We start from the raw sequence: 57,671 nt of genomic DNA on the forward strand, positions 1-57,671 counted from the left end.
TCCGGATGCAGCGGCGGCATGGCCGCACAGGCAGCGGCAAGGCGTTCCGGCGCATCCGGCATGGGATTGAGTTCGCCCAGGCGCGGCCAGCTACAGGCTTCGCCCACATTGCTCCAGGGCGTGGCCGTGGCGATCGCCGCATCGCGCGCAAAACACGCGGTGAGTTGACGCAACCAACCGGGCAGCGGGCAGGCATCGACCCCCAGCACCACCACGTCGGCGTCGCCGCAGGCGGCGAGCATTTCATCCAGATGCGCCACCTCGCCGAGCATGCGCTGGCGACGGGTGTGATGCGCCTGCAGCTGGGTGCGCGCCAGCCAGTGCTCGATGACGGCGCGGCCGCGGGGGCCGGCCTGCGCATCGTCGGCCAGCCACACCCGCGTACCGGCGGGCGTGGCCACATCCAATGCACCCAGGCACGCATCCAGCGCCTCGTCGTCGGTGCCGACCGGCACCAGCACGACGGGCAGTGCCGCACTCATTGCGGCTTCTGGCTGGGTTTCAGCGGCTCCATGGCCTTGAACTTCTGGCCGTATTCGTCGGTGAGATTGCGCGCTTCCTGCGGGTTGCGCACGATCGACGGGGTGATCAGCACGATGACTTCGCGGCGGTTGTTGTCGCGGGTTTTGCTACCAAACAGGGCCCCTACAACTGGCAACTTACTTAGGAACGGCACGCCGGAGCTGCCATCGGTCGTGCTGTCATCGATTAGCCCAGCCAGCATCATGGTGTCGCCACTCTGCACCGCAGCTTCAGTCTTGACGCGACGTGTATTGATATCGACGTTGCAGGCAGCGCTGTTGACTGTAGTGGTTGCCGCCGCCGTACACGCTGCAGGTCGTGCACCGGGTGTGCTGACTTCCTGCACGATATCCAGGAACACCATGCCGTCCTTGGTGACCCGCGGACGCACTTTCAGGATCACACCAGTATCGATGTACTGCACCGAAGAGAAACTGCTGTCGCTGCCCAGACCGGTGTTGATCGAAGTGGAATTGATCGGAATGCGTGAGCCAACATTGAGCGTGGCCTCGGCGTTGTTACGCACAAACACCGATGGCGTCTGCAGCAGGCGGACATTAGTCACCCGGTCCAGCGCGCTGATGACGGCTGCGGCATTCTTGCCGAGGAATGTCCAGCCAACGCCGTTGCCAGTCACACTACCGGCGATGTCGCCCCAGATGTTGCGACCGGCGGCAGATGGCAGTGCGGGGCCCCCATTGCCATTAGCATCGAACGGCGTAGTGACCGCATTTTCGAAGTACCAGTTCACGCCGTAACTTAGCTCGCCGGTCAGATTGACCTCCGCAATCTGCGCTTCGATATGCACCTGCATCGGCATCACGTCGAGCTTTTCGATGACATCGCGGATGGACGTCCATGCCTGCGGGGTGGAGCGCACCAGCAAGGTGTTGGTTTCGGCCACCGCCGACACGCCGACCTTGTCGCCTTGCACTTCCAGGGTTACCGCGCCATTGCCGTTGCTGCGCGGCGACAACTGCAGGCTGCCGTTACCGAGCCCTCCGCCACTGCTGCCACTGCTGCCACCGGTGCCGCTGCCGCCGAACTCACCGCCCATCGTGCCGCTGCTGCTCCCACTTTCACCGATGCTGCCACCGGTCAGGCCGGAGCTGCCGCCCATGCTGCTGTCGCGATTGCCTAGCTGCCCACCCAACACGCTGGTTTCCGCCCCCGGCGCCAGCGATGCGTTGGAATCGCCGCCGTTGCTGCGCCCACCAAACACTTCCGACAACCGATCGGCGAGATCCTTGGCCTTGATGTATTTGAGCTCGTAGGAGAACAACCGCACGCCGCCGCCGGCGCTGTCGATGCGGTCCAGCCACTGCTGGATCTGATCCAGATAGCGCGGCTGCGGGGTGATCACCAGCACCGCATTGGCGTTTTCCAGCGGCATGAAACGGAACATGCCGGCGCTGGGCGTCTTGCTCTGCTCGCCGAACACCTTCTCCAGATCGGCACTGACCTTTTCGGCCTTGCCGGACTGGATCGGGAACACGCCCACCGACATGCCAGACAACCAGTCCACGTCGAAGATCTGCACGGTGCGCAGGTAGTTTTCGAGCTCCGCGCGGGTGCCACCCAGGGTGATCACGTTGCGCGCCGGGTCGGTGCCGACGATGGCGTTCGGGCGCGCATAGGGCTCAAGCACCTTCTTCATTTCGCTGGCGGAGATGAACTTCAACGGCACCACGCGCACTTCGAAACCGCGCGCGGCCGACGGCGATGCGGTGCTGGGCGCGACGGTGCCGGCCAGCGCCTGGTCGGCCGGCACGATGTTGTAGCGGCCACCGCTGAACACCATGCGCGCGTTGTTCCAGCCCAGCACCATCTCCAGCAGGTTCAAGGCCTGCGCCGGAGACACCGGGTTGGGCGTGGCCAGGGTCACGGTGCCCTGCACGCCGGGCGCAATGACGTAGTTCTGCCCCAGCATGTCGCCCAGGATCGCCTTGACCACCGCCTGCACCGACTCGCCTTCGAAGTTGAAGGTGGCGCTGCCGCTGCTGGCCATGCCCAGCGTCGGCGACGGCGACGCCGCCGCGCTTTGGTTGATCATGGTGCCGCTGCCGCGCCGGATCACCGGGCTGGGCTTGGCGCTGGTGTTGCCGTCGGCACGTTGATCGGCCGCAGTTTGGGTGGCGCCGGCGGCGCCGACTTGCGGGTCCAGGCGCGCATTGCGGCGCACGTCCGGCGGCGGAGTGGTGGCGCAACCGGCCAGCAGGCCAATCAGCAGGGACACGGGAAACAGGCGCGGCGTCATGCGTTCACTCATTGGGTCTGACCGGGGGTAGAGCCGCTCTGGCGCTGCTGTTGCAGCTGGCGGCGTCGGGCTTCGATACGTTCGCGGATGGCACGCATCTGATCGTCGGAGGGGCGTGGGGCTTCCTGCGCGCCATCGCTGCGTTGCGGCGGCACCGTCGGCGGGGCCTGCCCGCCAGGCTGCTGCTGTGCCGGCGGGGTGGCAGGCTGCGGCTGCTGCGGCGGTTGCACGGTCGCGGCGGCATCGGGCGACGGCAACGGCGGGACCGCGCCCGCCGCACCACGCGCGGCGGCGTTGGCGGTGGGCGGTTGCCCGCCCTGGCCGTTGAACACGTGCAGCTCCAGGGTCTGGGTGCCGCCGGGGCCCTCGATGGTTGCACTGCGCGGCTGCAGGGCCAGCAGGCGCCAGCCCTTGACCGCTTCACCGCCGAGCTGCACGCGCACCGAGTCCTGCGGGTCCAGGGTCAGCGTGGCCATCTTGAAGTTGTCGGTCAGCAGCACGCCGGTCAGGCGCACCGTCGAGGCCGCGCCGCTGCCATCGTTGCCGGACAGGAAGAACGGATGCGGCAGGCGGTCTTCGGCGAAAGCCGGGTGTGCGGCGATCTCCGAATATTTTTCGAACGCCCCCAGCCGCTCCGGCGCAGGCGCCGGCAAGCTGGGCAGGCGTTGCACCAGCGCCGGGTCGTCCGGCAGCAGCTCCACCCGCTTGCCCAGCCCGGCCACGGCCAGGATGCACACCAGCAGCGCCCAGCCGACCACCGTGGCCAGCAACCAGGTACGCAAACCGATCAGGTCAAGGCGCATTGCTGGCCTCCCCGGCGGCGGCGGCGGGCGCGGCATCGGTATTCAACGGCGCAGCGCTGGCACCGGGCCGCAGATAACCTGCCAGCTCGAACGCGATGTCCAGGCCGTTGCCGCTTTCGTTGGGCGAGAGTTGGTAGCGCTGCGCCATCACGTTGAGGTTGTCCACGAACAGCCGCGGGCTGCCGTTTTCCAGGCTGTACAGCACCGAGGCCAGCTCTGGGGTGCCGCAGCGCAGGCGCACCTGCACCGCCACGCGGGTGAAGCGGTCCTTGCTCTCCGGCTGCAGCGGCGAGCGGTTGCTGATGGCGCAGCTGCGATTGCCGGGGCTGGCTTCCACCACCGCGCGTTCCAGCCGCTGCACCAGCCCGGCCGAGGCCAGTTCGGCCGAGGTTTCCGGCAGGAAGCCGGGGCGGCTTTCCAGGGTCTGGCGCGCCTGCTGTAGCCGTTTGCTGACCTCTGGCGCCTGCTGCAATTGCACGCGCACGCGCAGTTCGCGCTCGCGCAGCGCTTGCAGGTCGTCCTGCACGGCGATCATCGGCTGGGTGAACCAGGGGTGCACCAGGACCAGATAGGCAACGCCGAGCACCAGCAGCAGCAGGCCCAAGGCGATCCAGCGGTCGCGCTTAACGCTGCGTGGCATCGGCCGCCTCCTTGGCATCGGGGCCGGCCAGCTCGGCGGTGATGGTGAAACGGTCGACGTTGCGACCGGCATCGCTCTGCAGCACGCCGGTCAGCGATGGCGTACGCCACAGCGGCGAGCCTTCCAGACGACGCACCAGCGAGGAGGCTTCGTTGCTCAAACCGATCAGCTGCAATTGCCCGCCTTCGACCGAGAATTTTTCCAGATAGGTACCGCCCGGCAGGCGCCGGCTCAACTCGTCCCAGATTTCCACCGAGGTCGGGCGCGTGGCGCGTTGTTTCTGGAAGAAGGTGGCACCTTCGACCAGATCCATCAGTTGCTGGCGTTCGGCGGCCACCTGCCGCGCGCGCGCGGCATTGGCCTGTACCTTGGCGCGCAGGTCGTCGGCGGCCTGGCGGCGATTGTCCAGCAGCAGGCAACCGGCCACTGCCAGCAACACCACGGCGGTAGCGGCAAGCAACAGGTTCCAGCGCTGCATCGGGTCGCTGCGGCGCAGGCGGCGTGCCGGCGGCAGCAGATTCACGCCCAGCGGCGCGCCCTGCGCATCGGCCACGTCGATCCCGGACAAGGCCGTCGCCCAGGCATCGGGCACACCGGCCGGGCCATCGATCATGCGCCGCGGCACCACCACCAGTTCGGCGTCGAGCTGGCCGTCTTCGCGCACATCGAGCACGCGCGCGTCGAAATACACCTGGTCGGCGGTGAACGGGGTTTGCCGGTCGATCTCGAAGCGCGCCACATCCTGCAGCCGCGCCGCAGCAGCGGCCGGCAGACGCAAGGGGCGCCGCAAGGTGTGTGCGGCCGGCAACAGCCAATGCCGCGGCAAGCCTTCCAACGCGGTCGGCAGCACCGCATTGACTTCCTGCGGCTGCACCGGCCACGGCAGGCTGGCGATCGCCTCGCGGCTGTGATCGCGCTGGCGCACCAGGTGCAAGGTCTCGCCGTCTAGCTGCAACAGCAGCCGCGCCTGCGACAGGCCCAACTGCCATTGCCAACGCTGCGGCAACCACGCCAGCAGCGAGTGCTGCCACCAACGCCAGAAGCCTCCGGCTCCCGGCATGGCGCGTACGCCGATACGACCCAAGGTATCCCGCCATGCGGTCATTGCACTGCTGCTCCCTCTTCCCAACGCAACACGGTATAGGCCGATCCCGGCAACGCAGACGCGCTGGTGGACACCACCGCCCGCAACACAGCCTCGCGTCCCTGACTCAGTCGCGCCCGGCTCTCGATACTATAAGTGTCAGAGCCACCGACCGTCGCCTCGCTGCCCGGCAAACCCAGCGGCGCGTCACGCTGCGCCAGCAGTTGCTGCGCATCCAGCCCCATCGCGGTCAACACCGGGCCGGGCGCAAAGCGCGCTTCCGGACGCGAGCGGCCGCTGTACAAGGTGATGTTGGGCAACAGCTTGCGATACAACGCGCTGTCCATGCCCAGCACCAGACGCAGTTCGCCCAGGGTTTCGAACGGGCTGTCCTTCGCGCCGTACGGCAGGCCGGCATCGGCATAATCGCGATCCTCCGCGCCGCCACCGGGCTGGCTCAGCGAATCGCCATCGCGCCAATCGACGATGGCGCCGGCAATGCGCGTATCGCGGCCCTGTTCGCCGCCGACTGCACGCACCAACCCGGCCAGCAGCGCCGGCTCGGCCATGTTCAGGTCCACCTTGCCGCTTTCATCGGTGATGCGGATTTCCACCGTGGCATCGTCCATCCGCCAACGATAGCGCCGGCCATCCGCGCGCCAGCGTGCCTGGGTGTCGGTGTTTTGCAAGCGCGAGAGTGCGTATTCCAGGCCGGCACGCGCATATTCCTGCGCCTGCGCGCCATTGCGCAGCATGCTGCCCTGCAAGGCTTCCACACGTGCGGTCAGCGCGAATGCGCCGATCATCGCGGTGAGCAGCGCGATCAACCACAACACCAGCACCAGCGCGGCACCGCGCGCCCGGCTCATTGCCCGGCTCCCGGGTTGCTGGATTGCGGCAACGCCACCACCACCGGCGGCCAGGGAGCGTCGCTGCTGCGAATCTCGATGCGCACCATCAGCGGAAGCCGGTCATGCCATTCCCACTGCGGCAGCCACGCGCTCAGGCGGCCATTTTGTGGGTCCATGCCGCGATACCGGAAGCTCACCTGTTGCACGCCGTCGGCGAGCGTCTCCGGTGGCAAGGCGGTGCCCTCTTCGATCGACTTGCCCGATTGCAACATGGTCAGCGCAATCTGCAGGCGGCGTTGCTCGCCATCGCCAGCCACCGACAGGTCGTGCAGATACGGTCCGCCACGGCCCAGGTAATCCGGGATGTCGGCGGCAAAGCGCATGCGCTGCGGCTCGCCGATGAACAGCATCGGCTGCTGGCTCTGCGGATCGATGCCCATGGCCAGCGGCAACGCGGCCGCCAGCCGCCGGCGCAGGAATTCTTCCACCGCACGTACGCGCTCGCTGCGCTGTGCGATCGCTTCGCCGCGCTGGCTCACCGCGCTGGCCGAGCGCAACGTGGCAAAGGCCAGCGTCAGCCCGCCGACCAGCAACATCGTGGCCAGCAACACCTCGATCAAGGTAAAGCCTGTACTACGCGACCGGCTCACAGCGTCCCGTCCTGCGCGCTGGCCGCAACCAGGCGCAGGGTGCGCCATTGCAGCAACTGGTTGGGCGCTTCGCCCCAACGCACCACCAGGGTCAGCTGCAGCAAGCGATGCCCGCCCGGCGCGACCGGTGCCTGCGGATTGCGCCGCGGCTCGTCATAGGGGCGCACGTCCATCGACCAGCGGAAGTGCCCGTTTTCGAAGGTACCCTGCTGCTGCTCGGGAACCAGTGGTTTTTCGATACCTTGCACGGCCAGCAACGACTGCGCGTGCAAGGTGGCGCGCGTGCTTTCATCGGCCGCACGTACCTGGCGCGCCGCACCGGACAACGATCCCAGCAACAGGCTCAATGCCAGCGCGAGCAACGCGAAGGCGACGATGACTTCGATCAGGGTGTAACCGCGTTGACGCTTCATGGCGCAGGCGTCCGCAGCGGTCCGGAACGGACTTCGCCGGTGATCCAGCCCACGTCCACGCGCCAGCGCGCGTCCTTGACCTGCAGGTCGATCCGGCCGCCCGTAGAGGCACCATCGGGGAAGAACTGGATGGCGCCCTGATCTTCCCGCGACTGCACCTGGCGCGCGCCGGTGAAACGCACCTGCAGCGACGCCGGCAGATCGCCGTGGTGGCCGCCAGGCGCTTCCCAGCGACGCTGCTGCGGATCGATCAGAAACCGCTGCGGCGTGCCGGTGGCGATCGCCTGGGTGCGCGTATAGCGCAACTGCGAGGCGATCGCCTTGCCGGCAGTACGCAGCCGCATGCCGTCGATACCACCGTTCAATGCGGCGGCGGCCAGCACGCCGGCCATCGCGATCAACGCAATGACCAGCAGCATTTCCAGCAGCGAACTGCCACGCGTGCGACTGCCCCCAGAACCGACCACTGCATGCGGGCAACGCAACGGCGGACGCGCAACGCGCATGTCGTAAGGCTTATTGGTACTTGATGTCCGCGTCGTAGCTGCTGCCACCGGGGCGACCGTCCTTGCCCAGGCTCACCAGATCGAACGGCTGGCCATCGCCGGGGACGCGGTATTCGATGGTGTGGCCCCATGGGTCGTTGAGTTCGGCCGGCTTGGCGTACGGACCCAGCCAGCCGCTGCTGCCGCCGGGCTGGGTGACCAGGTCGTCGAGCTTGCCCGGCAACTTGCCGGTGTCGAGCTGGAAATTCTCGATCTTGCCGGCCAGGGTCTGGATCTGCGATTTGGCCAGGTTGGCCTTGCCGCGGTCGGCACCGCCCAGCACGCGGCTGCCCACCAGGGTCAGCACCGCGCCGATCAGCACGATGACGATGATGATTTCCAGCAGGCTCATGCCGGCCTGGGCTGCACGCGACGGACTGCGGGTAATGGAACGCTTGATCATGAACGATTTCCTTGCACGTCGATGAAGGATGCTGCCGCCACTAGATGACACGGCGACCATTGCACTGGTTCCCGCATGGGTGTCGCGCGGTCACCGGAAAGTTGTGGTGAATACGCTGCGCAGCTGAACGCACTGCGTGGCGCTACCGAAGTGTACGAGCGATGCCTGCCGATGCCGAGCCCCGCTTGGGTCCGGCTGACGGCAACGCAGCGGTGTGGGTCATTGCACTCAGCCGATCGCATTGGTGAGGTCATACAGCGGTACCAGCACCGAAATGATGACAAGCCCCACCACCGAGGCCAGCACCAGCGTGATCAACGGCACCAGCGCCGCCAGTGCGCGATCGATGGCCTGCGCGGTTTCCAGCTCGAAGGTATCGGCGGTCTTGAGCAGCATGGTGTCCAGGGCGCCGGATTCCTCGCCGACCTGGATCATCTGCAACGCCAGCCGCGGGAACCGCTTGCCGCGCGCCAGCGACATCGACAGCCCGTGGCCGTTCTTGACGTCGTCGGCAGCGGTGGCCACGTCCTCGACCAGCGCGGTATTGGACATCACGTTGCGTGCGATGCCGATCGCCGCCAGCAGCGGCACGCCGTTGCGCAACAAGGTACCCAGCGTGCGTGTGAGCCGTGCGGTTTCCAGCCGTGCGATCAGGCTGCCGATCACTCTCTGGCGCAGCAGCCATTCGTCCAGGGATGCGCGGAAGGCGGCATTGCGACGCTTGCGATCCAGCCACAATCCCAGCACGCCCGGCACCACCACCAGCACGATCCACCAGTCGCGCACCAGCAGGCCCACGCTCAGCACCGCCTGGGTGAACCACGGCAAGGCGACATCCAGGCTCTCGTACATCTGCGCAAATTGCGGCACCACGTAGCCGAGCAGGAACAACAGCGCGCAGCCCACCACCGCCAGCAGGATCGCCGGATAGATCAGCGCATTGATGACCTTGCCCTTGAGCGCACGGCTGCGTTCCAGGTAGTCGGCCAGCCGTTGCAAGGTGTCCTGCATGCTGCCGCCAGCCTCGCCGGCGCGCACCATGTTGATGTACAGCTTGGAAAACAGCCCGTGCTGGCGCTCCAGTGCCGAGGACAGCGGCGCACCACCGCGCACGGTGTCGCGCACATCGCCGATCACGCGCCGGCTTTTGTCGTCGTCGGGCAGGTCCATCAGGATCGACAGGGCGCGATCCAGCGGCTGCCCGGCGCCGATCAGGGTGGACAGCTGCTGGGTGAACTGCACCAGCGCCGCGTTGTCGAACGGCTTCTTGCGCAGCAGCATGCGCAACGACGGCGAGTCGTTTTCGCCGGTGGCTAGACGGGTTTCCACCGGCAGATGGCCTTGTTCCTGCAGCCGCAGCGCCACCTCGGCATCGCTGGCCGCTTCCATCTGGCCATCGAGCATTTCGCCGTGGGCGTCGAGCGCCTTGTAGCGGTAGAGGGGCATCAGGCTGAGAGGCCGGGATTGGGGAATCGGGAATCGGGAATCGGGAAAAGCACATCGCTGCGTATTGGCGACATCGCGCACGCCTCGCTGTCCACGCACAGCAGAGCCAGCGGATGGCTGTGCTGGCGATTCGTTGGTCCAGTGCCTGCTAGGCGTGTTTCTGCCGCCTTACCGATCACGCATCCTCCGTGACGCGCAGGACTTCTTCGATGGTGGTCTCGCCACGCAGGGCCTTGGACAGGCCGTCTTCGTACATGGTGCGCATGCCGGCCTGGCGCGCCAGTTGTTCGATTTCGCCCATGCCGGCGCGGCGCATCACCGCGCGCCGCAGTTCGTCGTTCATCACCAGGAATTCGACGATGGTGGTGCGTCCCAGATACCCGGTCGGCGCCGCCGCCGAGGGGCGCGGACGATACAGGAAGATCTCGCCATCGGGCTGCAGGCGGCGCAGATTGAAGCGTTCGATCTCCTCCGGCGAAGCGGCATAGCGTTCGGCGTTGGCCAGATCGAGCTTGCGCACCAGGCGCTGCGCCAGGATGCCGTTGATGGTGGAGGTGAGCAGGTAATCCTCCACTCCCATGTCCAGCAGGCGGGTGATGCCACCAGCGGCATTATTGGTGTGCAGCGTGGACAGCACCAGGTGACCGGTGAGCGCGGACTGGATCGCGATGCGCGCGGTTTCCAGATCGCGCATTTCGCCGATCATGATGATGTCCGGGTCCTGGCGCACGATGCTGCGCAATGCGTTGGCAAAATCCAGTCCGATCTGCGGCTTGGCCTGGATCTGGTTGATGCCTTCGATCTGGTACTCCACCGGGTCTTCGACGGTGATGATCTTGACGTCGGCGGTGTTGAGCTGGCTCAACGCGGTGTACAGCGTGGTGGTCTTGCCCGAGCCGGTGGGGCCGGTGACCAGCATGATGCCGTGCGGTTGCTCCAGCACCTTGCGGAACTGCGGCAGGAATTCTTCGGTGAAGCCGAGCTTGTAGAAGTCGAACACCACCGTTTCGCGATCGAGCAGACGCATCACCACACTTTCGCCATGCGCGGTGGGCACGGTACTCACGCGCAGGTCCAGTTCCTTGCCCTGCACGCGCAACATGATGCGTCCATCCTGCGGCAGGCGGCGCTCGGCGATGTTGAGCTTGGCCATGATCTTGATGCGGCTGATCACCGCGGCAGTGAGCTTGGCGGGCGGGCTTTCGCCTTCCACCAACACGCCGTCCACGCGGTAGCGCACCTTGAGCCGGCTTTCGAACGGTTCGATATGGATGTCGGAGGCGCGCAGTTCCACCGCGTGCTGGATCACCAGATTCACCAGCCGGATCACCGGCGCTTCGGAAGCCAAATCGCGCAAGGCTTCGATGTCGTCGCTGCTGTTGGCATCGCCATCGGCGGTCTCGACGATGGTGCCCATCGCGCTGCGGCCCTGGCCGTACCAGCGCTCGATCAGATCGTCGATTTCCGAGCGCAGGCCAACCTGCAGGAACAACGCACAGCCGGTAGCAAGACGGACCGCATCGATGGCGTAGTCGTCATACGGGTCGGCGATCCACAACTCCAGCCGGCCATCGCGTTCGCCCACCGGGCATAGATGGAATTGTTTGAGAAAGCGCAGCGACAGACCCTGCACGTCGGGCAGCATTTCCGGCGGCGTGTCGCCGAGTTGGCGCGCGTCCACCAACGGCAGGCCGAGCACTTCGGCGCAGGTCTCTGCATGATCGCGTTCGGACACTAGGCCCAGACGGCCGAGCAGGGACAGCAGGCCCATGCCCGATTCGGCCTGCAGCTGGCGCGCGCGCAGCAGATCGGTGTCCTTCAGACGGCGGCGTTCAAGCAGCGCTTCGACGATGCGCATCTCCGCGCTTCGATGCTCAATTGGATCGACGGCAACCGCGTTCACACTCGTCTCCACTGGTCCGGCGCCGACTGTAGCAGTTTGCCGCGACGATCAACCGCACGCATCTGAATCGCCCTGAAAAACGATGCCCCCGGTGATTAGCCGGGGGCATCGGTCACACTATTGCCCGCGCTTACTGTCGCGCGACGAGCGTCACCTTCGCATAGTCCATCGCACCCACCAGCTTGATGTAGTAAGTGCCAGCCTTGGGTGCGGTGAAACGCACGGTCTCGCTGTTGCCCGGACGCGTCGACTTGGCGTCGAAGCTGGTGGCGCTGGGCTCGGCCTCATGGCTGACGTAGACCGACACATCGCCGGTGCCACCGTAGGTCATGAAGCTCAGCACCGCGCCGGCCTTGGCTTCGAAGCTGTACAGCGTGGAGCTGGCATAGGTGCCGCTCAAGCCGGTCAGCGGCACCTTGTTGGTCAGCGCAATGGCGGTCGGGGCGCAGGTCTCGGTGTCCGGATCGCACGGCTCTTCGAGCACCGCTTCCAGCGCGGCCTTGGCATCGACGATGCCGCTGCCGATCGGGGTGCTGGCCGGCGGGGTCACCGGGAAGCGGCGGCTGGTCTGCTTGAGCAGGGCCTCGACCGCGGCCGGGGTCAGCGGGCCTTCGCCCAGACCGATGGCCGCGCTCTGCACCAGGGCCACGACGCCCGCCACGTGCGGGGACGCCATCGAGGTGCCACCCAAACCCATATAGGTATAGCTCCCCGAGGTCGGCGTGGTCGCACCGGTGTAGCCGGCCTGCCAGATGTACCCACCCGGGTTGCCGTCCACGCTGCCGCCGCCGCCGGGACCGGACAGGTCCACCTTGCTGCCGTAGTTGGAGTAATAGGTGATCCCGCCGGTGATGCGGGTGGCACCCACGGTGATGGTGTTGTTGCAGCTGGCCGGCGAATGGTTGGCCGCATCTTCGCCGCTGTTGCCGGCCGCCACCACCACGGTGGTGCCGCGCGACACCGCGCCATTGATGGCCAGCTGGGTGGCCGAATCGCAGGGCTCGCCGCCACCCAGGCTCATGTTGATGACCTCGGCCGGGTTGGTGTTGGCGGGCACGCCTTCGACCGTACCGCCGGACGCCCACACGATGGCGTCGGCGATGTCGGAGGTGTAGCCGCCGCAACGGCCGAGCACGCGTACCGGCAGGATGGTCGACTTGGGCGCCACGCCGGCCATGCCGACGCCGTTATTGGTCGCCTCGGCCACGGTGCCGGAGACGTGGGTGCCGTGCCAGGAGCTTTCCTGCGCCACAGACCCGTCGTAGCAGACATTGTCGGCTTCTTCCCAATCGCCGTAATCCAGCGCGCCAGGCACGCGCGCATCGGTCGGGCGACGCGAGACTTCGGCATCACTGATGAAGTCATACCCCTGCAGCAGATTGCCGGCAAAATCGGGATGGCCCGGCAGGATGCCGGTATCCAGCACCGCCACCACCACGCCGGCGCCCTGCGACAGGTCCCACGCGGCCGGCGCGTTGATGCCGCCGTTCGGGTTGCTCAGGTGCCACTGATACTGCGCGTACAGCGGGTCGTTGGGAACCAGCTGCGGGCTCACATCGGTGGCTGCAACGCTCTTCTTGATCTCGACCGGACGCAACATGCGGTCGATCTGCACGTCGGCCACGGACGGATCGTTCTTGAGCTCGACCACCACCTTGTCCACCTGGGCGGCGGTGAGCGTGCTGGACAGCTTGATCAGGTCCGAGCCGATGCCGAGCTTGCGCACATACGTCGCCTTGGCGGCGGCAGCGCTGCTGCGTGCGCCGGTGCTGGCACCAACGCGGCCGACCGCGGCCTGCACCGCACCCAGCTTGCTGCTGCGATCGGTCGCAGCGGCGGTATTTTCCTTGTAGCGCACGATCAGGCGGCTACTGAAAGCGGCGCCGGCCGGAGCTGCCTGGGTCGGTTCCTTGACCAGCAGTTTCGGTGCGGCAGCCAGGGTGCCGGACGCACCAAGGGCCATCATCAGGATGGCGCCGGTCAGCGGGGTGAGGCGGAAAGTCTTGTCGATCACGGTGAAGTCCTCTTCGTGTTTTTCGTGAATCAGGCTTGGAGCAGCGTCGAAAACGCCGTGCAGCCGCTACGCGGCCTGCGGTGCTTTCTCGATTGCCCCTGGTACGGCCATTCCTCCATGCGAATCCGTTGGCTGGCCTAGCCACGGTCCTTGCCCGCCCCCTCAGGCCCTGCCTTGCCGCGACGGCGCACATCGGCACCGTCGCGTTTGATGCAATCGCTTACCAGCCGAAACCGGCACCCACGCCGATCGAGCTGTCATCGCCGCTCAGCGCACCGCCCACGGTCAACGTGGCGCGCGGGCTGATCGCACGCTGGTAGCCCACCGACAACGCCGATTCGCCGTTCTGGAAACCGACACCGGCACCGATGCGATTCGGCGAGGCGATACCCGCCACGCTGGCGGACATGTTCAACATCGCCGAGCTCATCGCGCCCTGACGATCCAGGCGACGGTTCTGCCGACGCAGACGGTCTTCGATATCGCCCTGATAGCTTTCGAAGCTGTCGGCCATCGCGCTGTAGCGGCTGTCGGTGTAGCTGTTGGCCGCGGCAACGCCGCTATCCAACTGGCCCTTGTTGACCGCATCGGTGGCACGCGTACCGGCCGCCACATTGGCCACCTGCCGCTCGCCGCCCACGCTGCCCACCGACACCGTGTTGGCACGATCGGCAACCGAGCCCTGGCCCAGTGCAACGGCACCCTGTGCCGTGGCACGTGCGCCCTGACCAATGGCGGTGCCCGAGGCCGCGGTGACCTGCGCGCCCTCGCCCATGGCGACCGCATTGGTGGCCACTGCCGCAATCTGCGTGTTGGCGCCAACAGCGGTGCTGCCATCGGCATTGACGCGTGCATTGCTGCCGATCGCGGTGTCGTTGGGGCCGTGCGCGTAGGCGCTGCCGCCGATGGCCGTCCCGGTCACGTGATTGGCCACTGCAGCGGTACCCACCGCCGTGGACGTCGCCGCCGGGGTGATGCTGCCAACCGCTGCCGTGGTCGGCGTGCCCTGCACGCTGGCGGTTGCACCGCTCACGTTGCTGGCTGCAGCCGTTGCAGCGACCGCCGGCACCGTGGCCGAGCTGAGCGACACCGTGCGTACCGCAGTGCCGGAAGCCGCGATGCCGCCGCGTGCATCCAGTGCGGTGACCTTGGTATCCAGCGCGGTCAATGCAGCGCCCACGTTGTTGTAGCTGGCGCCCTGGATCACATAGGTCGGCGCCACGAACACGCCCTGCGCACCGATCGCCGCGCCGCCGCCGAGGAAGCTGGCGGCATTGCTCAGCGACTGGTACAGCTGGCCGCCGTTGATCGCATCGGTACTGGCATCGGCAATCGCGCCGGCGCCCACATTGACGATACGACGCGTGGCCGGACCGCCGCGACCATTGCCGCTACCCACCGACACGGTGTTGGCGTCGTAGGTGCGCGAGCCAGAGCCCAAAGCCACCGAATCGGCACCGCTGGCACCGGCATTGGCGCCCAGTGCCACGGCATTGCTGCCGCTTTCGCGTACGAAGGAGTTGTAACCAAGAGCAACGCCGTTTTCACCGATGGAATTGGTCTGACGGCCCATCGCGGTGCTGTTCACGCCGCTGGCGCTGCTGTCCACGCCCATCGCGCTGGCACCGGTGGCCGAGGCACGGCTACCGGAAGCCACCGCCACGCTGCGTGCGCCGCTGGCCGTTGCACCCGAACCCGCTGCCGTTGCGCGATCGCCGGTGGCCGATGCCACACCGTCGCCGGTGGTCCTGACCATGCCGCTGGTGGTCTGTACGTCGGCCGCCAAGGCATCGAGCTGCCCCTTGTTGACCGCATCGCTAGCGGTCTGACCATCGCTGACATTGACGATGCGACGCGTCGCCGGACCGCCGCGACCGTTGCCGCTACCCACCGATACCGTGTTGGCGTCGTAGGTGCGCGAGCCAGAGCCCAAAGCCACCGAATCGGCGCCGCTGGCACCGGCATTGGCACCCAGCGCCACCGCATTGCTGCCGCTTTCGCGCACGAAGGAGTTGTAACCCAGCGCCACGCCGTTTTCGCCGATGGAATTGGTCTGACGACCCATCGCGGTGCTGTTCACGCCACTGGCGCTGCTGTCCACGCCCATCGCACTGGCACCGGTGGCCGAGGCGCTGCTGCCGGAGGCAATGGCGACGCTGCGTGCGCCGGTGGCGACAGCGCCGGAGCCGGCAGCAGTGCTGCGCTCGCCGGTTGCGCTGGCCACTGCATCGCCGGTGGTCTTGAACTTGCTGCTGGTGTTCTGCACATCGGCCGACACCGCATCCAGCTGGCCCTTGTTGACCGCATCGGTCGCCGCCAGACCATCGCTGACATTGACGATGCGACGCGTGGCCGGACCGCCGCGACCATTGCCGCTACCAATCGACACCGTGTCCGCGTCATAGGTGCGCGAACCGGCACCCAGGGCCACCGAGTTGGCGCCGGTGGCACCGGCATTGGCACCAAGCGCCACGCCATTGACCGCGCTCTGGCGCACGAACGAGTTGTAGCCCACCGCAGTGGCGTTTTCGCCGATCACATTCACCTGGCGGCCGACGCCGGTGCTGTTGATGCCGGTGGCCGACGCATCCACGCCGACCACGCTGGCACCGATCGCATCGGCGCGGCTGCCGCTGCCCACGGCCAGCGTGTTGTCGGCCAGCGCGGCTGCGCTCTGGCCCAGCGCACTGGCGTTGAGGCCATCGGCGAAGGAATTCCAGCCGATGGCAGTGGTGTAGTCCGCCGTGGCCCACGCACCTGCGCCGAAGGCGGCCGCGCCCGTACCCGACGCACGCGCCGGAATGAAGCCGAAGAACGTGCTGCCGCCCACCGCAACGCTTTCATCGCCGGTGGCTTCGCTGAACTCACCCACGGCCACCGCGCTGGCGCCGGACGCCTGCGCTGCGGCACCAACGGCGGTGCTGTAGTCGCTGGATGCCACTGCGCCGTAGCCCAATGCCGAAGACAACCGGCCGGTGGCCTCGCTATACCCACCGAACGCGGCGCTGCCGACATCCGAGGCCGTGCTGCGGAAGCCCATCGCCGTGGCCTGGTTGTCCGAGGCAACTGCCTCGTTACCCACCGCCGTGGTGTAGGTCGAGATGGCCTGTGCACCAGCGCCGTTGGCGGTGGCACCCACATCGCTGGCCTGCGCATCGCTGCCGAACGCGCTGCTGTTCTCGCCCAGGGCCTGCGCATTGCTGCCCACCGCTGCACCGCCGATACCGCTGGCCAGTGCATTCAGGCCGACCGCCGTGGCCGCATCGGCAACGGCTTGCGCGCCGGCACCCAGGGCGGTGGTGCCGGTGCCGGTGGCATTGGCGCCCTCGCCTGCTGCCAGCGCGTTGTCGCCTTCGACATACGCACCGGCATCGCTGTCATCGCTGCCGCTGGCCTGGAAGAACTTGCTGGTGGCCGCGCCGGCCTCGGCAACGGCGTTGAGCTGATCCAGGTTCACCGCGTCGGTGCCCTGCGTACCGGCGGCGACGTTGGTGATCTGACGCTCGTTGCCGGCACTGCCCACCGACACCGCAAAGTCGCGATCGGCGACCGAATCGGCGCCCAATGCCACGCTGCTTTCGCCGGTGGACTCGGCAAAGTTACCCAATGCGGTGCTGTTGAGGCCCGGTGCCCACGCGGCACCACCCACGGCGGTGGAGAAATCGCCGGAAGCTTCGGTCGGCAACAAGCCGAGCAAGGCGCCGCCAACCGACACGCTGTTGTAGCCGCTGGCCACACTGCCCTGGCCTGCGGCGATGCTGTAGGCGCCTGTGGCAGTGGCATCACCGCCCACGGCCACCGTGTTCGAACCGCTGGCGGTGCTGAAATTCCCCAGCGCGGTGCTATTGAAGCCACTCGCAGTGGAATACCCACCCAAGGCGGTGGAGTAGTTGGACGTGGCTTCTGCACCGAAGCCGAAGGCCGCGGCGCTGGTGCCATTGGCGACACTCTCCGCGCCCACGGCAGTGGCCGATTCGCCGCTGGCGCTGGCGAAATACCCCATCGCGGTGGATTCGCTGCCCTGCGCCTCGCTCAACGCGCCGACCGCCAGCGACCCATCGCCATAGGCGCCGGCCGCTGCACCGAGCGCGGTGCTCTGCGCACCGGCCGCTTCGCTCTCGCCACCCACGGCCACGGCATAGTCGCCACTGGCCTGGCTGAAGGCGCCATTGGAGACGCTGCCGAAGCCGCTGGCCGCCGCGTTGTAGCCGGCGGCATTGGCGTATTGCGCGGTGGCGCTGGCACCGCTGCCGATCGCCACGGCACCGATGGCCGTGGCCTGGCTGCTGGCACCGAAGGCGCTGCTGTAATCGCCATCTGCGGTGGCATCGGAGCCGGCAGCGGTGGCATCTTCGCCCTGCGCCAACGCGGTGCCTTCACCGGTACCGGCATACAGCCGTGCGGTGGTTTCGGCGGCTCCGGCCACAGCATTGAGCTGATCCAGATTTACCGCATCGGTGCCTTCGGTACCGGCAGCGACATTGGTGATCTGGCGCTGGCCATCCACGCTACCCACCGACACCGTGTTGGCGCGGTCGGCAACCGAGTTGGCACCCAACGCCACGCTGTTGTCGGCCGACACGCTCGTCGATGCGCCTACCGCAACCGAACCGTTGCCCAGCACGATGGCGGTGTCGCCGATTGCGACCGAGGCATCGCCACCTGCGGCCGAGGTGATGCCGACAGCCACGCTGCCCGTGCCATACGCGGTGCTTTCCGCGCCGATCGAGGTGCTGGTGTCGCCGAACGCCACGCTGGCAAAACCCAGTGCGGTGGATTCGAGCCCGTTGCCGATGCTTTCGAAACCGACCGCCGTGGCACCGCGACCGAAGGCCACGCTGGTGCTGCCAAGTGCCGTGCCGTAGAACCCCGACGCGGTGCTGTCTGCGCCCAGCGCCGTGGCGTAACGGTCGCTGGCAATGCTGTTGAAACCCACTGCCGTGGCGTTGTTGACGTTCGCAACTGCACCGCTGCCCACGGCTGTGGTGTTGATGTCCGATGCAAGGCTGCTGGAACCCAGCGCAGTGCTGTAATCGGCCAGCGCCGACGCATTGGACCCTGCCGCGACGCTGTCCACGCCCTCGGCAAGTGCAGCGCCCTCACCGGTGGCCACGAACGTGCGTGCGGTGGTGGAGGCGACATCGGAGACGGCAGTGAGCTGATCGAGATTGACCGCATCGGTGCCTTCGGTACCGGCAGCGACGTTGGTGATCTGACGTTCTGCGCCAGCCGCGCCGACCGACACGGTGTCCGCGCGCGTGGCCACCGAATTGGCGCCCAGCGCCACCGAGTTGGCGCCGCGTGCGGTGCTGTAGTAACCCAGCGCGGTGCTCAGTTCGCCGCTGGCCCAGGACTCCGGACCGACTGCGGTTGCACCTTCGCCAGGTGCGTAGGCGAAGTAGCCCACCGCGGTGGCTTCGGTTCCCGACGCCTCGCTCAGCGTGCCGACGGCAGTGGTGTAGGTGCCCGAGGCGATCGCACCGGCGCCCAGCGCAGTGGACGCCTCGCCACTGGCCTGGGTCTGCACGAAAAAGCCCAGGCCCGGGATCAGGTCCACCGGGCCGCCCACGGCCGTGCTGCTGGTGCCACTGGCGCTGGTCTGGGTACCGACGGCAGTAGCGTAATCGCCCCCGGCGTTGGCCACCGCACCGAATGCCGAGGCCTGGGCACCGGCGGCATACGCGCCGACGCCGAACGAGGACGCCGCAAAGCCGTCTGCATTGGCGCTGGCGCCGACCGCGGTGCCGCCGACCCCGGCGCTGGTTGCGCCGGTGGTGACCGGCACGCCGCCGTTGGTGATCAGCGGCTCGCCGTCTTCGTTCACTGCCGCGCCGCCAACGGCCACGCTGGCCGGGCCGTTGGCCTGTGCGTTGTGGCCGAATGCCGCGCTGTTCTGCCCGGAGGCGAGCGCATTGGCGCCCACCGCCGTGGCGTTGTTGGCCACTGCATTGGCGCCGGTGCCCAGCGCCGTTGTCGCCGTACCCACCGCGTTGGCGGCATCGCCGGCAGCCAGTGCGCTGTCGCCCTCGACGTAGGCGCCCACGCTGTCTTCGCCCGGGGTTGCCTTGAAGAACGTGGCGGTGTCTTCGGCCACATCGGCCACATCGCGCAGCTGCGCCACGTTGACCGCATCGGTGGCGTTGATGCCGGCGCCGACGTTGGTGATGCGGCGCGTTGCAGGGCCACCGCGGCCATTGCCGCTGCCCACCGACACCACGTCGTCTTCGTGCGTGCGCGAGCCTGCGCCCAGCGCGACCGAATTGGCACCGGTGACGCCGGCATTGGCGCCCAGCGCCACGCCGTTTTCGCCCGCCTGACGCACGAAACTGTTGTAGCCGATCGCCACGGCGTTTTCGCCGATGGCATTGGTCTGGCGTCCGATCGCGCTGCTGTTCACACCGCTGGCGCTGCTGTCGGCGCCGGTAGCCACTGCACCGGTAGCGCTGGCATGGCTGCCGGTACCGATGGCGGTGGCCTTGGCGGCAGGCGCGGACGCACCGCGGCCGACTTCGACCGATTGCGCGCTGGCGGGAAGAGGGGCGACGAAGCCGGCGCTACCCAGCGCCAGGGCGATCGCGGCGGCCAGTGCCAGGCTCTGCCGGCGGTCGATGAGCGAGGCCTGCGCTACTGCTCCAGGGCTGTCGCCGCTGGCCAATTCCGAGGCCACGGTCCACACACCCAACGATTTGTTCCAGACCTTGCGATAAATCCGATTCATCGACGCACGACTCCTGAGTTGTTGGGACTGGTTGTTGGCGAGCGCCCACCCTCGGAAGGCCTTTCGGCCACGCGATTCCCCGTGGTTGGGCGCGCTATGGGCCTTGCGGCGATGGACGGCTTGCGCCTGCACCCTGGATAGTCAAAAAGTGAACGCTACCCAACCATAGAACTGCGCAGAGTGTTAACAGTCGCCAAATCGGGCGTCAAGTTTTTGACAGAAAGCGAAGATAAGTGTGCTTTTTGTCACACTTCTGCTTGCTTTTATTATTTTTTTGATAATTCTTTGGAAAACAGAGACCTAGATCATGTCCTTAGAGACATTTCCAGACTGAATGGCCGCGACTGTCAGGGACAAAAAAAGCCCGCCGGCATGACGCCAGCAGGCCTGGTTGCGCAAAACCGCAGGTCAACGAGCGGTCAGGCTCCGACCTCGTCTCGCCTGCGCGATTCCCCGATCCGTGGGGTGCGACATGCGCCAAAGAACCGGCGTTGCGCCGATCTCCGCGCGCGGTGGCGGATCATTGACGCGCCATCACGCTCACCCCGCTGAAGCGCGGCCCCAGCCGTTTGACGATGCAGGGGGCCGGCACGCGGGGCGGTGAAGCGCACCGTCTGGCTGGTGCCTACGCGGGTGGACGCACGATCGTTGTCGGTGGCGCTGGGCTCGCGCCCCGGGCCCACATCCAGCGACGACTGGCCGCCTCCGCCAAAGCTGATGAAGCTCGGCACCGCACCGGCCGCGGCGTCGAAACTGAAGATCAGCGCGTCGCCGGCGACATTGGACACCCCGCGTTCGGGCACGTTGCTGCGCAAGGCCACGGTGTCCAGGCGGCAGCTGAGATCGCTGGCGGCGCAGCGGCGTAACGCCCGCGTCGCCGCTGCGCCGGCATCGACGATGCCGCTACCGGCCGGCCGGCGCGGTGGCCGGCACGGGCAGCGATGGCGCCAACGCGATCGAGCTGCGCCAGGTTCACCGCATCACCCAGATGCCCCCTGCCGCAACGTCCTGCTAGCCCCCCGGGCGGTGCCGATCAGTCGCACGCAAGCCATGCAAACCACGCAAGCTTCGGTCGCAGTTGTTTCCACCCAGCTGTTCACAGCTGCGCCCTTTCTTCGGCGGCAGCGCTGCAACGATGCGTGAGCGAGGATTCCGGCGCCCCGTGCGATGCAACGTCCTCGCAGGCAGGACCTGATCGTCGGCACTGCAGGCGAACGCCCTGCAGCCCGTCATGCATCCCCGACTAATCTGCAGCGGTGGCCAGGGCCGCACGGCGGGTGTTGCGTGGATGAGCCCAGCCAAGCGTTTGGAAAAGCGTGCAACGCAAGGCACACGGTACCGAACGCTCACTCGCGCCGGAGACGGCGGCCGCGCGTTGAGGCCTGTGTAAAACCCGCTGCATGCGACACCTCGCGGCATGCCCCCAGCCTTCCAGCGCACGCCGTGTCCTGGCATGCCATGACGCGCTTCGCACTCACCGCAACGTGCATGCCATGCACCAAACGCAAACGGCCGTGTGCATCGCTGCACACGGCCGCCAGCAAGACCCCCGCATGGCGCACTCAGCGCATGCGGCCCCTACGCATCCAGCTCAACCGCACCAGACGCGCGCGTTGCGGAACATCCGCAGCCAGGGCGACTCCTCACCCCATTCCGCCGGATGCCAACTCAGGTTCACCGTGCGCGGGGTGCGCTCGGGATGCGGCATCAGGATGGTGGCGCGGCCATCGGTACTGGTCAGGCCGGTGATGCCGTCCGGCGAGCCGTTCGGGTTGAGCGGGTAGCGCGACGCCGCCACGCCATCGCCATCGATGAAGCGCAAGGCCACCCGTGCAGCCGCCTGGTCCACGGCGGTCTCGAACTCCGCACGGCCTTCGCCATGCGCCACCGCCACCGGGATCCGCGAACCGGCCATGCCGCGCAGGAAGATCGACGGCGACTCCACCACTTCCAGCAGCGCGGTACGCGCCTCGAACTGTTCGCTGCGGTTGCGCAGGAAGCGCGGCCAGTGCTCGGCACCGGGAATGATGTCCTTGAGCTGACTGAGCATCTGGCAGCCGTTGCACACACCCAGCGCGAACGTATCGCTACGTGCGAAGAACGCGGCGAATGCATCGCGTAATGCCGCACGCTCCAGGATCGAGGTGGCCCAGCCGCGGCCGGCGCCCAGCACATCGCCGTAGCTGAAACCGCCACAGGCGGCGAAGCCGGAAAATTGCGCCAGATCCACGCGCCCTTCGATCAGGTCGCTCATGTGCACGTCGAATGCGCTGAAGCCTGCGCGTTCGAAGTTGTAGGCCATCTCGATCTGCCCGTTGACGCCCTGCTCGCGCAGGATCGCCACCTTGGGCCGCGCGCCGGTCGCCACGAACGGCGCTGCCACATCCTCGGACGGATCGAACACCAACTTGGGACGCAGGCCGGGCGCCTGGAAATCGCGCGCCAGCGCGCGCTCTTCGTCGGCACTGTCCGGGTTGTCGCGCAGCTTCTGCATGGCGTGGGTCACCGACCACCAGGCATCGAACAATTCTTCCCAACGCCATTCCGCCAGCACGCGTCCCTGCCCGCTCACCCGCACGCGCGGCGCGCCGGTGGGACGCGCGATGCGCTGCGCGCATTCGGTCAGTGCATGCCGCTCGACCAGATCGGCAAACGCGGCGCGATCTTCGCTGGCGATCTGCACCACCGCACCGAGTTCTTCGTTGAACAGGCTGCGGAACGCATCGTCGCCCCACGCATCCAGCGTAATATCCAGGCCCTGGCGCGAGGCAAACGCCATCTCGCACAGCGCCGCAAACGCACCGCCATCGCTGCGGTCGTGATACGCCAGCAGCAGCCCGCCTTCGCGTGCATCGCGGATCAGCTCGAAGAAGCTGCGCAGCCGCTGCGCATCATCCAGATCCGGCACGTCACCGCCGAACGCCGGCAACGCCGAAGCGTCGGCGTACACCTGCGCCAGCACCGAGCCACCCAGACGCTGCTTGCCGCCACCAAGCCCGATCAACCACAGCTCGCTTTCTTCATCGTTGCGCAGCAACGGCGTCAGCTGGGTGCGGACATCGCTCACCGGCGCAAAGGCACTGATGATCAGCGAGACTGGAGAAACGCTTTTCAGCATTTCTCCGGGAATGGGGAATGAGGAATGCGGAATGGTGGAAGCGGAGGGCTGCGGCGTTTCGCCATTCCCAATCCCCGATTCCCCATTCCCGGCAACCCACTGCGCCTGCATCGACAGCGAATCCTTGCCCACCGGGATGCTCAGCTCCAGCGCCGGGCACAGTTCCATGCCGACTGCGCGCACCGCGTCGTACAGCAGTGCATCTTCGCCGGCATGACCGGCGGCGGCCATCCAGTTGGCCGAGAGCTTGATGCTGGCCAGGGTCTGCACCGGTGCCGCGCACAGGTTGGTGATCGCCTCGCCGACGGCCATGCGCGCCGAGGCGGCAGCATTCAACAGCGCCAGCGGGGCGCGCTCGCCGATCGACATCGCCTCGCCTTCGAAGGTCTCGAACCCGGCCAGGGTGATGGCGCAATCGGCCAGCGGCAGCTGCCACGGACCGATCATCTGTTCGCGTGCAGTCAACCCGCCCACGCTGCGGTCGCCGATGGTGACCAGAAAGCTCTTGGACGCCACGGTGGGATGCGCCAGCACGCGCAACCCGGCCTCGTGCAGATCCAGCCCCGCAGTCTGCAACACCGGCCACTGCGGTGCCGGCGGATGTACCGCATCGCGATGCATCTTCGGCGCCTTGCCGAACAGGACATCCATCGGCAAATCGATCGGGAGCCGGGAATCGGGAGTGGGGAATGGGGAATGGGGAGGAGCGGCTTCGGCAACCGCCAGCGCGCCGTTACCATTCCCGATTCCCGATTCCCGATTCCCGGCGTCGAAGACGCCGTAACCAACCACCAGCCGCTCTTCGGCCGTAGCCACGCCGACAGCGGCGAACGGGCAGCGCTCGCGGGCGCAGATGGCGGCGAATTCGTCCAGGCGTGCCTGCGGCACACCGAGCACGTAGCGCTCCTGCGATTCGTTGCACCACAGTTCCAGCGGCGACAGCGAGGGGTCGTCGCTGAGCACGCGACCCAGGTCGATGATGCCGCCCACCCCTGAATCGTGCAGCAGCTCGGGGATGGCGTTGGACAGGCCGCCCGCGCCCACGTCGTGGAACCAGCGGATCGGGTTGTCGGTACCCAGCGCCACGCAGCGGTCGATGACCTCCTGGCAGCGGCGCTCCATCTCCGGGTTTTCGCGCTGCACGCTGGCAAAATCCAGCGCCTCGGCACTGTCGCCGGCGGCCACCGAGCTGGCCGCACCGCCCCCCAGGCCGATCAGCATCGCCGGGCCGCCCAGCACGATCACCGCATCGCCCGGCTGCAGGCGCAGCTTCTCCACTTGGTTGCGATCGATCGCGCCCAGGCCGCCGGCCAGCATGATCGGCTTGTCGTAGGCACGGGTCAGGCCCGGACCTTCGGCCAGCTCGAAGCTGCGGAAATACCCCAGCAGGTTCGGCCGGCCGAATTCGTTGTTGAACGCGGCACCGCCCAGCGGACCGTCCAGCATGATGTCCAGCGCCGGGGCCATGCGCGGGTTCAGCGCGCGCGGCGCTTCCCACGGCTGCGGCAGGGTGGGAATGCGCAGGTGCGAGACCGAAAACCCGGTCAGGCCGGCCTTGGGCTTGCCGCCGCGACCGGTGGCGCCTTCGTCGCGGATCTCGCCGCCGGCGCCGGTGGCCGCGCCGGGAAACGGCGCGATCGCGGTCGGGTGGTTATGCGTTTCCACCTTGATCGCAAATGCCGACGGCAGCACCGCTTCGCTGCGGTACTCGCCGCTGGCCGGGTCCGGGCGGTAACGCGCGGCCGGCACGCCTTCCACCACCGCCGCGTTGTCGCTGTAGGCCGACAAGGTGTGCTGCGGGGTCTGCTGGTGGGTGTGCTTGATCATCCGGAACAGCGAGCGTTCCTGCGGCTTGCCGTCGATGGTCCAGCTGGCGTTGAAGATCTTGTGCCGACAGTGCTCGGAGTTGGCCTGCGCGAACATCATCAGCTCGACATCGGCCGGGTCGCGGCCCAGGGCGGCGAAGCGTTCGCGCAGGTAGTCGATCTCGTCCTGCGCCAGCGCCAGTCCCAGGTCGCGGTTGGCCTGTTCCAGCGCATCCAGCGGCACGCGCTGCAGCTGGCCCGGGTCGGGCACGTTGAACAGGGCTTCGGCCGCGGCGGTCGAGCCCAGCAGCGACTGCGTCATTGGGTCATGCAGCAGCTTGGCCACCGCGGCCTGCACGGCAGGGTCCTCCGGCCAGCCAGCCAGATCGATGCGGGTGCCACGCTCTACGCGCTGGATCAGCTGCCCGGCCCCGCGCACCAGTTCGGTGGCCTTGCTCGACCACGGCGACAACGTGCCCAGGCGCGGCACGACATAGCGCGAAGAAGCGTCCTCTGCGCGCGGCGCCGGGTCTGCAGCGGCCTGCAGGATCCGCTGCAAGGTGGCCTGATCGGGCGATTGCCCGGCCTCGGCGCGAATGAAGTAGACGTGCCAGGCGCCGGTGATGCGCAGCGCGGGAACGAGGGTTTGCAGGCGGGTTTCGAGCCGAGCGCGGCGGAACGGCGAAAGGGCGGAAGCGCCCTCGAGGACCATCATGTCCGGGGAACCGTGTCAGAAACGGGGCTGCAGATTGTAACGGAGCCGATGGGTCGGCGTCGGTCGAGCATGCGGCGGAAGGCAATCGGCCAGCGAATCAGGCCGACAGCCACCAACCCACGTTTCATTCGGCGCGGCCATCGTGACAGGTACACGGACGAGCGCAGCGACCTGGCGATTGGCTGCCTGGCTAACGCGTTGGCGACTGGCCATCTGGCTCACGCGCCGGTTGGCTGCGCCCTGCCCTGCTCCAGCTGTGTCTTCATCCGCACCGCCATCGTGGCCCTGCGACTGGCGCAGGCGCGACATCTGGCGGTGGCGACATCTGCGCGCCGGACGCAGCCGATCCACACCACCGCGTGCCCGAATCGGCGGCCGGACGCCACCCGACCGCTCGATCCAGCCAGCCACGCCACCCCGGAACGCAAAAGGCCGGAATGCAGACGCATCCCGGCCCTCTGACGAGCGTCCAGCCCGCGAGGGCCAGCGCCGACGCGGCGTCACACGCCCGCGTCGACGTGGATCAGCGGCTGCCGCCCGCCGTGGTGACGGCGCGCTTTTCCAGCGCCTCACGCAGCTGCGCCGGCGGCAGGTAGCCGCCGAGCTGGGTGCCGTCGGGCGCAAAGATCGCCGGGGTACCGTTGACGCCCAGGCGCTGACCCAGCGTGTACTCCATTGACACCGGGTTCTTGCAGTCCTTGGACGCCACCGGCTGGCCGGTCTTGGCCGCCGTCAGCGCCTGCTTGCGGTCGGCGGCGCACCATACCGCGATCATTTCCTTGTGGTCCTGGCTGCCCAAGCCCATGCGCGGAAACGCCAGATATTCGACCGCGATCCCCTGCTTGTTGAGCTCGCCGATCTCGCTATGCAGCTTGCGGCAGTAGCCGCATTCCACATCGGTGAAGACGGTCACGGTGTACTTCGGGTTGGCCGGCGCGAACACGATGCGATCGGCCTTGGGCACCGTCTCCAGCTGCTTGCGACGGTAGGCCAGCAGGCCCGGGCTGGCCGCGAACTGCTTGTTCTGGATGTCGAACGGCTGCGCCTGGATCAGGTAGCGGCCGTCGTCGCTGACGTACAGCACCTGCCCGCCAACCACCACCTCGCGGAACCCGGGGAACGGCGCGGCGCCGATGTAATCCGGCTTGAAGTCAGGATCCAATGCCTTGAGGGCAGCGCCGACGCGCTGATCCACATTGCCGGTCGCGGCGGGAGCGGCAGCGGCGGCTGGCTTGGCGCCGGCGTTGCTTGCCGCAGGCTGCGACGATTGTGCGCAGGCGGTAAGGCTGAGCGCGCCCAGCAGCGCGGCAATAGCAAGACGATACATTCACGCATCCAGTGGAATCGGGGTGACTGGATTCTCGCACAGGGCGGATGAAGCCTGGCAGCGGCCGCGACAGTTTGTTCGCTCCCCGAGGGACAGGTTCATGACACTTGAAGGGCACGCAGTCATGGGCCGAGATGGCGCCGCAGCACGAGCCTCCTCAAGCACTATCAGAACGTTGCGCCCCAGTACCGCATAGACCTGGCGTGGGAACGCCGATAGCCAGAGTGGCTTGCAGATGGCGACGTCCACCAATCAGATGCCCGCACGCTCAAGGCCGGGACGCCTCCGCTCAATCAACGCTGCGCGCCATACCACGTCGCCGACAGGCGGCTACGCGTGACTCACCCGGACATGATCTTGCACGACAAGAATTCCCTCGCCCGCCCCATTAGCCGCGCGGATGATGCCGGGCGTGCAGCGTCTGCAGGTGCTGACGCGCCACCAGCGTGTAGATCTGAGTGGTCGAAAGCGAACTGTGGCCCAGCAGCATCTGCAGCGCGCGCAGGTCGGCGCCGTGATTGAGCAGGTGGGTGGCGAAGCTGTGCCGAAGGCCATGCGGGCTGACCGTGGCCGGGTCGATGCCGGCCAGCGCCGCGTAGCGTTTGACCAGCGCCCAGAACTGCTGGCGGCTGGGCGGCTGGCGCACCGCGTCGATGAACAATGGCACCTGCCCATCCGCCGCAGGCACCGCCTTGTTGCCGGCAAGCAGCGGGCGCGCCTCGCGCAGATAGCGCTCCAGCCAGTGCTGGGACTCCTCGCCCAGTGGCACCAGACGTTCCTTGCTGCCCTTGCCGGTGACGCGCAGGACGCCCTGCCGCAGGTTGACCCCCACCGCAGGCAAATTGACCAGCTCACTCACGCGCAGGCCGGCCGCATACATCAATTCAAGCATGGCGCGGTCGCGCAGCCCCAGCGGCGTCTGCACATCAGGTGCCGCCAGCAAGGCATCGATCTGGGTTTCGGTCAGCGCCTTGGGCAGCGAGCGTGGCAGGCGCGGAGGGTCCAGCAAGGCGGTGGGATCGTCGCTGCGCACGCCATCGCGCAGCAACAGCCCATAGAAGGCGCGCAAGGTGGACAACAGCCGGGCATTGCTGCGCGGGCAATAGCGCGCCTCGGTGCGCCAGCGCAGGTAGTCGAACAAGGCCGGACGCTGCATCCCCAACAGGCCGCCGCCCGCACCATCGCGCCAGCGCGCCAGCCCCTCCAGATCGCGCCGGTAGCTCTCCAGCGTCTGTCGCGCCACGCCGTTTTCGGCCCAGAAACGGTCCAGGAAACGCTCGATGGCCACCGCATCGGCCGCCTGCAAGGGCGGCAGTTGCCGGGCAAGTTGGCGACGTTCGGTGGGGCTGCTGGCAGACATCGCCACAGGATAGAACGTGACCGGCGGCATGCGCGAGGCGAAGCGTGCCCCCGGCAATGCACCGACAGGCTGGCTCGCCACCGCTCAGGCACACCACAGCAACACCTGCCGCGCACTACCGCAACGCGGCGTTGCCATCGCCTGGGTGCCGGCTATGCTCCTGGCATGACGTCGATTCCTGCTCCCCGCGCTGCACGCTCACCTGCCCTGCTGGGCTGGCGGATCCTCGCCCTGTGTTACGACTTCTGGCCAGCGCTGGCGCTCTGGATGCTGGTGTCCACCTGCTTCACGCTGGGATTTACCCTGGCCGGACACCCCGCACGCCAGAACATCGCTCCCTTCAGCGCCTGGCAGTGGCTGCTGTGGCTGTGCTGCTGGGTGGTGGCCGGCATCTACGCCACGGTCAGTTGGCGGCGCGGTGGGCAGACCCTGGGCATGCGCCCGTGGCGACTGCACCTGCAGGAGCCACGCCCCACCTGGCGACAGGCCTGGACGCGTTATGCGGTGGGCACGCTGTCGCTGGCCCTGGCCGGCGCCGGATTCTGGTGGGCATGGGTGGACCGCGAGCGGCTGACCTGGCATGACCGTGCAAGCGGGACACGGCTGCAGCGCCCACTCAAGTCAGGTCGCTGACCCGTAAGATCACCAGACGTTCAAGCGATCTGCAAGCAGACCGCAAATGACACGCGCATCGCATGCATGGTGGCGTTCTCAAACGGGCGCGCCGCTTGCTGGCTTGGCCAGCGTCATCTAGCGAGAGAACGGGGACGGGCGCTCGATCCATGCCTGCACCAGGCTTCCCAACAGATACAACACCACCAAAAAGGGTGGCACCAAGACCAGGTAACTCGTCAACCAGGACAGCCCGCGTAGCCAGGAATCTGCGCCAATCGCGTCCAGCAGCGCAAGCTGCGGGGTAAGGGGCATTTGCAGCATCACAAACCGCCCCTTGTCGTCGCTGCCTGCCTCCTGAGCGATCCACAGGCAGAGCGCTGTAGGTATCAGGTACAGCACACACAGCACGATCCCAAACGCACTGAGGCGCCGCTTGCGCATCAACTACTGCGCCGCCGGAACAACCACGCCGAGACGCCCAGCATCACCATCGGCGGCAGTGCGTAGGCGATGCGGTAATCGAGCTTGAGCGCGCCGGCCATGCGGCCGAAGAACAGCTGCAACAGCCAGAACCCCAGCGCGAACAGGATGCCCAGGAACAAGCGCTTGCCCAGGCCGCCGCTGCGCAGCGAACCGAACGAGAACGGAATGGCCGCCATGCACAGCGCCAGCACATTGAGCGGATAGAACCAGCGGCTCCAGTACTGGTCTTCGTAGTCGCGCGCATCCAGCCCGTTGCGTCGGCGGTACTCGATGCTCTGCTCAAGCTCGTGTGCAGAGAGATTGCGTGGCTTGGCCAACCCCGCCGCCAGCGCTGCCGGGCTCAATTGAGACTGCCATGGCAACTCGGGGAAGGTTTCGCGCTGCACCGAGCGTTCCTGGAAGGTGTCGCGGCGTACCTGTCGCAGTGTCCAGCGACCATCCCGGTGTTCGGCCACCGATGCGTAGGTCAGTTGCTGCATGCGGCCGTTGGCATCCAGGTGGTACAGGCGCACGTCGTGCAGATCCAACGCGGTACCACCGCCATCGAGCAGCTTTTCCTCGCCGCTGAGCGCATTGAGGAAGGTGTCGCCTTCGCGCGCCCACAGGCCGGAATAGCGCGACGATGCCATATCGTTGTTGTAGCGCGCGCTGGCCTTGAGCGTATCGGCCTGGTTCTGCGCCCACGGCCCCACGGTCTCGCCACTGATCACCATGCTGCCGGTCAGCAAGGCCATCGCAGCGACCACCGAGGCGGACATGCGCTTGCGCGAGACGCCCAGCGCGCGCAAGGCGGTCAGCTCGGAGGTGGCCGCCAGCTGACCCAGACCCATCAACGCACCGATGACCGCGGCGGTGGGGAACAAGGTGTAGGCCCGGCGCGGCACCGTGTAGGCCACATAGGCCACGGCGTGACCGAAGCTATAGCTGCCCTGGCCGATATTCTTGGCCTCGCTGGCAAACGCATTGACCAGATCCAGGCCCAACAGCACCGCCCAGGTCAGCAGCACGGTGAACAGCACCACGCGACCGACATACCAATCATGGACCCGCGGGGTCAGCCTCATGCGCGCGTCCTCGGCCGGCGCACGCGGCCATCGCGCGCATACGCCCAGACCGCCACCGCCAGCAGCGGCAGCGTCAGCCACCACAAGCCCAGCGCAGCCGGGGTCTTGCCGTTGGCAATCCACTGGGTGCCGACAATCATCAAATTGGTGCCCACCATGTAGGCCAGGAAGGCGAGCATGATCCGGCCATAACGCTGTTGCCGAGGCGCGCTGCGCGACAGCGGCAGGGTCAGCAGGGCGAAGGCCAGCGCCAGCAGCGGCGGCGCCAACCGCTCGTGCAGCTGCGCACGCGCCGCCGGGCGCTCATCGGACAGCAGCTGCGTGGTCCACATCACTTCCGGGTCGTTGGCGTCGTGGGTGCGGGTGCGGTCGGGCAAGGCCACGTCGTTGCTGGCGAACTTCATCAAACGGTAGTCCAGGGCGTCGCCGGCGGCCGGGCCCTCGATGCGGTAGCCGTCCTCCAGGCGCAGGTAACGGTCGGTCTTGCCTTCGAAGAACATCGCGCCGCGTTCGGCAGTGACCACGTCCAGGCGGTCGTCCTTCTGCCGTTGCATGAAGACCTTGCCCAGGTTCTTGCCATCGGCCGAGATGGTGGTCAGGTAGACCACGCCGCCGCCGGACAGCGGGGTGAACTTGCCCGACTCCAGCCCGGCCATCAGCACGCTGCGGTTGGCGTCTTCCAGCATGGTCTCGGCAGTGCGGCTGGCCCACGGGCCCAGCCACAGCGAGCACAGCCCGATGATCACCACCACCGGCACCACCAGCATCAGCATCGGCCGCAACATGCGCCTGGGGCCGACGCCAATGGCGGTGATCACCGCCATTTCTGAATCGCGGTACAGCCTGGCCAGGGCCAATAACAGGCCCAGCATCAGCGCCAGCGGCAGGATGATCGGCAGGTAGGCGACGAATTGCAGGCCTACCTGCGACAGCAGCAAGCGAGCGGGGATGCGGCCGTCGGCGATATTGCCGAGGATATCCACCAGCACGCCGCCGACGCTGACGACCAGCAGCACGATCAAGGTGGCCAGGAAGCTCTGGGTGAAATCGCTAAGCAGATATCGATCGAGCTTCGGCATAGGGTGGGCTTGTCTTAAACTCTCGGATTCGTTCGCGGCGCCGCCAGCCTAGTCAGGTTGGCGTAAACAGCCCGCGATTGTACGGATTTGCCTACGGAATCTGATCAATGGCCCTGCAATTCACCCTGAACCAAGACGCGCCAGCAAGCGCTGCCGTCGACTGCATCGTGGTTGGCGTGTTCGCCGACAAGACCCTTTCGCCCGCTGCCCAGGCGCTGGACAGCGCCAGCCAGGGCCGTTTGACGGCCTTGGTGGCACGCGGCGATGTGGTTGCCAAGACCGGCTCCACCACCCTGCTGCACGACCTGCCCGGGGTCACCGCCCCGCGCGTGCTGGTGGTGGGGCTGGGCGATGGCGGCAAGTTCGGCGTGGCGCCCTACCTCAAGGCGATCGGCGATGCGACCCGCGCGCTCAAGACCGGCGCGGTGGGCACTGCCCTGCTGACCTTGACCGAGCTTTCCATCAAGGCCCGCGACGCCGCCTGGAACATCCGCCAGGCCGTGGTGGTCAGCGACCATGCCGCCTACCGTTACACCGCCACGCTGGGCAAGAAGAAGGTCGACGAGACCGGCCTGACCACGCTGGCGATCGCCGGCGACGACGCCCGTGCACTGGCAGTGGGCATCGCCACCGCCGAAGGTGTGGAGTTCGCCCGCGAGCTGGGCAACCTGCCGCCGAACTACTGCACCCCGGCCTACCTGGCCGACACCGCCGCAGCCTTCGCCGGCAAGTTCCCCGGTGCCGAGGCCGAGATCCTGGACGAGACGCAGATGGACGCGCTGGGCATGGGCTCGCTGCTGTCGGTGGCGCGTGGCTCGGCCAACCGCCCGCGCCTGATCGTGCTGAAGTGGAACGGCGGCGGCGACGCGCGCCCCTACGTGCTGGTCGGCAAGGGCATCACCTTCGACACCGGCGGCGTCAACCTCAAGACGCAGGGCGGCATCGAGGAAATGAAGTACGACATGTGCGGTGGCGCCAACGTCATCGGTACCTTCGTGGCCACGGTCAAGGCCGAGCTGCCGATCAACCTGGTGGTGGTGGTGCCGGCGGTCGAGAATGCCATCGACGGCAATGCCTACCGCCCCTCGGACGTGATCACCAGCATGTCCGGCAAGACCATCGAGGTCGGCAATACCGACGCCGAAGGCCGCCTGATCCTGTGCGATGCGCTGACCTACGCCGAGCGTTTCAACCCCGAAGCGCTGGTGGACGTGGCCACGCTGACCGGCGCCTGCATGGTGGCCCTGGGCCACCAGACCGCCGGCCTGATGAGCAAGCACGACGACCTGGCCAACGAACTGCTGGCCGCCGGCGAGCACGTGTTCGACCGCGCCTGGCGCCTGCCGCTGTGGGACGAGTACCAGGGCCTGCTGGATTCCACCTTTGCCGACGTCTACAACATCGGCGGCCGCTGGGGCGGCGCGATCACCGCCGGCTGCTTCCTGTCGCGCTTCACCGAAAACCAGCGCTGGGCGCACCTGGACATCGCCGGCGTGGCCAGCGATGAAGGCAAGCGCGGCATGGCCACCGGTCGCCCGGTCGGCCTGCTGACCCAGTGGCTGCTCGACCGCGCCGCCTGATGTCGCCTCGCGCTGCATTGGCCCTGATCGCCGGCTTCGTGCTGGCGGACGGGGCCACCAGCGCATTACCCGGATGGACCGGCCCTGCCAGCGACCTGGTCCGGTTTGCGGTATTGCTGGTCCTGATCTTCGTGTGGCTGGCGGCCGACAGCCGCCGGCAAGGCTTCCGCCGCCCGATGTGGATCAACATCGGGATGGTGCTGGCCTGGCTGGTGTTCATCCCCATCTACCTGTATCGCGCGCGGCCTGCCGGCCGACGCCTGCGCGCCATCGGCGGGTTCGTGCTGGCGATCCTGGCGTCCGGCCTGCTGTTCATGCTCGGCACCCTCATTGCCGACGTCGTTTTCCCCATTGCTTCGTGACCTGACCATGCCCCGTGCCGACTTCTACCTGATCGCCAAGCCGCGCTTCCTCAACGAACCGCTGCGGCTGGTCTGCGAGCTGGCGCGCAAGGCCAACGACGCCAACCTGTCCACGCTGATCCTGGCGCGCGATGCGGAACAGGCCGAGGCGCTGGACGACCTGCTGTGGGCGTTCGACGACGAGGCCTATGTGCCGCACCAGATCGCCGGCACCGACGACGAGGACGAACTGGCGCCGGTGCTGATCGCCGCTCCTGAGTTCTCCGCCCCCTCGCGCCCGCTGGTGATCAACCTGCGCGACGATCCCTACCTGGGCGCCTGCGACCGCGTCCTGGAAGTGGTGCCCGCCGACCCCGCCGCCCGCGAACCGCTGCGCGAACGCTGGAAACAGTACAAGGCCCTGGGCCTGGAACTGACCAAGTACGACATGTGAATCGGGAATCGAGAATGGGGAATGGGGAGTCGAAACCTGGCTCCCTCCCATTGGACCGTCACCGATCAGCTCTCCACGCTCTACCCATTCCCTATTCCCGACTCCCCATTCCCCGCCTTATGACCACCCTCGCCTCCAGCTACGACCCCGCTTCCTTCGAATCGCGCCTGTATGCGCAATGGGAGGCGGCCGGTTACTTCGCGCCGTCCGGCAAGGGCGAGCCCTACACCGTGCTGCTGCCGCCGCCCAATGTCACCGGCACGCTGCACATGGGGCATGCGTTCCAGCAGACGTTGATGGACGCGCTGGTGCGCTACCACCGCATGCGTGGCTTCGACACACTGTGGCAGGTGGGCACCGACCATGCCGGCATCGCCACCGAGATGGTGGTCTCGCGCAATCTGGCGCTGGAAGGCAAGGGCGAAACGCGCGACACGCTCGGCCGCGAAGGCTTCATCGCCAAGGTGTGGGAGTGGAAGGCGCAGTCCGGCGACACCATCGAGCGCCAGATGCGCCGGCTGGGCACCTCCAGCGACTGGTCGCGCAGCACCTTCACCATGGACCCGCAACCGTCGGCGGCGGTCAACGAAGCCTTCGTGCGCTGGTACGAGCAGGGCCTGATCTATCGCGGCCAGCGCCTGGTCAACTGGGACCCGGTGCTGAAGACCGCCATCTCCGACCTGGAAGTGGAAAACGTCGAAGAAGACGGATTTTTGTGGTCGATCCGTTACACCTTGGCTGATGGTGTGACCTACGAACACGTCGAGCACGATGCCGACGGCGTCGAGACGCTGCGCGAGATCCGCGATTATCTGGTGGTGGCCACCACGCGCCCGGAGACCCTGCTCGGCGACACCGCCGTGATGGTGCACCCGGACGATGCACGCTACGCCACGCTGCACAGCGCACGCATCGTGCTGCCGCTGACCGGCCGCCAGGTGCCGGTGATTACCGACGATTACGTGGACCGCGCGTTCGGCACCGGCGTGGTCAAGGTCACGCCTGCGCATGACTTCAACGATTACCAGGTGGGTGTGCGGCACTCGCTGCCGATGATCAACCTGTTCACCGTCACCGCAACCCTCAACGACGAAGCACCGGAGCGCTATCGCGGACTGGATCGCTACGACGCACGCAAGCTGGTGCTGGCCGAACTGGAAGACCTCGGCCTGTTGGTGGAAACCAAGCCGCACAAACTGCAGGTCCCGCGCGGCGACCGCACCGGCCAGGTGATCGAGCCGTATCTCACCGACCAGTGGTTCGTGAAGATGGACGCGCTGGCCAAGCGCGGCCTGGAGCTGGTCGAAAGCGGCCAGATCAAATTCGTGCCGCCGAACTGGATCAACACCTATCGCCACTGGATGGAGAACATCCAGGATTGGTGCATCAGCCGTCAGCTGTGGTGGGGCCATCGCATTCCGGCGTGGTTCGACGAGGCAGGCACGTGCTATGTCGGCCATGACGAAGCCGAAGTGCGCGCCAAACATGGCCTGGGTGCCGAGGTCGCGTTGCACCAGGACAGCGACGTGCTGGAAACCTGGTTCTCCTCGCAGCTGTGGCCATTCTCCACGCTGGGCTGGCCGGATGCGCACGCGATGGCCGAGCGCGGCTTCGAGCGCTACCTGCCATCGTCGGTGCTGGTCACCGGCTTCGACATCATCTTCTTCTGGGTGGCGCGCATGATCATGGCCACCGACAGCTTCACCGGCCAGGTGCCGTTCCGCGATGTCTACATCACCGGTCTGATCCGCGATGCGCAGGGCCAGAAGATGTCCAAGTCCAAGGGCAATGTGCTCGACCCGCTGGACATCATCGACGGCATCAGCATCGAGGACCTGATCGCCAAGCGCACCACCGGGCTGATGAAGCCCAAGGATGCGCCCAAGATCGAAAAGGCCACCCGCAAGGAATTCCCGGACGGCATCATCGCCCACGGTGCCGACGCGCTGCGCTTCACCATCGCCGCACTCGCCACGCATGGCCGCGATATCAAGTTCGACCTGGGACGTGCCGAGGGCTATAAGAATTTCTGCAACAAACTGTGGAATGCCACGCGCTTCGTGCTGATGAACACTGAAGGCGCGCGCTTTGCCGGCGTGCCGCAACCGCGCACCGAAACGGAAAAGTGGATTCTGGCGCGCCTGGACCAGGTCACTGCGGACACCCACGCGCATTACGCCAACTACCGCTTCGACCTGCTCACGCAGGCGTTGTACGAGTTCGCCTGGAACGCGTTTTGCGACTGGTTCGTCGAGCTGTCCAAGCCGGCGCTCAGCGATGCCATGCAGGGCAGCGATGCGGCCGCCAGCACCCGCCACACCCTGCTTTACGTGCTCGAAGCCCTGCTGCGCCTGCTGCACCCGCTGATCCCGTTCGTCACCGAGGAACTGTGGCAGCAGGTCGCTCCGCGCCTGGGCATCACCGACGCCACCATCTCGCTGCAGGCCTTCCCGCAGGCCAACGACCTCGATACCGGCGGCTACGCCGGTGCAGAAGCCGATGTCGAATGGCTGAAGTCGATGGTGTCGGCACTACGCCGCGTGCGCAGCGAATTGAACGTGCCGCCATCCAGGCAGGTGCGTCTATTGCTGCAGGCCGGCAACACCGACGACCGCACGCGCGTGGCGCGCTTCGCATCGCAACTGTCCTTCCTGCTCAAGCTCGAAGCGATCGACTGGCTGGATGCCGGCCAGGAGACGCCGCCCTCGGCCACCGCCATCGTCGGCGAACTGACGTTGCTGGTGCCCCTGGAGGGCCTGGTCGACATGGATGCCGAACGCACCCGCCTGGACAAGGAAATCAAGCGCGTGGAAAGCGAGATCGGCAAGTGCAACGGCAAGCTGGGCAACGCCACCTTCGTGCAGAACGCGCCGGCCGCGGTGGTTGAGCAGGAGCGTGCACGCCTGAACGACTGGACGGTGCAGCTGACCGGCCTGCGCGAGCAACGCGCCAAACTCTGAGGCAGTGCATCACGCCGTTGCGCGATAGCGCATGCGCCGGCGCGCAGTCCCCTCGGGACCTGCGCGTCGGAGCAGCCGTCGGACCGGACAGCCCATCGTCCGGCCGACACAGGTCACGCACAGCTCCAACCAGCGCACACCAGCTCTCTCGAGCGATGTTTGCAGGCTGCCGCCGCCAGCGCTCGTTCGGCCCGGTGCCATGCACGGTCCAGCACGGATGCATCTGCGGCATGTTTCGCGTCATGCAGCGGGCAGGATTCTGCGGCCAAGCTGCAGCGCGTCCATTCCGCGACCAATCCTCCTTATCGCGCAGCAGCGCCCAACGCGGCAGACTGCCTTGAACAGCGCGCTGGCGATGTTGCGACTGCTCATTACGGCTAAAGCACTTCTTTCGGGGGGCTTCGGCTCGCGCGTCGCATCGGGCATCATGTGCACATGAAGATCTATCTCGTTGGCGGCGCCGTCCGCGATACCTTGCTCGGCCAGCCGGCCGGTGACCGCGATTGGGTGGTGGTCGGTGCCGATCAGGCGCAGATGCAAGCGCAGGGTTTCAAGCCGGTGGGCAAGGACTTCCCGGTGTTCCTGCACCCGCGTAGCGGCGAGGAATATGCACTGGCGCGCACCGAGCGCAAATCGGGCCGGGGCTATCGCGGCTTCGTGGTGGATGCCGATCCCTCGGTGACGCTGGAAGAAGATCTGCTGCGGCGTGATTTCACCATCAATGCCATTGCCCGCGACGAAGACAGCGGCGCGCTGGTGGACCCGTATGGCGGTGCGCGCGATCTGCAGGCGCGCATCCTGCGTCATGTGGGGCCGGCGTTCATCGAAGATCCCGTGCGCGTCCTGCGTGCGGCACGCTTCATGGCGCGGTTCGCCCCACTTGGCTTTACGCTGGCGCCGGAGACCGCAGCGCTGATGCGCGAAATGGCGGCCAGTGGCGAGCTGGACAGCCTGGTGCCCGAACGTGTCTGGCAGGAACTGCGCCGGGCGTTGAGCTGCGCACGGCCGTCGGCATTCTTGCGCACCCTGCACGACACCGATGCATTGCGCGTCATCCTGCCGGAAATCGATGCGCTGTACGGCGTGCCGCAGCGCGCCGACTTCCACCCGGAAGTGGATACCGGCGTTCACCAGGAGATGGTCAGCGACATGGCCGCACGTCTGGCGCCCAGCGATGCGTTGATCGGCTTTGCCGCGCTCACCCATGACCTGGGCAAGGCGCTGACGCCACCGGAGCAATGGCCTCGCCACCTGATGCATGAGCAGCGCGGTGTCGACCCGCTGCTGGCGCTGTGCGAACGGCTCAAGGTGCCGCAGGACTATCGCCAGTTGGCCGTCGCCGCCTGCCGCGAACATCTCAACGTGCATCGCCTGCCCGAACTGCGCAACAGCACCGTGCACGACTTGCTGGTGCGTTGCGATGGTTTTCGCCGGCCCGAGCGCATCGCGCAGCTGGCGCTGGTGTGCGAGGCCGACAAGCGTGGCCGCCTCGGCAGCGAAGAAACGGCCTACCCGCAAGGCGAACAGCTCAAGCGTCTGCATGCAGCAGCACTGGCGATCAATGCGCGCGACCTGGCCGCGACCGGCCTGCAAGGACCGCAGATCGGGCAGGCCTTGGCGAAGGCGCGGATTGCCGCAATCGCGGCGATGCGCAACCACGATCAGTAAGACCGCCTCCCGCGCACGAACATCAGTCGCTCAACCGATGTGCACCATACGGGCTGCACAGGACGGTGTCGTTCTTGGTGCAGGCCAAACCCGCCACAGCCAGGCGATAGCGTGTCACTGGCTCCGGGGGCGGCAGCAAGGAGTGATGCATTGGCTTGCGCAGCAGCTCTCGCATGCGCTGCAGGAGCGAGGCCTCTTTTGAATGCCCTTAAAAGATACGTGTCGCAAGTCCATAGCCTGCGATGTGCATCTGGCGCTCCACCATTCAAGGTCTGGCAGGCCTCTACTCGATTGAACACCATGACCTGATGGCATGGCAGTACTGAGAGCCAAACCATCATGCTCTGACCGTCCCAGGCAGCCCCTGCGTTTGCGAGGCCTCCATCGACACGCCGCCCTGCCAATCGAAACCGAAGCGGCCGCATTTCGCAGCCGCCCGGCACTATTTACAGCTTGAAATTCAGGCTCAGCATGAAAGACCGGCCGTTCTTGTAGAGGTAGTACGGCTGGTTCTTGTTGCCGATGTAGCTGAAGTAGGTTTCGTCCAGCAGGTTGGTGGCTTCCAGCGCCACGCGCAGCCGCTCGGTGGCCTGGTAGCCGAACGAGGCATCGACCTGGGTGAAGGCATCGGTCATCTGCTGGCCATTGAGCCGACCGATCTGGGTGAAGTACTCCGAGCGCCAGCCCAGATTCACCCGCGCACTCCACTTGCCCTGCTCGTAGTACGGGCTGATGTTGTAGGCGTTGCGCGAGTTGTACGGCAGGCTGTAGTCGCCGTCGGTACTGGAGTCGGAATAGGTGTAGTTGGCCACCACGCCAAACCCGTTACCGAAGTTGTGCTGCAGGTTGAGCGCCACGCCCTGCACCTTGGCATCGCCGGCATTGGTGGGCACTGAGGTCTGATAGGTGCTCGACCCACCGGTGGCATTGTTGAAGAACACCCGGTCCTGCACGGTGGTGAGGATGTAGTTGGAGATATCGCGCGAGAAGAACTCGGCGCTGAGCAGGCTGCTGTCGGCGAAATACCATTCCAGCGACGCGCCCAGGTTGGTGGACTCGTAGGGGCTCAGGCCGGGGTTTCCGGTGGAGGCGGTCAAGGTGGTGTCGTCGGTGGCCACGTACGGGGTCATGTTGGTGTAGCGCGGCCGCGCGATGACCTTGGAGGCGGCAAAACGCAGCATCAGGTCATCGCGCAGGTCATAGGCGATGTTGAAGGCCGGCAACCATTTGCCGTAGCTGCTGAGAAAGTTGACCGGCGTGTAGCTGCCGCCCGGCGCATAGCTGAAGCCATCGGTGGAATCGCGGGTATGCACGTAGCGCACGCCGATGTTGCCGCGATAGCGCTCGCCGGAGAAGTTGCCCTGCAGGAACCAGGCGCGGTTCTGCTCCTCGATGCTGTAATTGCCTGCGTAGCTGATCGGCAAGCCGGCATCGCCCTCCAGGCCACCGATGTAGCGACTGATCGCACCGCGACCAATGGTGGACCAGCGTTGCATGTCGGCGCTGGTGGACAGGCCATCCAGGTAGCCGGATGGCGTGGTGCCTGGCGAAAAATCCGCCAGCGTACTGCCATCGTTGGGCGCCCAGGTACGGCTATAGGACGACTGCCCGGTGGCGTGGTTGGTGAGCTTGATGCCAGTGAGGATCTGCGTGAACGGCCCCCATTCCACCGCATGGTCGAAATCCAGCTGCAGGTAACGCTCCTTGTCGTACTGCGGGCTGTGGCTGGCCGAGGCGTTGTTGAGCTGCATCGCCGCCGTATTGGTCGGCTCGGTGCTGTAGTCCATCGCGGTGCGGCGCCCGTCGATGGTGTAGCTGTAGCCGGCCAGGTTGCGGAACTGGATGCCGTAGATGCGCTCGGCACCGCCTTGCGAGCTGGTGTAACCGACCTGGCTGGAGGCATTCCAGCCGTCGCCATGCCAGTCGGCGCGCAGATGGATGCTGCCGGTACTGACATCGCTGTTGCGCAGGTAGCCATCCAGGAACGTGGTGGACTGATCGCCAAACGTGCCGGAGGTGGCCACGCCGTTTTCGAACCCCAGCGCCCGTGCATCGCCGGGGTTGGATCCCCAGTAGCCGTAGCGGCTCTGGTTGTAGTTGTCGAAATTCTCGGTGACGTACAGACCGGTCAGGTTGAGCTCGAAGTCGGCATCGGGCTTCCACTGCAGCGCAGCGCTGATGCCATCGCGTTTACGCGTCTGCTGGAACAACGCGGTGTTGATCGAGGTGGGGAACACGCCAGTATTGTTGCCGACCACCGCAGGCGGAAACGCGGCGCCAGCGACATCGTCGTAACCGAAGATCTCCACGCCCTCGCGGCGCAGCACGCGCTGGGAGTGCATCACCGAGGTCAGTACGCCGAAGGTCTCGTCCTGGTTCTTCCAGCTGTAGAGCGCGGAGGCGTTCGGCTTGCCCTCCTCGGAGCGATCGTTGTACCCGTAGCTCACTGTCCCGGTGAGCGTATTGCGATCGAGCTCCAGCGGCTTGCGCGTGTGCACGATCACGGTGCCGCCGATGGAGCCTTCGTCGATCCGCGCCTCGGGGGTCTTGTAGACCTCCATCAGGCCCACCACTTCCGGTGCCAGCGTGCTGTAGTTGAACGAACGGCTGTCCGGGTCGTTGGGGTCGCCACCCCAACTGGTGGAGGCGATGGTCTGACCGTTGAGCAGGACGCGATTGAGCGCCGGATCGGTACCGAGGATGCTCACTTTTTCGCCTTCGCCGAACTGGCGATCCACGGTGATGCCGGACAGGCGCGACAACGATTCGGCCACGTTGGTATCGGGGAACTTGCCGATATCCTCGGCGCTGATCGCATCCACGATCGCGTCAGCATTGCGCTTGACGTTGAGCGCCTTGCCCAGGCTGGCCTGGTAACCCACCACCTTGATCTCGTCCAGCGTGGACACCGAAGGATTGGCTGGCGGCTGTTGTTGTGCAGCAACCGGTGCGGGCTGCGATGGTGCGGGCGCCGATACGGGCTGCTGTTGCGCAGACGCAGGGAGCGCCAGCGCACCACCCAGTGCGGCGCCCCCGATCAACAGTGCGCGGACCGCAACGCCCAATGGCGCGTGTTGCGGCGATGGCCTGCGCACTGCAGTACGCGCTCGCGCGCCTGCGCCCTGCATCGGACCGTCGATCCTGGCCATTGGCGTGCGCTTAGCGGGACCAGTGGGCAGCGCCGAAGCGCTACGATCGTGCGCGGGGATTGACCGCGCGGCAGTGGTGCAGAGTGAATCGACAGACAACGACAACAGACGGGGAAACAGCATTGCATTGACCTCGTGGCGGAGACGTCAGGCCGCAACCGATGGGTTGCACTGGAGCGCGGCGCGCGCGGTGCTGCACTCCGTCCCCTGCGCCGGAATGCAAGCAATGACCCACACGCGCGTTTCGCGTGCAGATCGGACTACCAGACCGCAGCATGGGCGGCTGGCAATGAAGTGATCGAATGGAACAGGCTCCTGTTCGCTGACAACGTTATCAGCGAAGGTGCCTTCCGATCATGGCACTGTCAACCAATGGTCAGAAATGCCTGGATTTATGCGAGATACGCTGTAGTCGCCGTCGATAATTGAATAACAGCGTGACCTTTATCGCAGTCCGGGCGGCTGCACACACAGACCACTGCGCCAGGCAGCGTGACGCGGGAAGGCTGCGCAGTGAAATGATGCGATGCAAGACGCGATGGCTGCCTGGCGTGGTACGCGCGGGTCGCAAGGCCATTCAGTGGTTCGGCTCGCCAGGTCTGAGGCCTTGCGAGCCGGATGATCGCCATGGTGCCGATACCACCCTGTGTCATGCGGTCATGACAAGCGATTGGCATCGATTCGTTCGCGCAAGTTTCCACGGAAGCGTCGCCTCTCCGTAGGCGCCATGCACACAGCACACTGACGCGTTTGCGAGCACATGTTGATGCGTATCCGCCTCAATCCGCTTGCACGCACCGCTGCGTCCGCAGCCACTGCGCCGCCGCAGCGACGGCATCGCCCCGCGGGTCCAGCACCACGTCCGGTTGCAATGCGCCATCCAGACGCTGTGCATTGCGGTCCTGCGTCGCAGTGCTGGCAATTGCAAGAACGCCACCACCGGGCAGATCGACCGAGCGATTGCCGGTGGTCTGCCCCGCACTCGGCTGGCCGAAACTGCGCGTTGCCGGGCGGCCACGGAACGCGATGGCAACCATCTCGCCCGCGCTTGCCGTGTGTGGCCCGATCAGTAGGGCTACCGGGCGCTCGATTTGCGACGCGTGCGCGCCGGCAGCAGGCCTCGCATGCCAGGGCGTCTGCCGGCCTGTCGAGTCGACGAAGTACCCGAGCAACTGGTCACCCAGCAACGATTGCAACCCATTGACCATCGGCCACATCGTGCCGCCGGTGCTCTGTCGCAGATCGATGACCCATCCGCAGCGCGCCTGCGATGCCATGCCATCCAGCGCGGCGGCAAGCGCGCGTTGATAGGCCCCCCTGACATCACCGGACGAGGTCATCAAGCCAGTCACCTCGACATAGCCCACATCCGGCGGCAGCAAACGTGCCTGCACTGCGGGTCGCGCGGCGGCGAGTGACTCCATCTGGCGGCGCGCCGCGGGGCGCATCAGGAAGCTGTGGCCGTCATCGAGCTCGGCGATCAGCGCATCGATGGCGGCGTACGCGTCGGCTTCGCGCATGTCTGCGGCCTGCGCGCGCAGCTGTGGCTCGCGGGTGGCCCAGTCGATGCGGGTGCGCTGCAGTGCGTGGTCACGGATGGCCGGGATGGCAACGTCGAGGATCGCGGACGCCGGTGCAGCATCAACGATGGCCTGCGCCATCAGACGCAAGCCGGTCACCTCGACCGCACCGTCTCCTCGCAGCACCACGCCGACTGCCAATCGACTTGCCTGCGGGGGAATCTGCATCGCAATGCGACGCTGCGCCTGGGCATTGCCACCCACCCGATCAGCCTGCGAGGTTTCGAATGCCAAGACCTTGCCCTGCGCATCGACTACGCGCATCCACAGGTTTGCACCCTGCATCGCCTGGGATGCCTGCAAAAGGCCGTCCAGCGCCAGCGACTGACCACGCAGCGCAGCGGCGTCCAGCTGCACGGCTACCGCACCGAAGGCGGCCGTGCGATTGGCACCGGCGGTCAGACGTAACCGGGCGCCCTCGGCCGCCTGCACATCCCCCTGCGCGACCTCCAATCGGTAGTCCGTGCCGCCGGCAACCAGCTGCCAGGAGGCAGAAGCGGCAGCGGTCGCGTGCATGCAGAACAGCAACCACCCCACCCACCACCAGCGCATCCGTGCATTGCTCATCGGTCCTGCCTTGTCCTTGAGTCGATGCCGACTCTAGCAGCCACGGCGTTTTGCGGGTGGATGGCCAAACCACCCACCTCGCAGCCGCCATGATTCGGCCGCTGATCCGCACGCAACGGAAACGGTACCGCAACCCGTCCGGACGGGTGCCGGCCAGGTATTGCCGCTGCTGTAACCACCGCAATGCCTGAACAACCATGTCGGAGAGCTAAGGACGCTTCACCGTAGCACTACGCCCGGATACGCCAGACCTCATTGCCACCTGCAGACATAGCCCAAGGGATGCACCTGCCCGAAAGCAGGCGCAACCATCATGTGCGGCGTCCGTCGCGCTGCCCGGCCACCCAGGTGTCCACTACCTGCACGTCGGCGTCCACCAGCACCAGATCGGCCTGGTAGCCAGGTGCGATGCGGCCCAGGCGCTCGCCCAGGCCGATGCATTGCGCCGGATACGTGGACGCCATGCGTGCGGCTTCGGCCAGATCCACGCCCAACCAGCGCACGCTGTTGCGCACGGCGGTGGCCATGTCCAGCGCCGAGCCGGCGAGAGCGCCGTCGGCATTGCGCACCACTCCATCCACCGCAGTGATGGTTTCGCCGTACAGGTCGAAGCTGGGGCTGTCGCTGCCGACCATCGGCATGGCGTCGGTCACCAGCAGCAGCTTGCCGCGCGGCTTGGCCGCCAACGCCACGCGCAGGCTGGCCGGGTGCACGTGCACGCCATCGACGATGACACCGCACCACACCTGCGGGTCTTCCAGCGCGGCGCCCACGGCGTTGGGCTCGCGCCCTGCCAGCTGCGACATCGCGTTGTAGACATGGGTAAATCCGCTCACGCCGGCAGCGATGCCATCGCGCGCCTGCTCGTAGGTTGCCGCGGTGTGGCCGGCGAATACGATTGCACCGCCAGCCACGAACGCGCGGATGTCCTCCACCGGCACGCGCTCGGGGGCGAGCGTGATCAGGGTGACGCCGTTGTCCAGCGAGGTGTCCACGGCGATTTCATGCGCGTCCGGCAGACGGAACTTGTGCGCGTCGTGGGTGCCTTTGCGCGCGGGGCTCAGGTAGGGCCCCTCCAGATGGATGCCAAGCACGCCGGGCACGCCTTGTGCGATGGCCTGGCGCGTCGCCTCGATCGCTTCGGCCATCACCTGCGCGGTATCGCTGATCAGGGTCGGCAGCATGCCGGTGGTACCGAAGCGGCGATGCGCCGCCGCAATGGTGGCCAGCGCCTGCGGGTCGCGTGCGTTGTTGAACAGCACCCCGCCGCCGCCGTTGACCTGGATGTCGATGAAACCCGGCAGCAAGGTGGCGCCGCCCAGATCCACGCGCATATGCGCTTGCGCCACGCGTGCATCGTCGGCCGGCACGATCGCCTGGATCTGCGCACCGTCCAGCAGCACGGCCAGGCCATCCTGCAGACCGTCGTCGGTCAACACACGTGCATTGCACAGCGCTTGAATCGGGGAAGCATCCATGTTCAAACGGTTTCCGTGACCTTGTTCAAGTGCGGAGGCAGATCGGGATTATGGCCGCGCTGCAGTGCCAGCGCATTGATCGCGCGATAGAAGCTCTGCACGGTCAGCAGCGGCGCGCACGCCGGGTGTGCGGCATCGGCCAGCGGCAGATCGCCATCGGGCGCGGCCAGCCACACCTGCGCGCCACGTGCGCGAAATTCTTCGGCCAGCGCGCGCGTGCCGGCACCGGTTTCGTCGGGCTGGGCAAACACCAGCACCGGAAAGCCCGGGCCAACCAATGCCATCGGCCCGTGTTTGACCTCCGCCGAGCTGTAGGCTTCGGCATGCAGGCCGCAGGTCTCCTTGAATTTCAGCGCTGCCTCTTGCGCCGCGCCCAGGCCCAGGCCGCGGCCGAGCACGAACAGGTTATGCGCGGGCGTCAAACCGGTAGTCAGTGCGGACCAGTCGGCCTGCCAGGCGCTGCGCAGTTGTTGCGGCAACGCGTCCACTGCGGCGAGCAGTGCGGGGTCGTTCTTCCACACCGCACCCAGGTGCAGCACCGCCGCGAGCGAGGCGAGATAGCTCTTGGTGGCGGCAACGCTTTTTTCCGGGCCGGCACCGAGCGCAATCACCACATCGGCCAGCTGCGCCAGCGGCGAATCTTCCACGTTGACCAGCGCCACCACGCGCGCGCCAGCCGCCTTGGCGGCTTCGGCATTGCGCAACAGATCCGGACTCTTGCCCGATTGCGAAATCACGATGTACAGCGCACCACGCAGCTGCAGCGGTGCGGCGTACACCGAGCCCACCGACGGCGATGCGGAAGCGGTGACGATGCCCAACTGCGTCTCGAACAGGTACTTGGCATACGTGGCGGCGTGATCGGAGCTGCCGCGCGCGCAGGTCACCACGAACGGCGGCGGGTTATCGCGCAGCGACTGCGCCAGTGCGGCAATGGTGTCGGCGTTACGCGCGAACTGTGCGGCGACCACGTCGGCGGTCTGCGCCGCCTCGCGGAACATCAGGGTGTCGGTTTCCTGGGGGAGGTTCATCGGAGCTCAGGCGGATTCGGGGGGAAGGGGTTTGCTGGCCGGCGTCTGCGCCGGTGCGGTGGAGCCGCGCACCACCAGTTGCGGCACGAAGCCGCGGTTCTGCAGTTGCGCGGGTTGGTCGTCGTAGGCATCGCTGCGCAGCTGGCTGATCAACAGGCGTGCGGCGTGCCGCGCGATGTCGTCGGTGGCCTGCTTGGCCGTGGTCAGCGCCGGCCACGATTGCCGCGAGAACGGGCTGTCTTCGAAACCGGCGATCGACAACTGGTACGGCACGTTCATGCCGGTGGACTTGGCTGCGGCCAGCACGCCGGCAGCGATTTCGTCGTTGCTGCCGAAGATGGCGGTGGGCGGCTCGCGCAGCGACAACAGCCGACGCGCACCACGGAAGCCATCGTCGAAGGTGTAGTCGCCGGGAATCACCAGGTGCTTGTCCAGGCTGATGCCGTAATCCTTCAACGCGGCCTCGTAACCGGCGTAGCGCTCGCCGCTGGAGCGATGCTGCGGCCCGCCCCACAGGAAGCCGATGCGCTGATGGCCGAGCTGGATCAGATGCTCGGTGATTTCATACGCGGCATCGCGGTCGTCGATATACACGCAGGGGCCATCGCCGGGATCATCGGTGGCGGCGATGATGCGCACGCTCTTGATACCGCGCGCGGCCAGGCCAGCGAGCAGCTCGGGACGCTCGGACATCGGCGCGGTCAACACCACCCCGGCCAGGCGCGAGCGCTGCACCCATTCGGCGAGTTCTTCGGCCAGCAGCGGCGATGTGGAATCGCAGGGGTGAATCTGCAGGCCGAAGCCGGTTTCGCGGCAAGCGGCCAGCACGCCGTTCTGGATGCCGATGATGTGGTACGGATTGGGATTGTCGTAGACCAGGCCGATCACGAACGGCGTGCCGCTGCGCAGGTTGCGCGCGGACGGATCGGGTTCGTAGTCGAGATCGGCGATGGCACGCAGCACGCGCGCGCGCGTGGCCTGCATCACCGAAGGTTCGTTGTTGATCACCCGCGACACGGTCTTCAACGAGACCTTGGCGCGCTCGGCGACGTCTTTGATGGTGGGCCTGCGCATGGGTGTGCCTTGGTCGTCGGAACGCATCATGCCGCTTCGCTCACTTGGCCTGGGCCGGCAGGCCCACGCGGTGACCGCGCAGCGAATAGAACAGGATGTACAGATAGCACGGCACCATCAGCGCAGCGAACACGACCTGGAAGTCGTAATGCTGTTTGAGAATGGCGAACAGCTGCGGAATGATCGCACCGCCGGCAATGCCCATGACCAGCAACGCCGAGCCGATTTCGGTGAAACGGCCGAGCCCGCGGATGGCCAGCGGGAAGATCGCCGGCCACATCATCGCGTTGGCAAAGCCGAGCGCGGCGACGAAGCCCACCGACACGTAGCCATGGGTGAACAATGCGCCCAGCGAGAACAGCACACCCAGCACCGCCGACACGCTCAGATAGCGCGCCTGCGAAATGACGGTCGGGATCAGCACCAAGCCGGCGATGTAGCCCAGCAGCATCGCGCCCAGCGTGTAGGAGGTAAACAGCTTGGTGCTGTCCAGCGGCAGGTTGAACCCATGCCCGTAGGTGCCGATGGCATCGCCCGCCATCACTTCCACGCCCACATAGACGAACAGGCACAGCACGCCCAGCCACAGATGCGGAAACTGGAAGATGCTGTGCTTCTGCAGGCCGGTCTTGGCGCCGAGCGTGGCATTGGCCTCGGAGGCCTTGAGTTCGGGCAACGGCGAGAACAGCACGCCGATGGCCAGCAGCAGCAGGACGCCGGACATCACCAGATACGGTGCGTGGATCTTGGCGGCAAACGCTGTGAGCAAGGTTTCCTTGGTTGCGGCATCTGCACTGGCCACCTGCGCGGACAGGTCGCCGATGCCGTGCAGCACCAGCGAGCCGATCAGGATCGGCGCCAGGATGCCGGCGATCTTGTTGCAGATGCCCATCAAGGCGATGCGGCGCGCGGCGCTTTCGATCGGCCCGAGGATGCTGATGTAGGGGTTGATTGCGGTCTGCAGCAGCGCCAGGCCGCTACCGATCACGAACAGGCCGCCCAGTGCGCCCGGATACCAGCGCTGGGTGGCGAACTGGCCGAAGCCGGCCGCGCCCACGGCCATCACCACCAGGCTCAGTGCCAGGCCCTTCTTCATGCCGGTGTGCTTGAGAATCCACGACGCCGGCAGTGCCAGGAAGAAGTACGACAGGTAGAACACCATCAGCACCAGGAAGGCGTTGACCTCGTTGAGGTCGAACGCCAGCCGCACGAAGGTGATCAGCGGCCCGTTGATCCAGGTGAAAAAGCCGATGATGAAAAACAGCACGCCGACGATGGCGATCGAGACAACGGGATTTGCGGGCCTGGCGGTAGTCATGGATCGGCTGGCTCTGAGGTTGTCGTAGGGAATGCCGTTGGCGTCAGCGGCGCAGTTCGGCGACGAAGTCGTAGAAGTCGTTATGACAATAGGTGTCGGTCAATTCGATCGCGCTGCCGTCGCGGGCGTAGCCCACGCGCACCACGTGCAGGATCGCCTCGCCGGTTTTCATGCGCAGATGCTCGGCCAGCCGCGCCGGCAGATTGATCGCGCGGAAGTACTGCAGTGCCCGCACCACCGGGGTGCCTTGCGCATCGAGATAGCTGTACAGCGAATCGCCCACCTGTTGCGGGTCGGCCACGATGCGCTGCGGCAGCACGGCATGTTCATAGGCCATGACGCGGTCATCGGCGCTGCGCAGACGCGTGAGCGAAGCCACCGCCGCATCCGGCGACAGGCCCAGCCGCAGGATCTCTTCGCCATGGGCCGGGCGCAGGCGCCGCTCCAGCCAGCGCGTGCCGGGCTCGTAGCCCTTGATGCGCAGCGTCTCGCTGAAGCTGGTGAGGCCGCTGAGCTGGTGCTGGATCTGGGTGGTGACGAAGGTGCCAGCGCCCTGCCGGCGCGACACCAGGCCTTGTTCGACCAGCACGTCGACCGCCTGGCGCAGGGTCACCCGCGAGATCTGCAGGCGCTCGCACAGCTGGCGCTCTGCCGGCAGCGCCTCGCCGGCCTTCCACTGACCGCCACGGATGGCATCGGTGAGCTTGCCGGCCAGCTGCAGGTACAAGGGGGTTGGCGCGGATGCGTCCAGATGCAGCTCGTCCAGTCGCTTGTCGGCGTCCGCCTTGGCCTTGGCCATCGTTGTTCCCGTCCGCCCAAATTCGATAGGTCCAATATAGTACCAATCGACGACGACGCACCAGCCCCGGTGCGCCAGTGACCGACAACGCTGCGATTCGGCAGGGACTTCACGCTCGGGCTCGCCGAGGCACTGGTTATGACATCCCGGGACGGTCGCGCATTGGTCTGCCCGATGCCACGGCGGCAAGGCCGGGCGAGGCGCTCGGCCACGACAGCGACAATGGCGGGCGGAACCAGGATTCAGACCGATTGCATCGCGCTGTCGGCAGCACAATGACGGGGAGACCCTGCCGGACCGCGCGCTACGCCAGGCACGTATCGCTGTCCCTCACACTGCACCGGTGGCCCATCGGCCCTGCAGGCAGATCTACAGCTGCCCTTCGTCGCGCCGCACCAGCCAGCGCTCCGGCGTCTGCGTAAAGCCGAGCAATTGCAGGCCCAGCTGCAGGGCGGTGTCGGGGCCTGGCTCGACCTGGGTGCGCCACCGCCAGCGGCCGTCGCGTTGCAGGCGCAGTTCGGCATTCAACTGCACGCCATCCGGCAGACCGCCATCGGGGGTGAGTGCCAGCACCACGGCATCGTCCACGCAACGCGGGCTGCCACGCAGGCGCAGTGGCAGCAACCCGGCGGCCTCACCGCGTTCGCTGGGCACGATCTGCATGGCGACATCGCCGCCGGCCTGGATGCAGCGAGTGGTGTCGAAGACCGCGCGGACATCACGCAGATCGATCGACAGATCCATCAAGCGCACCCCGCCGGGCTTGCGTAGCAACAGCCGGCCATTGGCCTGCTCCACGCCCTGCCGTGCGCCCTGCAGTGCAACCGCGTGCACGGTGGCCGATCGCAGCTGCACCTGGCGTTCGCCACGCAACAGCGGCAGCGCACGCAGGCGCACGCCGACATCGCCGAGCAAAAGGCTATTCCAGCGCACTTCGCGCAAGGTGCCGTTCCAGATCGAACCCTGCGCTTCCAGCGCGGAAAATGGCAGGCGCTCGGCAGGCAACAGCAGGCGCAGCGGCAAGGTGGCGATCACACCCGTGGCAAGCAACAGCATGCCCAGCAGCGCCCAGCGCAGTGCCCTCATGGCGCGATGCCCTGCAAGGTGATGTGCGCCTGCAGCTGGCCGTCGCGGCGAGCGATATCGAGCTGCGTCGGTGCCAGACGGTCGCGCTGTCGCAGCTGTTCCAGCCACGCAAACAGGCTGGCACTGCTCACGCGATCGATCTGCAGGTCCAGCGTCCCGGTGGGGCTGACGCGGTGATGGGTGATGGCGATGGTGGCCTCGCGGGCGCTGCGCAAAATGCGCTCAAGGGGGACTGCCGTCACTGTAGCGGCGCGTTGTGAAGCGCGCGCAGCGAGCAGCGCTTCGGCGGCATGGTCATAACGGGACTGGGCTCGGTCCTTCCAATGCCGCAGTGGCACCAACAGCGCGTACCACCCCACGAAGGCCGCCACGGCCAGCAGCATGATCGCCAGCATGCCGCGCTCACGCGGCGCACGCGCCTGCCACCAGGCCTGCATGCGATGGTTCATCGTGGTGGCTCCAGCTGCAAGGTGGTGCGCAGGCGCCCGTCCAGGGATTCGCTCGGCGATGGTTGCAGCTGCCAGCCGGCAGCATGCAAGCGGGAGCTGACACTTTGCAGCTGCGCCGCATCGGCATACAGCACGGCGATGCGTAGCGCACCGGTGTGCCGGTACGCCAGCGCATCCAGCTCCACTCCCGGCACCGACTCCACTGCCGAAAACACGGTTGCCAAGCGTGAGGCGAATACGTCCGGCGTTGCTGCGCTGGCCTGCGCTGCCGCCGCATCGGATGGCCGCTGGAGTTCACCACTGCCGAGCAGCGCGGCAGTACGCCGCTGCAGCAGCTGCGCACCGACCTCGTAGCGCAGGGTCTGCGCAAGCACCAGCAGCACCGGCGACAGCAACAACAGCGCAACCAACAGTGTCAGCGTGCGCGTGCGCATGTCGGCACGCTGGCGGGTGACCACCGCAAAGCGTTGCTGGCGCAGATTGATCGGCGCGATGGCGGCATGCCGCGCGAACTGCACGATGGTCTGCTGCGGATCCGGATCCGGCGGCAGCACCGGCGCGGCGGCAAGCGAGGCAATCAGCGCCTGTGCAAGCGGCGGCTCCAGGCTGAAGGCCAGACGCGGCGCACGCAGCAACCAGCGCCCGTCCCACTGCAGCAGTGTCGGCGCCTGTTCGGTGGCCGGCACGGCCAGCAGCAAACACTCCGGCACCACCGCATCGGGAACGATCCCCACGTCTGCAGCGCGCTCCAGCCAATGCTGCATCACCGCCGTGTCCACCGCCGCGACCAGCTGCATGCCGTCGGCCTCCGGCTGCGTGGCAATCGCCACGTGCAGGGCCTGCACGTCCACTGCCAGGTGCTCGGCCAATTGCAGGCGCGCGGCGGCCACCGATTGCGCCATGCTGCGCCCGGGCAAGGCCATCCAGCGCAGCTGCACATCGGCGCCGGGCACCACCAGCACGCTGCGTCCAGACGGCGCGGGCCGTGCGCTGCATTCGCCTTGCCATACCACCTGCCCGTGCGCATTCACATGCACGGCGGTTGGCGGCGTTGCCGTGTCGGCCGGCAGCAGCACCAGCGTGGTCATCATGCGTCGGGGCTCCATTGACGTGCCACCAGCCGCACGCGGCCGGCCGGGTCTTGCTGCAGCAAGGCTTCGAGCATGACCTGCGCACCGGCATGTTCGACGTCGCTGACGAGGGAAAAATACGTGGTGCGCAACTGCACCTGCTGCAGCACTGCGTTCGACGGTGCGACGTGCAGCAGGGCGGGCGTGTTGAAGAACACCGCCGGATCGCGCCATCCGCCGGCCGGGCGTGCGGCGATCACCCGGCGTGCGGCCGCCAGTTCCAGCCGGCCTTCGGTCAGCGCCACCAGCACCGGCGCATCCTGCAGGCGCAGCGTGTTGATGTTGACCGGCGACAGCCGCCCTTCCGGTAGCGCACACAGATAGGGCTGCAGCAGCGTGATGCGTGCGGGGGTGTAGCCGGCGATGGCGCCCAGCTCGCTGACACCGGCCAGCAAGGTCGCACCGGTCCGCAGCGGCACTGCCGATTGCAGATACTGCTCGTCTTCCGCGCCATGCGCGCCGGGTTGGCTGTCGCTGTCGATCCAGTCCACCAGCGCATCGGTCAGCGCCTGCGCCTGTGGCGGCGTGATGCCCAATGCCTCCAGCAGGGCCTGGTATTGGCGCGCACCGTCGTCGCTGCGCTGCCATTGCTCGGGCGCGCCGGCCACCACGCTATTGAGGTTGAAGCAGCTGCCACGGTCGCGCAGCCGTACGCGCACCATGCCATCGTCCAGCGGGAAGGTGACCGGCTGGTCGTTCCAGCCGCCATCCAGCGTGGTGCGCAGCGGGTCGCGCCTGGCCAGGGCCTGCAGGCGTTGCCGCGCGAGGGTCTCGCTCCCCAGCGCATACCACTGCGCCTGCGTCATCGCCTCGCCATTCCCGCTACGGCGCAGGCCAAAGCGCAGATCGTCCAGCACCGCGACCATCAGCAGGGTCATCACCGCCACCAGCAACAACACCGTCAACAAGGCGACGCCACCTTGTCGCGCAGGTGCAGGCAACGCCCTCATGCGCGTCCCTCCGGCAGCAGGAACACTTGCCGCACGCGTCCCCATTGCTCCAGGTCCAGCTCCAGCGAGATCGCATCCGGCAGTGCTTCCAGCCCGCCGCTCCAGCCATCGCTCCATTGCGCACGGTAATGAAACGCCACCACCGCCGAGCGCACGCCACGCAGCAGCACCTGCGGCGTGGCGGCCGCCGCACCATCCAGTGCCGGGCGCGCACTGCGCTCCAGGCGTCCTTCGACCACGCGGTACTCCACGTACTGCAGCGAGGCACGTGCCAACCGATCCGGATTGCTCCAGCCGCGCCGCACGAAGCCGAACAGCGGCCCCTGCGTTCCCGGCGCACTGGCGATGAAGGCCGTGCGCGCAGCGCTGCCATCGCCATTGCGCGTGCGCCGCACCGCGGCCTGTTGCAGATCGCTGCGCAGCAGGCCATGGGCCAGCTGGAAATCGCGCACCTGCTGCAACCGTTGGCGGACCGCATCGCGTTGATCGATGCTCTGGCGCATCACCACCACCGCCGCAGCTGCCACCAGCGCGAAGACCGCCAGCGCCACCAGCAGCTCGATCAGGGTGAAGCCGGCCGCGCGAGGTGGGCGGCTCATTGCACGCTCCGCAACGCGCTCAGGCTGGCGATTTCCTGCGTCTGGCCTGCGGCACGCACCTGCACCTCGACACGCACCATGCCGGCGCTGGCTGGCACGGCCTGGCGCTGCCAGTCCCAGCCGCGGCCACCCAGCAGCTCCTTCCCACGCGCAGGCGCCAGCGCAGCGGCGGTGGGTACGAGCAGTGCCTCGATCGCCTGGTTTTCCGCCACCACGGCCGCCATTGCGCGTTCTTCCAGCACCATCGCCGTGCGCGTGCTTTCGCCGGACAGATTCAATAGCCCGACCACTGCCATGCCGAAGATGGCCAGCGCGACCATCAATTCCAGCAGCGAAAAGCCGGCCGAGGCCTGGCGCTTACCGATGCGGCGCATCGACCCGTACTCCGCCGGCGGCATCGACCAGCACCTGTAGCTGTTGCTGCCCGTCGACCAGGGCGATGCGTTGCGGCGTGGCCGCCCCGGTGGGGTCGAAGCGCACGCTCAGCTGTGTGGCACCGGCTGGTAGTTGCGCCTGCACACCGGCTGGCCAGCGTGTAGCGACGAACGGCTTTTCGTCCAGCGCCACCCACTGCTGCCGCACCTGACGACGGAAGGTGTAGCCGCCGGTATCGACGATGACCTCGACCATGCGCAGGCTCAGGATGGCGTCGTCGCGCGCGTTGATCAGCACGCTGGCCAATCCATCGGCCTGGTCGTGCAGATCGCGCCGGGTGTCGGGCAGCGTCATCACCACCAGCGTGCTGGCCAGCGCGGTGATGACCAGCACGGCCAACACCTCCAGCAAGGTGAAACCACGCGTGCCCGCACGCCCGTGGCGTAGTGCGTATCGCGGCACGATGACGGGAGCGATCGGCACGCGTGTCTCAGCGCCAGTTGCCGATGTCGGCGTTGTCGGCATCGCCGCCTTCGGCCCCATCGGCACCGAAGGAATACACATCGAAGCCGCCAGTGCGACCCGGGCGGCGATACTGGTACGCATGCCCCCACGGGTCTTCCGGCAGGCGGCGGATATAGCCGCCTTGCCGGTAGCGCTCCGGCCGGGCCAGACCACTCGGCGCGGTGAGCAGGGCCTGCAGGCCCTGTTCGGTGGTGGGATAGGTGAGGTTGTCCAGGCGATAGGTTTCCAGCGCCTGCTCCAGCACCGCGACATCGGCGCGCGCCTTCTCGACCATGGCGCGGTCCTGGCTGGGCATCACGTTGATCATCACCACGGTGGCGAGCAGGCCGATGATGACGATGACCACCATCAACTCGACCAGGGTGAAGCCGCGCGCGCGACCACGCAGCGGACGCGCGCCGGCAGATGCAAGAGACTGGATGGACTGCATGTGGATCTCCGAAAGGACGGCTGCGCTCAACCAAGCGCCAGGGTGTTGAATTGCAGGATGGGCAACAGGATCGACAGCACGATCACCGCCACCACGCCACCGAGCAGCACGATGATGGCCGGCTCCAGCAGGCTCATTGCCGCAGTGGTAAAGGATTCGAATTCGCGTTCCAGGTAATCGGCGGCGCGCTCTAGCATCGGCGCCAGCCGCCCGCTGTTCTCGCCGCTGGAGGCCATGTACAGCAACGTGGGCGGGAATACGCCCGCGCGCTTCATCGCCGCGGCCAGGCTGCCGCCTTCGCGGATGGCGCTGACCATGCTGTCGGTGGCCAGCCGCAGGGCGCGGTTGTCCACGGTGCGTGCGGCGATCATCAGCCCTTCCATCAACGGCAGACCGCTGTTGACCATGATCGCCAGCGTGCGTGCCATGCGCGCGGCATGCAGGTCGCGGATCAGGCGCCCCAGCAAGGGCGCGCGCAGGATGGCGCGATCTGCTGCCAGCCGCAGTGCCGGTCGTCTGAGCAGCCGCAGTGCAGCGATTGTGGCAATCACCAGCGCAACCAGGAGCGGAATACCGGCATGCAGCAGGAAGTTCGACACCGAGATCACCGCGCGCGTCAGCCAGGGCAAGGCGCGCCCCATCGAATCGAACTGATCCACCACCTTGGGCACCACGAAGGTCATCAGCACGATGACCACCGCCCCGGCGGTCAGGGCCAGCGCCGCCGGGTAGACCAGCGCAGACTGCAGCTTGCTGCGCACCTGCGCCTGGCGTTCGAGCAGATCGGCCAGCCGCTCCAGCACCTGCGGCAGGGCGCCCGCGCTTTCGCCGGCGGCCACCATGGCGCGATACAGCGGCGGGAACGCATTGCCCTGGCGCGCCATCGCATCGGACAGGCGAAATCCTTCCACCACCAGCGCATGGGTCTGGCCGGTGACCCGGCGCACGCCGCGGCGCTCGGACTGGGTGCCGATGGTGCGCAAGGCTTCCTCCAGCGGCGCGGTTTCCACCAGCGTGGCGAGCTGGCGGGTGAACAGCACCAGATCCTTGCCGCTGAAGCGCGCTGCGCGCACGGCGGTCGACGTCGTGGCGGCTGCAGCATCAACGCGCACCGGCACCCACTGGCGCTGTTCCAGCTGCGCCCGTGCGCCCTGCACGCTGTCGGCGCTGATCACGCCCTGGCGGCTGCGCCCTTGCAGGTCGAGGACGGTGTAATCAAACCGCGGCATGCGCTTCGTCCTGCTGGCGGGTGACGCGCAAGGCTTCTTCCAGCGTGGTGAGGCCTTGCAGCACCGCGGCGCGCGCGGCCTCACCCAGGCGCGGCGCACGCGCGAAGGCCACCGCCGCCAATGCGTCTTCATCGGCGTTGTCGCCGATCAGCCGGCGCATTGCATCGTCCACCGCAATGGCTTCGTAGATGCCCACGCGTCCGGCGTAGCCGCTGTGATGGCAGGCGCTGCAGCCCGCCGCCGCATACACGCTGGCACTGTGGTCGCACCCCATCAGCTCGCGCGTGGCGGCGTCCAGGGGGCGCGGCGTGCGGCACTCCATGCACAGCCGCCGTACCAGCCGCTGCGCCAGGATCAGCCGCAGGCTGGACGCGAGCAAGAATGGCTCGATGCCCATGTCGCGCAGGCGCGTGACCGCGCCGACCGCATCGTTGGTGTGCACGGTGGAGAGCACCAGGTGGCCGGTGAGGCTGGCCTGCACCGCGATCTGCGCGGTCTCGGTGTCGCGGATTTCGCCGATCATCACCACGTCCGGGTCCTGGCGCAGGATGGCGCGCAGTCCGGCGGCGAAGGTCATGCCGACGCGTGCGTTGACCTGGGTCTGGCCGACGCCGTCGATGGCGTATTCCACCGGGTCTTCGACGGTGAGGATGTTGCGCGAGCCATCGTTGAGCAGGCTCAGCGCTGCATACAGCGTGGTGGTCTTGCCCGAGCCGGTGGGGCCGGTGACCAGCACGATGCCGTTGGGCACCTGCAAGGCGCGCTGCACGGTATGCATCACCGCCGGCGGCATGCCCAGCTGCGCCAGCGACAAGGTGCCCTGCTCCTTGTCCAGGATACGCAACACCACCCGCTCGCTGCCGCGCGTAGGCAGGGTGGACACGCGCACGTCCAGGGCCTTGGCACCCATCACCAATGACACGCGGCCGTCCTGCGGAATGCGTTTTTCGGCGATGTCCAGCCGTGCCATCACCTTGACCCGCGACACCAGCAAGGGCGCGATACGGCCGGGCAAGGTGGCCGCCTCGCGCATCACACCATCCACGCGCAGGCGAACGCGCAGGCGCGATTCGTAGGATTCCAG

General features: G+C 67.0%; 43 protein-coding genes and 1 pseudogene (2 of these 44 cut by a window edge). 6 read left to right on the forward strand and 38 right to left on the reverse strand.

Annotated elements, in window-relative coordinates:
* From A7D17_RS21200 to xerD, 18 genes and pseudogenes are all read right to left on the reverse strand, one after another.
* On the reverse strand, positions 1–482 hold the 5' portion of the coding sequence (locus tag A7D17_RS21200; RefSeq protein ID WP_064510920.1) for a glycosyltransferase family 2 protein. The gene continues 358 nt to the left of window position 1, outside the view; only the first 482 of its 840 coding nucleotides appear in the window; it begins with the start codon at positions 480–482; its stop codon lies off the left edge, out of view.
* On the reverse strand, positions 479–2,791 hold the full coding sequence (gspD, locus tag A7D17_RS21205) for a type II secretion system secretin GspD (protein ID WP_064510921.1): 2,313 nt from the start codon (positions 2,789–2,791) through the stop codon (positions 479–481). Before gspD ends, A7D17_RS21200 begins: the two co-directional genes overlap by 4 nt.
* Positions 2,788–3,582: a type II secretion system protein XpsN gene (xpsN, locus tag A7D17_RS21210; protein ID WP_064510922.1), complete on the reverse strand. Its 795-nt coding sequence runs from the start codon at positions 3,580–3,582 to the stop codon at positions 2,788–2,790. The genes gspD and xpsN overlap by 4 nt, the downstream gene beginning before the upstream one ends.
* Positions 3,572–4,222 (reverse strand): type II secretion system protein GspM, encoded by a 651-nt coding sequence (gspM, locus tag A7D17_RS21215; RefSeq protein ID WP_064510923.1) that lies wholly within the window; start codon positions 4,220–4,222, stop codon positions 3,572–3,574. Before gspM (A7D17_RS21215) ends, xpsN begins: the two co-directional genes overlap by 11 nt.
* The gene (locus A7D17_RS21220; RefSeq protein WP_064510924.1) at positions 4,206–5,327 is read right to left on the reverse strand and encodes a PilN domain-containing protein; all 1,122 of its coding nucleotides are present in this window, start codon (positions 5,325–5,327) and stop codon (positions 4,206–4,208) included. Before A7D17_RS21220 ends, gspM (A7D17_RS21215) begins: the two co-directional genes overlap by 17 nt.
* Positions 5,324–6,175 (reverse strand): type II secretion system minor pseudopilin, encoded by an 852-nt coding sequence (locus A7D17_RS21225; RefSeq protein ID WP_064510925.1) that lies wholly within the window; start codon positions 6,173–6,175, stop codon positions 5,324–5,326. Before A7D17_RS21225 ends, A7D17_RS21220 begins: the two co-directional genes overlap by 4 nt.
* On the reverse strand, positions 6,172–6,807 hold the full coding sequence (locus A7D17_RS21230) for a type II secretion system protein J (protein ID WP_064510926.1): 636 nt from the start codon (positions 6,805–6,807) through the stop codon (positions 6,172–6,174). The genes A7D17_RS21225 and A7D17_RS21230 overlap by 4 nt, the downstream gene beginning before the upstream one ends.
* The gene (gene xpsI / locus A7D17_RS21235) at positions 6,804–7,220 is read right to left on the reverse strand and encodes a type II secretion system protein XpsI (protein ID WP_064510927.1); all 417 of its coding nucleotides are present in this window, start codon (positions 7,218–7,220) and stop codon (positions 6,804–6,806) included. The genes A7D17_RS21230 and xpsI overlap by 4 nt, the downstream gene beginning before the upstream one ends.
* Complete coding sequence (xpsH, locus tag A7D17_RS21240) at positions 7,217–7,726, reverse strand: type II secretion system protein XpsH (RefSeq protein WP_064510928.1); 510 nt, start codon at positions 7,724–7,726, stop codon at positions 7,217–7,219. The genes xpsI and xpsH overlap by 4 nt, the downstream gene beginning before the upstream one ends.
* Positions 7,727–7,736: 10 nt before the next feature.
* Complete coding sequence (gspG, locus tag A7D17_RS21245) at positions 7,737–8,168, reverse strand: type II secretion system major pseudopilin GspG (RefSeq protein WP_064510929.1); 432 nt, start codon at positions 8,166–8,168, stop codon at positions 7,737–7,739.
* 228 nt (positions 8,169–8,396) lie between these two features.
* The gene (gene xpsF, locus A7D17_RS21250) at positions 8,397–9,614 is read right to left on the reverse strand and encodes a type II secretion system protein XpsF (protein ID WP_064510930.1); all 1,218 of its coding nucleotides are present in this window, start codon (positions 9,612–9,614) and stop codon (positions 8,397–8,399) included.
* A 175-nt stretch (positions 9,615–9,789) separates the two neighbouring features.
* A complete protein-coding gene (gene gspE / locus A7D17_RS21255) occupies positions 9,790–11,517 on the reverse strand; it encodes a type II secretion system ATPase GspE (RefSeq protein WP_064510931.1) in 1,728 nt (575 codons plus the stop codon).
* 130 nt (positions 11,518–11,647) lie between these two features.
* Entirely contained in the window at positions 11,648–13,531 is a 1,884-nt protein-coding gene (locus A7D17_RS21260; RefSeq protein WP_064510932.1) for a diffusible signal factor-reguated S8 family serine peptidase, read from the reverse strand.
* A gap of 220 nt (positions 13,532–13,751) precedes the next feature.
* Entirely contained in the window at positions 13,752–20,249 is a 6,498-nt protein-coding gene (locus tag A7D17_RS21265; RefSeq protein WP_064510933.1) for an ESPR-type extended signal peptide-containing protein, read from the reverse strand.
* 520 nt (positions 20,250–20,769) lie between these two features.
* Positions 20,770–21,175 (reverse strand): annotated as a pseudogene (locus A7D17_RS21270) (protease); the annotation flags it as partial.
* Between the two features lie 665 nt (positions 21,176–21,840).
* Positions 21,841–25,887: a phosphoribosylformylglycinamidine synthase gene (purL, locus tag A7D17_RS21275; RefSeq protein WP_064510935.1), complete on the reverse strand. Its 4,047-nt coding sequence runs from the start codon at positions 25,885–25,887 to the stop codon at positions 21,841–21,843.
* A gap of 523 nt (positions 25,888–26,410) precedes the next feature.
* Positions 26,411–27,214, reverse strand: coding sequence for a DsbC family protein (locus A7D17_RS21280; protein WP_064510936.1), 804 nt, complete (start codon positions 27,212–27,214; stop codon positions 26,411–26,413).
* Positions 27,215–27,602: 388 nt separating this feature from the next.
* Positions 27,603–28,574: a site-specific tyrosine recombinase XerD gene (xerD, locus tag A7D17_RS21285; RefSeq protein WP_064511006.1), complete on the reverse strand. Its 972-nt coding sequence runs from the start codon at positions 28,572–28,574 to the stop codon at positions 27,603–27,605.
* A gap of 165 nt (positions 28,575–28,739) precedes the next feature.
* Here xerD and A7D17_RS21290 point away from each other — a divergent pair, with 165 nt between their 5' ends.
* Positions 28,740–29,207: an RDD family protein gene (locus A7D17_RS21290; RefSeq protein WP_064510937.1), complete on the forward strand. Its 468-nt coding sequence runs from the start codon at positions 28,740–28,742 to the stop codon at positions 29,205–29,207.
* 117 nt (positions 29,208–29,324) lie between these two features.
* Here A7D17_RS21290 and A7D17_RS21295 read toward each other — a convergent pair whose 3' ends face one another.
* Genes A7D17_RS21295 through lptF form a run of 3 tightly spaced genes read right to left on the reverse strand, consistent with a single transcriptional unit; the run spans position 29,325 to position 31,815 of the window.
* Positions 29,325–29,630 carry a hypothetical protein gene (locus tag A7D17_RS21295; protein ID WP_064510938.1) on the reverse strand — a complete coding sequence of 102 codons (306 nt, stop codon included), beginning with the start codon at positions 29,628–29,630 and terminating at the stop codon, positions 29,325–29,327.
* Positions 29,630–30,736: an LPS export ABC transporter permease LptG gene (gene lptG / locus A7D17_RS21300; RefSeq protein WP_064511007.1), complete on the reverse strand. Its 1,107-nt coding sequence runs from the start codon at positions 30,734–30,736 to the stop codon at positions 29,630–29,632. Before lptG ends, A7D17_RS21295 begins: the two co-directional genes overlap by 1 nt.
* Positions 30,733–31,815, reverse strand: a complete 1,083-nt coding sequence (gene lptF / locus A7D17_RS21305; RefSeq protein ID WP_064510939.1) for an LPS export ABC transporter permease LptF — start codon at positions 31,813–31,815, stop codon at positions 30,733–30,735. Before lptF ends, lptG begins: the two co-directional genes overlap by 4 nt.
* 107 nt (positions 31,816–31,922) lie before the next feature.
* On the opposite strand from lptF, the gene A7D17_RS21310 reads away from it, so the two are divergent.
* The 5 genes from A7D17_RS21310 (at position 31,923) to A7D17_RS21330 (ending at position 38,818) form a co-directional block, all read left to right on the forward strand.
* Positions 31,923–33,395 (forward strand): leucyl aminopeptidase, encoded by a 1,473-nt coding sequence (locus A7D17_RS21310; protein WP_064510940.1) that lies wholly within the window; start codon positions 31,923–31,925, stop codon positions 33,393–33,395.
* Positions 33,395–33,757: a hypothetical protein gene (locus A7D17_RS21315; protein WP_064510941.1), complete on the forward strand. Its 363-nt coding sequence runs from the start codon at positions 33,395–33,397 to the stop codon at positions 33,755–33,757. Before A7D17_RS21310 ends, A7D17_RS21315 begins: the two co-directional genes overlap by 1 nt.
* Before the next feature lie 7 nt (positions 33,758–33,764).
* The gene (locus A7D17_RS21320; RefSeq protein WP_064510942.1) at positions 33,765–34,190 is read left to right on the forward strand and encodes a DNA polymerase III subunit chi; all 426 of its coding nucleotides are present in this window, start codon (positions 33,765–33,767) and stop codon (positions 34,188–34,190) included.
* A 119-nt stretch (positions 34,191–34,309) separates the two neighbouring features.
* The gene (locus tag A7D17_RS21325) at positions 34,310–37,150 is read left to right on the forward strand and encodes a valine--tRNA ligase (protein WP_064510943.1); all 2,841 of its coding nucleotides are present in this window, start codon (positions 34,310–34,312) and stop codon (positions 37,148–37,150) included.
* Positions 37,151–37,585: 435 nt separating this feature from the next.
* On the forward strand, positions 37,586–38,818 hold the full coding sequence (locus tag A7D17_RS21330) for a multifunctional CCA addition/repair protein (RefSeq protein WP_064510944.1): 1,233 nt from the start codon (positions 37,586–37,588) through the stop codon (positions 38,816–38,818).
* Positions 38,819–39,264: 446 nt separating this feature from the next.
* Here A7D17_RS21330 and A7D17_RS21335 read toward each other — a convergent pair whose 3' ends face one another.
* The 17 genes from A7D17_RS21335 to gspE (A7D17_RS21415) form a co-directional block, all read right to left on the reverse strand.
* Positions 39,265–41,841 (reverse strand): TonB-dependent receptor, encoded by a 2,577-nt coding sequence (locus A7D17_RS21335; RefSeq protein ID WP_064511008.1) that lies wholly within the window; start codon positions 41,839–41,841, stop codon positions 39,265–39,267.
* A gap of 905 nt (positions 41,842–42,746) precedes the next feature.
* Positions 42,747–44,114 carry a S41 family peptidase gene (locus A7D17_RS21340; RefSeq protein ID WP_193395381.1) on the reverse strand — a complete coding sequence of 456 codons (1,368 nt, stop codon included), beginning with the start codon at positions 44,112–44,114 and terminating at the stop codon, positions 42,747–42,749.
* A gap of 311 nt (positions 44,115–44,425) precedes the next feature.
* Positions 44,426–45,592: an N-acetylglucosamine-6-phosphate deacetylase gene (gene nagA / locus A7D17_RS21345; RefSeq protein WP_064510945.1), complete on the reverse strand. Its 1,167-nt coding sequence runs from the start codon at positions 45,590–45,592 to the stop codon at positions 44,426–44,428.
* A 2-nt stretch (positions 45,593–45,594) separates the two neighbouring features.
* Positions 45,595–46,623, reverse strand: a complete 1,029-nt coding sequence (locus A7D17_RS21350; protein ID WP_064510946.1) for an SIS domain-containing protein — start codon at positions 46,621–46,623, stop codon at positions 45,595–45,597.
* Between the two features lie 6 nt (positions 46,624–46,629).
* Positions 46,630–47,697, reverse strand: a complete 1,068-nt coding sequence (locus tag A7D17_RS21355; RefSeq protein ID WP_029218977.1) for a LacI family DNA-binding transcriptional regulator — start codon at positions 47,695–47,697, stop codon at positions 46,630–46,632.
* Positions 47,698–47,737: 40 nt separating this feature from the next.
* Positions 47,738–49,015 (reverse strand): sugar MFS transporter, encoded by a 1,278-nt coding sequence (locus A7D17_RS21360; protein ID WP_064510947.1) that lies wholly within the window; start codon positions 49,013–49,015, stop codon positions 47,738–47,740.
* A 43-nt stretch (positions 49,016–49,058) separates the two neighbouring features.
* Positions 49,059–49,781: a UTRA domain-containing protein gene (locus A7D17_RS21365; protein ID WP_193395383.1), complete on the reverse strand. Its 723-nt coding sequence runs from the start codon at positions 49,779–49,781 to the stop codon at positions 49,059–49,061.
* 402 nt (positions 49,782–50,183) lie between these two features.
* Positions 50,184–50,900, reverse strand: a complete 717-nt coding sequence (gene gspN, locus A7D17_RS21370) for a type II secretion system protein N (RefSeq protein ID WP_064510949.1) — start codon at positions 50,898–50,900, stop codon at positions 50,184–50,186.
* Entirely contained in the window at positions 50,897–51,349 is a 453-nt protein-coding gene (gene gspM, locus A7D17_RS21375; protein ID WP_064510950.1) for a type II secretion system protein GspM, read from the reverse strand. Before gspM (A7D17_RS21375) ends, gspN begins: the two co-directional genes overlap by 4 nt.
* Positions 51,346–52,440: a type II secretion system protein GspL gene (gene gspL / locus A7D17_RS21380; RefSeq protein ID WP_064510951.1), complete on the reverse strand. Its 1,095-nt coding sequence runs from the start codon at positions 52,438–52,440 to the stop codon at positions 51,346–51,348. The genes gspM (A7D17_RS21375) and gspL overlap by 4 nt, the downstream gene beginning before the upstream one ends.
* Positions 52,437–53,429: a type II secretion system minor pseudopilin GspK gene (gene gspK / locus A7D17_RS21385; RefSeq protein WP_064510952.1), complete on the reverse strand. Its 993-nt coding sequence runs from the start codon at positions 53,427–53,429 to the stop codon at positions 52,437–52,439. The genes gspL and gspK overlap by 4 nt, the downstream gene beginning before the upstream one ends.
* On the reverse strand, positions 53,426–54,028 hold the full coding sequence (gene gspJ / locus A7D17_RS21390; protein ID WP_064510953.1) for a type II secretion system minor pseudopilin GspJ: 603 nt from the start codon (positions 54,026–54,028) through the stop codon (positions 53,426–53,428). The genes gspK and gspJ overlap by 4 nt, the downstream gene beginning before the upstream one ends.
* Complete coding sequence (gspI, locus tag A7D17_RS21395; RefSeq protein ID WP_064510954.1) at positions 54,025–54,402, reverse strand: type II secretion system minor pseudopilin GspI; 378 nt, start codon at positions 54,400–54,402, stop codon at positions 54,025–54,027. Before gspI ends, gspJ begins: the two co-directional genes overlap by 4 nt.
* Positions 54,386–54,880 (reverse strand): GspH/FimT family pseudopilin, encoded by a 495-nt coding sequence (locus A7D17_RS21400; RefSeq protein ID WP_239692266.1) that lies wholly within the window; start codon positions 54,878–54,880, stop codon positions 54,386–54,388. The genes gspI and A7D17_RS21400 overlap by 17 nt, the downstream gene beginning before the upstream one ends.
* Positions 54,881–54,893: 13 nt before the next feature.
* Positions 54,894–55,358 (reverse strand): type II secretion system major pseudopilin GspG, encoded by a 465-nt coding sequence (gspG, locus tag A7D17_RS21405; protein ID WP_064510955.1) that lies wholly within the window; start codon positions 55,356–55,358, stop codon positions 54,894–54,896.
* 26 nt (positions 55,359–55,384) lie between these two features.
* Positions 55,385–56,587, reverse strand: a complete 1,203-nt coding sequence (gene gspF, locus A7D17_RS21410; RefSeq protein WP_064510956.1) for a type II secretion system inner membrane protein GspF — start codon at positions 56,585–56,587, stop codon at positions 55,385–55,387.
* A protein-coding gene (gspE, locus tag A7D17_RS21415; RefSeq protein WP_064510957.1) for a type II secretion system ATPase GspE crosses the window boundary here: on the reverse strand, positions 56,574–57,671 show its 3' portion. It continues 390 nt past the right edge of the window; only the last 1,098 of its 1,488 coding nucleotides appear in the window; the start codon falls outside the window, past its right edge; it ends in the stop codon at positions 56,574–56,576. Before gspE (A7D17_RS21415) ends, gspF begins: the two co-directional genes overlap by 14 nt.

Source organism: Xanthomonas floridensis, from assembly GCF_001642575.1.
Taxonomy (GTDB): domain Bacteria; phylum Pseudomonadota; class Gammaproteobacteria; order Xanthomonadales; family Xanthomonadaceae; genus Xanthomonas; species Xanthomonas floridensis.

Coding starts and splice junctions, on each gene's coding strand:
- A7D17_RS21265 (WP_064510933.1), bottom strand. CDS start 20,249: ATGAATCGGATTTATCGCAAGGTCTGGAACAAATCGTTGGGTGTGTGG.
- A7D17_RS21330 (WP_064510944.1), top strand. CDS start 37,586: ATGAAGATCTATCTCGTTGGCGGCGCCGTCCGCGATACCTTGCTCGGC.
- xpsN (WP_064510922.1), bottom strand. CDS start 3,582: ATGCGCCTTGACCTGATCGGTTTGCGTACCTGGTTGCTGGCCACGGTG.
- lptF (WP_064510939.1), bottom strand. CDS start 31,815: ATGCCGAAGCTCGATCGATATCTGCTTAGCGATTTCACCCAGAGCTTC.
- A7D17_RS21355 (WP_029218977.1), bottom strand. CDS start 47,697: ATGCGCAGGCCCACCATCAAAGACGTCGCCGAGCGCGCCAAGGTCTCG.
- A7D17_RS21325 (WP_064510943.1), top strand. CDS start 34,310: ATGACCACCCTCGCCTCCAGCTACGACCCCGCTTCCTTCGAATCGCGC.
- gspI (WP_064510954.1), bottom strand. CDS start 54,402: ATGCGCCGCATCGGTAAGCGCCAGGCCTCGGCCGGCTTTTCGCTGCTG.
- gspM (WP_064510950.1), bottom strand. CDS start 51,349: ATGAACCATCGCATGCAGGCCTGGTGGCAGGCGCGTGCGCCGCGTGAG.
- xerD (WP_064511006.1), bottom strand. CDS start 28,574: ATGTCTGCCAGCAGCCCCACCGAACGTCGCCAACTTGCCCGGCAACTG.
- gspG (WP_064510955.1), bottom strand. CDS start 55,358: ATGCAGTCCATCCAGTCTCTTGCATCTGCCGGCGCGCGTCCGCTGCGT.
- A7D17_RS21320 (WP_064510942.1), top strand. CDS start 33,765: ATGCCCCGTGCCGACTTCTACCTGATCGCCAAGCCGCGCTTCCTCAAC.
- A7D17_RS21315 (WP_064510941.1), top strand. CDS start 33,395: ATGTCGCCTCGCGCTGCATTGGCCCTGATCGCCGGCTTCGTGCTGGCG.
- purL (WP_064510935.1), bottom strand. CDS start 25,887: ATGATGGTCCTCGAGGGCGCTTCCGCCCTTTCGCCGTTCCGCCGCGCT.
- A7D17_RS21280 (WP_064510936.1), bottom strand. CDS start 27,214: ATGTATCGTCTTGCTATTGCCGCGCTGCTGGGCGCGCTCAGCCTTACC.
- gspN (WP_064510949.1), bottom strand. CDS start 50,900: ATGAGGGCACTGCGCTGGGCGCTGCTGGGCATGCTGTTGCTTGCCACG.
- nagA (WP_064510945.1), bottom strand. CDS start 45,592: ATGGATGCTTCCCCGATTCAAGCGCTGTGCAATGCACGTGTGTTGACC.
- gspF (WP_064510956.1), bottom strand. CDS start 56,587: ATGCCGCGGTTTGATTACACCGTCCTCGACCTGCAAGGGCGCAGCCGC.
- gspG (WP_064510929.1), bottom strand. CDS start 8,168: ATGATCAAGCGTTCCATTACCCGCAGTCCGTCGCGTGCAGCCCAGGCC.
- gspJ (WP_064510953.1), bottom strand. CDS start 54,028: ATGAGCCGCCCACCTCGCGCGGCCGGCTTCACCCTGATCGAGCTGCTG.
- A7D17_RS21340 (WP_193395381.1), bottom strand. CDS start 44,114: ATGAGCAATGCACGGATGCGCTGGTGGTGGGTGGGGTGGTTGCTGTTC.
- gspL (WP_064510951.1), bottom strand. CDS start 52,440: ATGATGACCACGCTGGTGCTGCTGCCGGCCGACACGGCAACGCCGCCA.
- xpsI (WP_064510927.1), bottom strand. CDS start 7,220: ATGAAGCGTCAACGCGGTTACACCCTGATCGAAGTCATCGTCGCCTTC.
- A7D17_RS21220 (WP_064510924.1), bottom strand. CDS start 5,327: ATGACCGCATGGCGGGATACCTTGGGTCGTATCGGCGTACGCGCCATG.
- A7D17_RS21295 (WP_064510938.1), bottom strand. CDS start 29,630: ATGCGCAAGCGGCGCCTCAGTGCGTTTGGGATCGTGCTGTGTGTGCTG.
- A7D17_RS21310 (WP_064510940.1), top strand. CDS start 31,923: ATGGCCCTGCAATTCACCCTGAACCAAGACGCGCCAGCAAGCGCTGCC.
- A7D17_RS21225 (WP_064510925.1), bottom strand. CDS start 6,175: ATGAGCCGGGCGCGCGGTGCCGCGCTGGTGCTGGTGTTGTGGTTGATC.
- gspM (WP_064510923.1), bottom strand. CDS start 4,222: ATGCCACGCAGCGTTAAGCGCGACCGCTGGATCGCCTTGGGCCTGCTG.
- A7D17_RS21350 (WP_064510946.1), bottom strand. CDS start 46,623: ATGAACCTCCCCCAGGAAACCGACACCCTGATGTTCCGCGAGGCGGCG.
- gspD (WP_064510921.1), bottom strand. CDS start 2,791: ATGAGTGAACGCATGACGCCGCGCCTGTTTCCCGTGTCCCTGCTGATT.
- xpsH (WP_064510928.1), bottom strand. CDS start 7,726: ATGCGCGTTGCGCGTCCGCCGTTGCGTTGCCCGCATGCAGTGGTCGGT.
- A7D17_RS21290 (WP_064510937.1), top strand. CDS start 28,740: ATGACGTCGATTCCTGCTCCCCGCGCTGCACGCTCACCTGCCCTGCTG.
- lptG (WP_064511007.1), bottom strand. CDS start 30,736: ATGAGGCTGACCCCGCGGGTCCATGATTGGTATGTCGGTCGCGTGGTG.
- xpsF (WP_064510930.1), bottom strand. CDS start 9,614: ATGCCCCTCTACCGCTACAAGGCGCTCGACGCCCACGGCGAAATGCTC.
- A7D17_RS21360 (WP_064510947.1), bottom strand. CDS start 49,015: ATGACTACCGCCAGGCCCGCAAATCCCGTTGTCTCGATCGCCATCGTC.
- gspK (WP_064510952.1), bottom strand. CDS start 53,429: ATGAGGGCGTTGCCTGCACCTGCGCGACAAGGTGGCGTCGCCTTGTTG.